Here is a 57,671-nt window from a genome sequence, read left to right on the forward strand (position 1 = left end):
GAGCCGGGAGCCGGGAGCCGGGAGCCGGGAGCCGGGAAGGGGGTTGCCCGGGGGCGCGGACGCGGCGAGGTGGCGCACCTTTGCGGGGGCGAGGACCGTGGTGGCGGTGGCCCGTACGGTCACGTCGACGGTGCGGGTGCTCGATGCGCTGGCTCCGGTTCTGCGCGACGATCCGCGTGTGGACGTCGTCTTCGCGCGCGACAACACCTCGGCCTTCTCCTCCGGCATCCCCGAGCTCCTCGCAGCCGAAGAAGCACGGAGCCTGCCTTTCTCCCAACTGCACGAGATCGACTGCGACCTGATCGTGACGGCGACGGAGAACGCCGACCTCGTGGGGAACTCCACCGCGCCCGTACTCGTCCTCCCGCACGGCGTCGGCTTCCACAAGCACGTCCCCGACTCCCGGTCCTCGGCCGAGCGGATATCCGGGGTGGTCCCCGAAGCGCTGCTGCTGAGCGGGCGCGCACGGCTCGCCGTCTCCCACCCCGACCAGGAGCGGCAGTTGGCCGCCCTCCACTCCGCGACGCGCGGGCGGACCGTCCGGATCGGAGATCCGGCGCTCGACCGGCTGCTCGCAGGCGTCCGGCTGCGCGGGCACTACAGACGTGCGCTCGGAGTGCGCGAGGACCAGCGGCTCGTGGTGTTCACCTCGACCTGGCGCGGAGAGTCGCTCCTCGGCAGCCATCCGGAACTGCCGGCCCGCGCCGCTTCCGAGCTGCCCTACGACGCGTACCGCTGCGCGCTCGTCGTCCACCCCAACGTCACGGCGTGGCACGGCGGTTGGCGCCTCCGCTCCCTGCTCTCCTCGGCCCGTGAGGCGGGGCTCCTCCTCGTCGATCCTGCGCCTTCGGACGGGTGGCAGAGTGCGCTGCTCGCCGCCGACCTCGTCGTCGGAGACCACGGCTCCGTGACGTTCTACGCGGCGGCACTCGGCGTCCCCACACTCCTCGCCGCGTTCGGCTCGGAGGCCGTGCCGGACACCCCGCTGGCCGAACTGGGCGCCTGCGCCGCCAGGTTGGACCACTCCGCGCCGCTGCTTCCGCAGGTGACAAGCGCCCTGCGCGCGGACACCGAGCAGTTGAGCAAGGTGGCCGCCAACGCGCTCGCCTGGCCCGGCGATTCGGCCAGACGGCTGCGCAGAACCGTCTACGACCTGCTCCGCCTCGACGAACCCGACGCGCCTGCCAGGGTGTTGGCCCCTGCGCCGCCCGCCGAGCCGCTGCCCGAGGTGCGCGCACACGTAGTGCGCACCGCCTGGACGGGGCGGGACGGCATGCGCCTGGAGGTCACGCGCAACGCGGCGGCACCGGAACCGCCCGTCGTGGAGGCAGCCGTCACGCACCTGGCGTGCCGCGAGGACGAGCGGGACGACGGGCTGCGCCAACGCGCCTCCGCCCTCCTCGCCTCGGAGGGTTACGAGGATTGCGCGGCGGCGGCACGATGGGCCCGGCACACGCTCGACACCTCTCCGGGCGCCGTACTCGCCGCCGCCGCGGTGGACTCCGGCACGTGGCTGGTGGGGGTACGGGGAAGCGGCGCCGCGGTGGTACGGGCTGTGCGAGCCCGGGTGCCCGACGTCGGTGTTCCGGCCGCAGTGGTCTATGCACTCGTGCGGGGCCGTCGCTCGCTCGAGGGGGCCGAGGTACGGGTCAGTTACGGGGAGGGGCAACTTTCGCCGAGCGGCGACGAGTTGTGCGTGCGCGTGGAGAGCTGGTCGGAGTGGTCCCGGAGTCCCGAGTAGGTCTCCGGTGCGTGTATCGGCCCGTGGGTCGGTGGTCCGCCGACACAGCGGCAGGAAGCGGGCGGCCCAAGCGCCGCAACTATGCGGAGAGTTGCAACGGCGACCGCCCGTCGCCCGAAGAGTCGCATCAGCGACCGATCGCCGCCGCACGAGGACTCCCCTCAGCGATCGACCGCCACAGTACGGTCAGTTGACAACGGCCGACCGCCGGTGACGGACGTCCCTCACCACCGCCACATCGACTCGGACACGGGCAGCGGCGGCCCCAGCGCTCAACGACTCTTCGCCCAGCGCCGAGTTTCTCACCCTTCCACCACCGCGGCCCGGTCCCCCGCCGGTTCACCGTTCGCCCCGGAACCGAGCTCCTCGCGCACCTCCTCGGCGAGCGGATTACCGCTCTCCTCGTAGAGGGCGAGCGCCCTCAGCCTCAGCTCGCGTGCGGTCGCGGACTCGCCGGCGCGGTCCTCGAGACGTGCGAGGGCGCGCAGCACGCCGGCCTCGTAGTGGTGGGCCTCGCAGGCGCGGAGCTCTTCGGCGGCCTGCCGGTAGGCCGCGAGCGCGGTCTCCGGGGCGTCGAGGGCGGCGTGGACGGCGGCCTCGGAGGCGAGTGCGCGCGCCGCCATACGGTCGTCGCCGAGTCGGCGGAAGCTCTCCTCCGCGGCCTCCAACTCGGCGAGGGCGCGTTCGCGTTGGCCGGACGAGGCGAGCGCGCCGCCGAGGAAGAAGCGGGCGATGGCCGTGCCGCGCGCATGCTCGGCCTCCTCGTTGCCGTGCGCGTGCTCGGCCTCGATGTTGAGCTCCAGGGCACGCTCGTACGAGGAGATGGCGCGCTGTGCGTCGACGAGGTCCCAGTACCGACCATCGAACTCCTGGACGGAGGCGCGCAGAAGGAGGTTCGTCGTCCGGCCCGCGCAGTTCAGGGCCGCATCGAGTTCGGCACGGGCCTCGGCCAACTCGCCGCTGTCGCAGAGCGGTCGGGAGAGCAGCGCGCGAAGCCGCGCCTCCGCGTCGGGTCGGTCGTCCGCGGCGGCCGCGGTGGCGCCGAGACGGCAGGCGGCCAACCAGTCGCCGAGGTAACGGGTGTTGAGGTAGAGCGCGGTGAGCGACTCGGCGAGCTGCCATACCTGCCGGTGCATGCCCCCGTGCCGGGCGGCGGCCTGGAGTACGGCGAGCGCGTCGGAGCGCTCGGCGCGGAGCCACGCGAGCGCCGCCCGCCTGGCGTTGGTGCCCTGGAACGGGTTGGCCGCGCCCGCCCTGTGGGCCGCGTCGCCGCCGAGGCGGAGCCGGTCGCCGAAGATCGCCAGGTCGGCGAAGGCGGCGCCCGTCATGTAGTAGTCGACGCAGCGCTCCAGTACCGCCTCGCGCTCGGCGGCGCTCTCCTCCTGCTCGGCGCACTCGCGGGCGTGCAGCCCGACGAGTTCGTGGAAGCGGAAGCGGCCGTCCGCCCCCTCCTCCACCAGGGCGGCGTCCTCCAGCGCGTAGAGGAGGTCCTCCGCCGTTTCGGGGTCGGCCCCCGAGAGGCAGACGACCGTGCCGACGTCTGCGCTCTTGCCGGGGTAGAGGCCGAGCAGCCGGTAGAGCCGGGCCTCCTCCGCCGTGAGCCCCTCGTAGGCGAGGGCGAATGCTGCGGACAAAGCGTGCTCCCCGTGTGTGGTTCGGACTGTCAGAGCGGCCAACCTCCGCCGCTCGTCGGCGAGTTCGGCGGCCAGCTCGGCGAGCTGCCGACGTCTGCGCTGCTTGTGGTGCTTGCGTCCCGCGATCCGCAGGGCGAGCGGCAGCCCTGCGCAGGCCGCGACGACCGCGGCAGCGGCCTCCGGCTCGCGCTCGGCGACGTCCCGGTCGCCGCTCCACGCGGCGAAGAGGAGGAGGCCGTCCGCGGCGTCGAGCCGCGTCAACTGCACCGCGTGCGCGTCGTCGAGGTCGGAGAGCTCCTCCAGGCGGCGCCCGGCGACGAGGACCGCGCTGCCCTCCGCGCCCGGCAGCAGCGGACGCACCTGCGCCGGGTGGGTGACCGAGTCGAGGACGACGAGGACGGGGCGGGAGCTGGTCCGGGTGCGGAAGAGCTTGGCGAGGGCGTGGAGTTCGCCCGGCAGGTGTGCGTCCTCGACGCCCGTGGCCCTGAGGCACTCGCGGAGCGCCTCCGCAACGTCGCCGCCGATCGGGCGATACGCCCGCAAGTCGGCGTAGTCGACGTGGAGTTGGCCGCCGGGGAAGCTGTCGCGGGTGTCCGCGGCCCAGCGCCGGCTCAGCTCCGTCTTGCCGGCGCCCGGCGGGCCGTGCACCACCGAGATACGCACCTGCCGCGGACGCTCTGCCTGTTGGACGAGGTGGCGCTTCAGGTCGGCGCGTTCGGCGTCCCGGTCTTTGAAGACGGGCCCGGGCAGCGGCACTTCGAGCGGCACGGGCGGCGGCTGCGAGAAGTGGACCCCGCCGGAGATGTCGCGCGCCAGCACCGCCGGGCCTTCGACGCTGCCGGAGAGGACCGGCCCCCTGCTCTCGCCTGTTTCGCCCACTTCGGAAGCCCCCAACTCGCCCTCCAGCCCCGATGGAAGCCCACCGTAACCCGTCCGGGCCACCGGCGCCCGCCACGGGGCGGCGCCGGCGCGGAGGGCGGGGGGCAGGCTGTCACCGATGGGATTGCCCCGTACCGGCGCCGGGCAATCCGAGCGGCCGCCAGGGCTCCGTGCTGCCCGCGGCGGGAGCGACCGCCTGCAACTCCGGAAGAGGGGACGGCGGTTGGGCAGGCGGCGGTCGGCCCGACGGGGAAGCCGACCGCCGCACCGCTCAGCGCCTCCGCGTCAGCCGGTAGCCGCCGATGCCGGCGAGCGCCGCGAGGAGTGCGCCGCCGCCGGTCCACGCCCAGCGGTCGGACCACCAGCTCCCCGTCCACCCGCTCTCCGGCTCCTGGAGCGCGAGCGTCTTCTGCTCAGGGGGCTCGGAGGACTCCGCAGAAGTGCCCTCGTCCTGCGACGTGTCGGCGTCGTCCTGCCCGTCCTGCTTCTCCCCGACGGCGCCCGCCTCCACGGTCGGCACCAGCGGAGCACCGAGCCGGCCGCCGCCCCTGCGCGCGCCGCTCGCCGCCTCGGCCTCGGTCTCCACCTCGACCCGCACCGGCAGTCCGCGGTCCTTCTCCGGCAGCCGGACCGCCGTCAGCCGCACGTAATACGCCCCGGAGAGCGGGTCGTTGGCCCACGTCTCCGCCCAAGGTTGGATGGTGCGGAGCCGGCAGCCGAGGGTGAGCTGCTCGGTCTGCGGTGGTGCCGTCTTCGTGGGTGTCCCCGCGGGACACGCCTGGCGGCGGCGCAGTCCGTCGTAGACGTCGAGCTGCCAGGTGACGGGCCCCGTGCGCTCCGAGCCGGACGGCAGGTCGACGGTGGCGCGGACCCTCGGGGCCTCACCCGCGGCCGCCGGGAAGACCCAGTAGAGGTAGTCGCCCGTGGAGGCGTCGGCGGTCCCGTGCTGCCCCTGCTCCAGCAGGGTCGCGGTGCGGAAGTCAGTGCCGGCCTCTGCGGGGTCCTCGCTGCCGTCCGCGTCGGGAGAGGCGGACGTGCCGGGACCGTCCGAAGGGTCGTCGGCCCACGCCGCGCCGGCACCGGTGAGGAGCAGCAGCCCGACCAGCGCCGCCGTCGTGAAACTCCTTGTGCGCAACATCAGTTGACCCTCCCTGCCGGAGCACGCAGCCGGCTGACCCAGCCGAACAGCACGCCGCCGACGAGTCCGGCGACGCCCATCAGCACCAGCGGCACCCAGCCGCGTGCGAGGCCGAAGAAGGCGGTGTCGCCCGAGGACCCCGGCGCGTCGACGATGTCGACGGTGAGCTCGACGGGCAGCCCCGGCGCACGCTTCACCCCGGCTGGCGCCGAGAAGGCGTGCCCCACCTCCAGGCAGACGGTGCGGTCCTCCTCCCCGTCCCACGGGTAGCGCAGACCGGTGGAGACGGCGTCGGTGCGTCCGCTCCCCGATTCGGCGCCGCGCACCAACTCCCTGCCCTGCTCGGTGACGGCCCGTACCTGGAGCCCCCAGTCGCCGTCCACCGCCCGGTCCGCGGAGACCGCGGCGGAAGCCCGCAGCTCCTGCCCGGGCTCCAACTCGGCGCGGTACCAACGGTGTTGCCCGAAGCCCGCACGGTCGGCGTACAGACCGGCGCCGACGACGGGGGCCTTGCTGCACTCCTCGGCGCCGTCCACCTGCGTCGGGTCCGCGGCCGGCGCCGACGCCGGCCGGCGCACCAACTGGTTGAGCCGGTCGGAGAGTTGGCCCCGGTCCTGGACGGCCGTGTACGTGCCGCCGGTGGCCTCTGCGATGCAGCCGAGTTGGTCGCGGACCTTGGCGTCGGCGGCGAGACCCAGCGTGTCGACGGTGAGGCTGGTACCCGTCGCCGCCAACTCGCGGGCGACGTCACAGGGGTCGGGCTGCCCGCAGGAGTCCTCACCGTCCGTGATGAGGACGATGCGCCGCTGCCCCTCGTCGTCGCCGAGGTCCTTGACGGCGCCGCGCAGCGCGTACCCGATGGGCGTCCAACCCGTCGGGGTGAGGGTGGCGACCGCGGCCTTCGCCTCTGTGCGGTCGACCTCTCCGACGGGGTAGAGGCGGCTGGAGTCGCGGCAGCCGAGCCGCTTGCTCTCTCCCGGGTAATCGGCGCCGAGCGTACGGATGCCGAGGTGGACGTCGTCGGGGACGGCGTCGATGACCTCGTTGAAGGAGTGCTTGGCCGCCGCCATGCGGGACTGGCCGCCGACGTCCTTGATCCGCATCGATCCGCTGACGTCCAGGACGAGTTCGACCTTGGGCGGTGGGGTGCTGCCCTGCTCGGGCTCGGGGTCGTCGGCCGCTGCGTTCGTCGGCACGAGGCCCACAACGGCGGCGGCGAGCAGTCCTGTGAGGACCGTCGCCGCCCGTCTTCCTATGATCATTTGCGGATCTTATTGAGCGTCAGCCGCTCCACCAAAACGAAGCGGAACCACCGTGCACGCGCCCTCCGAGGCTCGGGGATTGTGCCGCATTTCTCCCGGGTTCACGGCTGCTGCGAGTGCGCCGTACGGATCGACGCGGACGGATGTGCCCGCCGCGGACGCGGCAGCCCGAAACCCGTTGTGCAGCCCACCAGTTGGTGGAGCTTGCCTCTGCCGCAGAGGCCGTCGCGCGTCAGCCGTCCGCGAGCGAGTCGAGCAGTCGGCGGCACGCTGCCTCGCATGTGCGGCAGCGTTCGGCGCAGAGGCGGCAGTGTGTGTGCATCGACGCGTGCTGCTCGCACTCCTGCGCGCAGGCCGAGCAGGCCGCGGCGCACGCGCGGAGGACGGCGCCGGCGACGTCGATGTCGACGGTCGCCTGGCGGGAGAGGACGCGGCCCGTGGTTTCGCACAGGTCGGCGCAGTCGGCGTCGGTGCGGATGCAGCGTCGCAGCGTGCCCACCTCTTGCTCGGCGAGGCAGGCGTCCGCGCAGGCGGTGCACGCCTGGGCACACGCCATGCACTCCTCGATGCACGCCGCCAGCGCCCCCCTGTCCACTTCCGCCGGTGCCGGATGCGCTTCGAGCAGGTCGTTCACCGCTGTGGTCATCGTCGCCTCCGTCTCTTGCCGTGCAGCGCGCGCGCCCCGGACAGCGGTGGCGCGCGGTGCCCGGGTTGCGCAGCGGGCGCGGCGGCAAACCCGCCTCGGCACGGCCGTCCGGCCGCCGTATGCGCGGGGGGACCAGCGCAGTTTCGTGGGCCTCTCGGGAGTCCGTCGCGTGCCCGCCCCGTCAGCCGGTGCCGTCAGCTCTCCAGCAGGCCGCGGAGCACGGCCGCCGGGTCCGCGTCCGCCGCGCCCTCCGGCCACCACTCGCCGTCGGGGCCGGCTCGGTACGGGTACCAGCGGCCGTCGGCGGCGTAGCGGAGCTGCACTCCGCCGGCCTCGTCGGTGAGGCGGTTGCCTTCGATCGCCAGGCGGGGCAGGCCGGCCGCCGCGAGCGCGCCGCGTGCCCGGTCGAAGCCGCCCGCCGGGGGCTCCCATGCCGCCTCGAGGAGGCGCAGGCCGAGCTGTCCGCCCTGCCGCCATGCGGCGGCGGCGCGGGCCAGGCCGCGTGCGTCGGTCCCCACCGCGTGCGCGAGCGCGGCGAACCTGCGGCTGAAAGTGCCCCGTCCCGTGAAGTCCGGGTGGGTAGCCGCGAGTCGGACGGCGTCGTCCCAGACGGAAAGCTGCCCGGCGGATACGGCCGCCGCCGTGGTACGGCTCCCCGGCGGCGAGGACCGGTTCCCGCCGGCCTGCGCAGCCGACCGCCGGGGCTCGGCGACCGGCGGGCCGTCGCACGGCTGTTGGGCCTCGTCGAGCAGTTCCCAGGCGCGGGCCGCCGCCGACGTGGCGAGGAAGGCGAGCACCTCGGCGTCCGGCGCGCCCGAGCCCTCCGCCGACGGTGGTTCGATACGTGCCGGCGCCGGAGGAAGCGGCTCGACGGGCGGCAGCGGGGGCCGTATCCCCGTGGCGAGCGCCGCGCGGGCGCTCACGCCCGGACGACGCTGCCGGGCGGCGCCCGGCGCGCGAGAAGGGGCACGCCAGGCCAGGTCGTCGAGCACCTCGGTCTCCGGACGACCGCGGAGGAGCAGGAGGAGGAGCGGGTCCTCGTCGAGCAGGAGGGCCGTCTGGTAGGAGAGGGCGGCGGCGTGTTTGCACGGGCGGCCGCGGTCGGGGCAGGTGCAGGCGGGGACGGGTTCACCGGGCTCGGGCAGCAGCCCGACCTGCGCCTCCTGCGCCGCCTCGGCGAGCGCCCCGTGCGCCGCCGCCGAGGCGGCACCGCGGACCAACAAGGCCGAGGAGCGGGCCTCTTCGGCAGCGAGGGCGTCGAGCAGCCGCCCCCAGGCGGCGTCGGCGAGCACGGGCAGGCGCACCCGCGCCGCGTAGGGGCGCGTCCTGCTGCCCCGCACCGACGCGGAGACAGCCCCCGGCGCGACGGTGACGGGGCCGACGTTCCCCTCGCGCGCGTAGCGCCTTCCGCGCTCCAGGCGCCCGGGGTCCTCCGCGCCCTCCGCCATCGCCGCCAGCCAGGCGCCCGCACCGCTCCCCGTGTCGAACTCCCTTGCCGTGGGGCCGGCTTGGGGCGTGCGCAGCGTACGCGGGCCGGCTTCCGAGACCATCAGGCGCCCCGCCCGCGAGCCGGAGCCCCCGCACCGCCGGTCCGGACGCCCGGCCAGCCGGGCTCGTACCGCTGGGGGCCGCCGCTGAGGGTCACCAGGTCCGCGAGGTCGGCGTCGTCGAGTTCGGTGAGCGCGGCCTCGCCGCTGCCGAGGACCGACTCGGCCAACTGCCGCTTGCCCTCCAGGAGTCGGGTGACGCGCTCCTCCACGGTGCCCGCGGTGATGAGCCGGTGCACCTGGACACGGCCCTGCTGGCCGATGCGGTGGGCACGGTCGGTCGCCTGCTCCTCGACGGCGGGGTTCCACCAGCGGTCGTAGTGGACGACGTGCGAGGCGCGGGTGAGGTTGAGGCCCGTGCCCGCGGCCTTCAGGGAGAGCAGGAAGACCGGCACCCGGCCGTCCTGGAACTCGTCGACGAGCCGCTGCCGCTCCTCGACGGGCGTTCCGCCGTGGAGGAAGCGGGCTGCCACGCCCCGCTGTTCCAGGTGCGACAGGAGAAGGCGGCCCATCGCGACGTACTGCGTGAAGAGGAGGACGGCGCCGCCCTCCGAGAGGATCGCACCGAGGAGCTCGTCGAGGAGTTCGAGCTTGCCCGAGCGGGCGGCCGTGCCGGGAGCCGCGTCACGGAGGTACTGCGCGGGGTGGTTGCAGATCTGCTTGAGCGAGGTGAGGAGCTTCATCACCAGGCCGCGGCGCGCCATCCCCTCGGAGGCGGAGATCTCGTCGAGCGTCTCGCGGACGACGGCCTGGTAGAGGGCGGCTTGTTCGCGGCTGAGCGGGGCCGCGTGGTCGGTCTCCGTCTTCGGTGGCAGCTCGGGCGCGATCCCCGGTTCCGTCTTGCGGCGGCGGAGGAGGAAGGGGCGGACGAGCCTGGCGAGGCGCTCGGCGGCCTCCGGGTCCTCGCCCGTCTCGACGGCACGGGCATGGCGCGCACGGAAGGTCTTGAGGGGGCCGAGGAGCCCGGGGGTCGTCCAGTCGAGGATCGCCCAGAGTTCGGAGAGGTTGTTCTCGACGGGGGTACCGGTGAGCGCGATGCGCGCCGGCGCGCGGAGGGAACGGAGGGCGCGGGCCGTCGCGGAGCGGGGGTTCTTCACGTGCTGCGCCTCGTCGGCGACGAGCAGGCCCCAGCGCTGCCCGGAGAGCGCGGGGGCGCTGCTGCGGAGGGTGGCGTAGGTGGTGAGGACGAGCCCGGGACCGCCCGGCGGCAGACTCCGCCCCGGTCCGTGGAAGACGTGGACGGATTCGCCGGGCGCGAAGCGGGCGATCTCGCGCTGCCAGTTGGCGAGGAGCGAGGCGGGGCAGACGACGAGGGTCGGGTCCGGGTGGGCACGGTGCAGGTGGAGCGCGATGAGGGTGACGGTCTTGCCGAGCCCCATGTCGTCGGCGAGGCAGCCGCCGAGCCCGAGGCCGGTCATGCGGTCGAGCCAGGCGAGGCCGCGGAGTTGGTAGCCGCGGAGCGTCGCGCGGAGCGCGGGCGGCTGCGGGAGCGGCGGAGGCTCCTCGGTGAGGCGGCGCTGCAACTCTGCCAGGGCGCCCTCGGGAACGGCGGGCAGCGGCTCGCCCTCCACCTCCACCTCTCCCGTGAGCAGGACCGAGAGGCTCTCGGACGGCTCCAGCAGCCCGAGTTGGCGCTTTCGCGCCTTGCGTACGAGCTCCGCGTCGACGGGCACCCAGGAGTCGCGCAGGCGGACCACAGGGCGGTGCGCCTCCGCGAGCGCGTCCATCTCGGACTCGCTCAGCGGTTCGCCGTCGAGCGCCAACTGCCAGCGGAACTCGAGGAAATCGCCCTGCTCCAGGAGCGGTTCCCGCTCGACGGCGGGGCCCGGCGCGGTCGCCCGCACGACCACGCGCGCGGAGAGCTCCTTCGCCGTCCGCCGCGGCCAGTGCACGTGCACCCCCGCGCGCTGGAGCCGCCGTCCTGCACGGCCGAGGAGGTCCTGCACCTCCTCCTCGGTGAGCGCGAGGACGTCGGGAACCGAGCGCTCCAGCAGCCGCCCCAGGGGCGCGAAGACCCTTGCCGCCCGGCGGAGTTCGGCGAGCGCAGCGGCCCTGGCACGCGGCCCGAAGTGCTCGGCGCGCTCGCCGGCCCACACCTCGGCCGCGTCCGCGACGAGCGCGGGTTCGGCCCTGCTGCGTAGCTGGACCACGGCGGCGCCCGCCGTCTCCGCTGCCCCGACGTCGAAGACGGCTGCGTCCCCGAGGTCGAGCCGCAGCTCCAGCGTGACGCCGGACTCCTCGACGGCGGCGACCTCGCGCGCCCAGCCGCGCGCCTCCGGCAGCCGCTGCGGTTCGGCCGCCGCGAACGGCAGCCCGGCGGCGAGCGGCGCCGCCGGGGTGCGCGGGAGGGTGTCGGCCACCGCGTCGAGGAAGGCGCGGAGCAGCTCCTCCGGGTCGGGGAGGCGCGGCGGGACGCTGCCGGGCTCCGGGACCGCGTGGCCCTCGGCGGGCATGGCAGCGGCCGTGCGGCGCAGTTGCTCGCCCTCGGCGCCCGGGAACGGCCTGGCGTGCCAGGCGTCGAGAGCCCGCGGGGTGAGACCGGGGGCGAGCCTTCCGCGTGCGGCGAGTTGGAGGGCGTGCAGCGCGGCGGCGCCCCAGCAGGCCGCGGCCGGATGCGCGTGGGGCGCGCCACGCGCACGCGTCAGCACGGGCAGGGCCTCGGAGACCGGCAGCAGCACCGCAGGCACCTCCTGCACCCGCACCCCGCTGCCGTACGCGACCGCGACGCCGATCTCGACGACCTCGCCCGCACCGCTCGGAACCTCCTCGCCCCCGGGCCGCCAGAACGCCAACCGCCCCTGCCGCGGCACCTCTTCGGGCAGGAAGACGACGGCGCAACGGACCAGCTCGGCGGCGACGCCCTCGGGCACGCCCATACCGCCACCTCCCGCCGTTGCTCGCCGTACACCTCTGCGTACGGACGGACACCGCACTCGATGCCCACCCGCACGCGAGTCTACGAACGACCACTGACAGGCCCCCGGACACCGCGACTTCCCGCCCTAAGCCGGGAAACGGCCGAGCAGCACCGTGCCCGGTCCCGGACGCGCAAGGCACGCCGTCGTCAGGACCTGCCCTCGAAGACGGCGTCCTTGGTCCCCGACCGCTCCAGTTGGGCAGCGGCGCGAGGAAGTCCGGTCCACACCGCACCCTGCGCCTCCGGAGGGGCGCCCGGCACGGTGCCGGGCGCCCGGGGATCACTCTCCGCCGGTGACGCGCACGTGGTCGACGACCATCTCCTGCGGGAACTCGGTGCCCTCGTCGGGGGAGCCGGGCCAGTCGCCCCCGACGGCGACGTTGAGGATGAGGTAGAAGTCGTGGTCGAAGACCCACTCACCGCCGACGTCCTCCGGTGTGAGCGTCTGGTACTCCGCACCGTCGACGGACCAGGTGATCTCGTTCGGCGACCAGTCGACCGCGTACGTGTGGAAGTCGTCGGCGAAGTCGCTTCCGTCGGGGAGCCGGTAGCTGGCGCCGACCCCGTCACCGCCCGAGTAGCCGGGCCCGTGCACGGTGCCGTGGACGGTGTCCGGCTCGTTGCCGACGTTCTCCATGACGTCGATCTCGCCGCAGGCGGGCCAGCCGACGTCGCCGATGTCCGTTCCCAGCATCCAGAAGGCCGGCCACATCCCTTGGCCCCTGGTGATCTTTGCGCTGACCTCGGCGTGCCCGTACGTCGTGGTGAAGGTCTGCGCGGTGTTCATCCGGGCCGAGGTGTACTCGCACGGCCCGTACCAGCACTGCTCACCGTTGGCCTCCCGCTTCGCCGTGATGACGAGGTGGCCCTCGCCGTCGAGCTGGGCGTTGGAGGTGTCGTCCGTGTAGTACTGGAGCTCGTGGTTGCTCTCGTTGTCGCCGGGGTCCAGCCGCCACTTGGAGGAGTCGACGGGGTCGCCCGCCGCCCCGTCGAACTCGTCGCCGAACTCCGCCGCGGCGGCGGCCTTGCCGTCCGTTCGGTCCTGCGCTGCGCCGGCGTCGGCGGGGGCGGTGAGCCAGGGGACGGTGGCGAGGGCCGCCGTCGCGGCGAGCCCTGCGAGGAGGGAGCGCTTCTTACGCATGGAGCGGGTGCCTTCCTGTGGGGGAAAGGGCCACCGAGGCGGCCCCGAGGACGGCCACGCACCCAGGACACGGGCCTTGCCGCGGGACGGGAACCGGCCTGCTCGACAGCCGCCGTCCGCGCAACCATCACAGAGTGACGTCGCATACATGTCAACACCTGCGCGCGAATTGGCAGTTCAGGCCCGCGGCGGACGCGCGACGTGACGTGACGAAGCACACCCCGCTCGCCCGGTTTTCGCACACATGACCCTGTTAGCGTTGCACCCGGTGCAGAGCGTGCATCGGGTGCACGAAATCCCGGGACGAGAACGGACGAGGCTGTGACGGAGAGCGAGCGGAGCGACCTGCGTGCCGCACGCCGTCAGCAGACCCACGAACTGATCTCCCGCACCGCACTCGAACTCGCCCTGGAGCGCGGCCCTTCGGCGGTGACGGTCGACGAGATCGCCACGGCGGCCGGCGTCTCCCGCCGAACCTTCTTCAACTACTTCGCGGCGAAGGAGGACGCGCTCCTGACGGGGCCGCCGGCGCCGAGCGCGGAGGAGTTGGAGCGGTTCGCCGCGGACCCCGACCCCTCCTGGTCGGACGCACTGCGGCGGCTCCTCGTCGGGCACGCGCGCGGCGCCGAGCACCAGCGCACCCACATCCACGACACCCACCGGCTGCTCTCGGCCCACCCCGAGCTGGTGGCACCGATGCACAGGCGGTTCCTCGCCTTCGAGGAATCGCTCGTCGCAGCCGTCGCGGACCGCAGCGCACGGACGGGCGGCCCGGTCGACGCCCAGGTGGCGGCGGCTCTCTCGACGGCACTGCTACGGGTCGCGACCGAAAGGTGGCTCGCCGAGGAGGACCCCGACGAGGGCCGCCTCGCCACCCTCGTCGACGAGGCGGTCTCGGCTCTCCGCAGCCTCCTCTCCTAGCCCGGCGCCCACCGGCGGCACGCGCCGGGTCACCGAGCACCACTCGCGGGACGCCCCGCACCCCGACTCGCACCGCCCCGAGGGCGGCCCACTGCCAGGAGCACGATGACCGACCCCCGCACACCCGCCACCGAACGCGCCGCAGGCGCCGCGGGCAGCAACCGCACCGACCACCACGCCACGGAGGAGAAGGTGAAAGAGAAGACCGCCCCCGACCTCGACGGCATCGACCCGCGCGTCTACGCACGGCGCTGGAAGATCCTCGGCGCGCTCTGCGTCAGCCTCCTCACGGTGATGCTCGCCAACGGCAGCCTCACGCTCGCGCTGCCCGGCATGAGCGCCGACCTCGGGCTCAACACGCTCCAGCAGACCTGGGTCCTCGACCTGTACTCACTCGTCTTCGCCGCGCTCCTCTTCACGTGCGGCGCGGTGGGCGACCGCTACGGACGCAAGGGCGTGATGCAGGCCGGCCTGGCGATCTTCACCCTCGTCAACGTCTACGCCGCGGGAGTGGCCGACTCCGGTGCCGAACTCATCGCGATGCGCGGCCTGATGGGCATCGGCGCCGCGCTGGTGATGCCGACGACGCTCTCCCTGATCAACAACGTCTTCCCGCGCGGCGAGCGGGCACGGGCGATCGCGATCTGGACCGGTGTCGCGGGCGGCGGCGCCGGGCTCGGCAGCGTCTTCAGCGGCGTGCTCCTGGAGCAGTTCGACTGGCGGTCGGTCTTCCTCGTCAGCGCGGTGCTCAGCGCCGCCTCCCTGCTCGCCAACCAGCTCCTCGCGCCCGAGTCGCGGGACGAGAAGCGCACCCCGATCGACTGGTGGGGCGGCCTCCTCTCGACGATCGGCATCCTGGGCCTCGTCTACGCGATCATCGAGGGCCCCTCGGAGGGCTGGACCGACGAGTGGATTCTCGCCGCCATCGGCGTCGCCGTCGTCGGACTCGGCCTGTTCGTCTGGTGGCAGCTCCGGGTCAGGCACCCGATGCTCGACCTGAAGCTTTTCCGGAACCCGGTCTTCAGCATCTCCACCGTCGCCTGCACCATCGCGTTCTTCGCGCTGATCGGCTCGATGTTCGCGCTCGCGCAGCTCTTCCAACTCGTCCTCGGCTACGGAGAGTTGAAGTCGGCGCTGCTCACGCTGCCGATGATGGTCCCGATGATGCTCCTCGCGCCGCTGGTGCCGACGCTGGTGCGCAAGTGGGGTCCTCGCTGGACGATGACGACCGGCCTCGGCGTCATGAGCGTCGGGTTCCTCCTCAGCACCCAGTGGGACGCGCACGTCGGCTACTGGTCCGTGCTGCTGCCGATGGTCGTCATAGCCCTCGGCATGGGTCTGATGATGCCGCCCGCCACCGACCTGCTGATGTCGAGCGTCCCCCGGAACCGCTCCGGCATGGGATCGGCGATGAACGACACCTCGCGCGAGCTCGGCGGAACGATCGGCATCGGCGTCCTCGGCTCGCTCCTCAGCTCCGGCTACGCGGCCGGGATCGCGGGGGCGGTCGTCGCACTGCCGGACAGGCTGAAGGAGGTCGCGGAGAGCAGCCTCGCGGGTGCGCTCCACGGCGTCTTCCCCGCGCTGCGCGAGACGGCGGGGCCGCGTGCGGCCGAGCGGTTCCTCACCGAGGCCCAGCAGGCGTGGATGGACGGGCTCACCACGGCGCTCCTCGTCGCCGCGGGGATCAGCATCCTCGCCGCACTGATCACGGCCGTCGGGATGCCGGGCAAGGCGAAGATCGGCCGGTACACCGGGCCCGCCGCCGAGCCGGACTCGCCCGCGCCCGAGGCGCCGGCGGACGGCCCGGAGGCGGACGCCGAGCGCGTGCCGGAGCCCGCGGGGTCCGGACGCTGACATCGGCGGGGGCCGCGGCCCCCGCCGTCTGTTCACCCTGTGCGGGCCGGTCTCACTCCAGTGCGGCCGTGAGTTCGATCTCGACGCATGCCCCGCTCGGCAGCGAGGCCACGCCGATCGCCGAGCGGGCGCACGCGCCGCGCTCGGCGAGCACACGGGCCAGCACGTCGGACGCCGCGTCGGCGACGCGCGAGTGGTCGCGGAACCCGGCGACGGCAGCGACGTACACGGTCATCCGGAGCAGCCGCACGCGTGCGAGCTCTTCGTCCTCCAACGTGAGCGCCAGCAGCGCGTTGCGCACCGCGATCCGGGCCGCCTCCCGTGCGTCGTCCAGCGCGACGTCGGCGCCGACGACGCCGGGGAACCGCATCTCGCCCTGCGCACGCGGAGTCATCCCCGCGGTCGCGACGGCCGCCCCGCAGCGCCTGACCGGCTGGTAGTGCCCCTGCGGGGACGGGATCCGCAGCCCCTCCAACTCGGGGTGTGTCATCGTCACCTCACCTCGCGTTCCCTCCGCGGCGCCGCCGTTCTTCCGACGTGGCGACGCGCAGCGGGTCAATGATCGTGGTCATGCGTGCGCGTACCGACTGGACGGCCTCTGCCTCCCGGACGCGCAGCCGACGGGCGTCGGCGATCGTCAGCGGGACGAACCGCACCGGGCCGCCCGGCCGGGTCTGGGAGAGCGCGTTCATCGACGACGTGCAGATGACTCCCACCACCGGGTATCCGGCCGACAGCCCCCGTCCGCGGTTCAGGACGAGCAGTTCCTTACCGCCCGAGACCTCGATCGACCCGATCGGCAACGCACGGGAGAGGATCTCTCCCGCGTCGAGGCGGCGGGGTACGCGTCCTTCGAGGCGCGCTCCCACCGCATCCGTCTTGTCGGTCATGACGTAGTCGCCCTCGAACAACTCGCCTGCCCGGTCCTCGAAGAGGTCACGGCTCTCCCCCGGGAGAACGCCGAGCTCTCCTTCGGCGAGCAGCGGGTTGCGCGGCGGGGCGCACTCGGGAAAGGCGTACTGCCGGCCGGAGAGGTCGAGGCGATCCCCGTCGCCGCAGGACAGGGTCGTCCCGGGGACGAGGTCGAGGCCGAATCCGAGAGTGCGGTCCGGGGAGACACTGCCGAGGAACGCGTCCGCGCCGTGGAATCCGCCGAAGACACTGACGTAACTGCGCATGCCGTCGCGGATGTCCCGTACGGCGAGTTCCCACCCCGCGGGCACGACGACGGCCTGGTGCGTCCGTGCGGAAAGACCGCCGACCGTCACCTCGGCGCGCGCCCCGGTGACGGCCACGACAGAGTCCTCGTCGAAGCGGACGACCAGGTCGGTCATCGTGGCCTCGAGCGACGGCAGACTGGTCGGGTTGCCGACGAGGGCGTTGCCGTAGTGGTAGGCGAACTGGTCGAGCGCGCCGTTGGCGGCGATGCCCCAGGACGCTCCCTCCGGGCGGCCTGCGTCCTGAAGGACCGCGAAGGTGGCCTCGACGACGGTGGCCGTGCCGGACGTTCTAGACACGGAAGTCCTCCATGCTCAGCCCTTCGTACTTCGCCCACTCGCCGTCGTTGATCGGGAAGTAGCTCACGAAGTCGCCGGGACGGTACGCGCACACGGGGTCGTGGCGGGTGGAGACAAGCCGGGCGGGGGTGCGTCCGATCAACTGCCATCCCGCGGGCGCGCTCACGGAGTAGATCAACGATTGCACGCCTGCCACCGCGACCGAGCCCTCGGGCACCCGCACTCGTGGGTCACTGCGACGCGGAACGGATACGCCGTCGCGCAGCCCGTCCATCATCGGCGACGCCGCCGGCGCACCGAAACAGCGCACGAGGTACCAGTTCGCACTGTGCAGCCCGATGAGGTCGTCCTCACTCTCACCGAAGTGCTGTGCCACGAGGCCGAGATCGGGGCCCAGTTCTCCTCCGTAGCGGACCGGGACGGAGAACCGTCTCGGCTCGCCGTCGGTGGTTGCTGCGGTACGGCCGTCTCGCGTGACCGCGTACTCCAGCACCGATTCGAGGTCCTCCAGCCTGATGCTCAGGCTGTCGAACTCGACCAGCGCGGAGTCGTAGGTGGCCGCTACCCCGCTGATCGCAGGAAGACGGAGCTCCTGCAGACAGGCCACCAGACGCCGTACGCCGTTCCAACGCTCCTCCGAATCGCCTTCGGTGAACCGCACCCTGACAGCAGCGTCCCCCTGGGAGGTGATCTCCACCCCGCCGTGCATACCGCCCCCTACGGTGTGATCAATTCGGACTCGTTGATGTCGGTGATGGCCATCCGGCCCGGCGCGTGCGCGATGGCGAATTCCGGACGGGATTCGATGACCATAGCCTGCGGTGTCACACCGCAAGCCCAGAAGACGGGCACATCCCCTTCTTGTAGAACCGGCGAGTCGCCCCATTCCGGCTTCTCCAGATCGGTGACGCCGATGAGGCTCGGATCTCCGACGTGCACCGGGGCCCCGTGCACAGCCGGATACCTCGCGCAGATCCGCACAGCATCCGGAACACGGTGAGGCGGAACTCCCCGCATGGAGACCACCATCGACGAGGAGAACACGCCGGCGGACTCGCAGGGAAGCGTCGTCCGGTACATCGGCACGGTGCTCCCCGACAGCGTGTGCCGCATCTCGATGCCGGCCTCCGTCAACGCCCGCTCGAAACTGAAGGAGCAGCCGAAGAGGAAGGCAACGAGGTCGTCGCGCCAAAGGTCGGCGACATCGGTCCTCTCCTCGACCAGTTCCCCGTGCTCGTACACACGGTAGGCGGGCACGTCGGTGGTGATGTCGCCCTGGAACCTGCTGCTTCGTTTGGCGCCCGGGTCGAACACGTCGAGCAGCGGACACGCCTTGGGATTGCGCTGCGAGAAGAGCATGAGATCGAACGCCTGCGCACGGGGGACGGCCAACAAGTTGGCCTGCGCCCAGCCGTCGGACCATCCGGACGTGGTGTCGGTGTGCCCGTCCCGGATCTTCTGCCGTGCCTCTCCCGGGGTGAGGGAGCGCTGTGTCTTGCTGTCCATCGAAAATCGTCCTTCCTTCCGAGCGAGTGGGTACTACTGCAGGAGCCCGAAGACCGGTTCGAACGCGAGCACCGCAAGCACCCACGAGACAGCCAGGCCGACGACGCCCACCACGATGAGCCACCGCGGGTAGCGGTAACCCTGCAAGAGGTCCCGCCGCCGCCAGGCGATCCACATGGTCACGGTGAAGCCGAGGGGCAGCACCAGACCGTTGAAGCCTCCGGAGAACACGAGCACGGTGGCGGGGGTCTGCCCGGCGAGCAGCAGAGCCACGCAGCACGCCACGACGAACGCTGCGACCGCCAGCCCCTTTCGCTCCCGGACGTGGCGCGAGTAGGTCTCGATGAAAGAGATCGAGGTGAAGGAGGCACCGATGACCGAGGACATCGCCGCGGCCCACAGCACAACACCGAAGATCTTGAATCCGATGTCGCCGGCCGCCGCCTGGAAGGCGTCGCCCGCCGGGTTGTCGGTGACGTCGAGGACGGTCCCGGTCGAGACGACGCCCAGCACCGCGAGGAACAACAGCCAGCGCATCACGCCGGTCGCGACGACACCCGCCGCCGAAGTACGCGCGATCTCGCGCACCCGCCGAGGTCCGGTGACCCCGCTCGCCAGCAGTTTGTGAGCACCGGCATAGGTGATGTAGCCACCGACGGTGCCACCGACAATCGTGGTGATCGCGAGGATGTCGATCTGCTCCGGAACGACGGTTTGCAGGGCGGCTTCGTTCACCGGTGGTGCGCTGACGACGGCGACGACCAGCGTCAGCCCGATCATGATCACCCCGAGCGGGATGATCGTGGCATCCATGGCCTTGATGAAGTACCGGTTCACGAAGATGACGAGCGCGAGCACGGTGGTGATGACCGCGCCCCACCGGGAGTCGAGGCCGAACAACACGTTGAGCCCGAGCCCCGCCCCCGCGACATTGCCCATGTTGGCAATGAATCCGCAGACGAACACGAGGATGCTGAGGACGACTCCCGACCCCGGAAGCACGCGCTGCGCCAATTCCTGGGCGTGTAGCCCGGAAACACCGACCACGCGCCACACGTTCATCTGAATGGCCAGATCCAGCAGAATCGAGATGAGGATTCCGAAGGAGAAGGCAGCGCCCAACTGCTGGGTGAAAGTCGCCGTCTGGGTGAGGAAACCCGGCCCGATGGCACTGGTCGCCATCAGCGCGATGGCACCGATGAGTGGCATCACACGGCCGCCGAATTTCGACCGAGGCGCCTGCGTCGGAGCCGATCCGACGTCCTGCTCGATATCGCTCATGAGCAGCGATCCCTTCTGGGAAGGTGGAGAAAGGCGGCCTAACGGCCGGACCACGCGGCGACTTCCACGCCGGCGGATTCGAGACGTCGACGAACGGTGGACGCCGTGGACACGGCGCTCGGACCGTCCCCGTGGACGAGGATGCTGTCGCAGGCCAACCGGAGCGTCGTGCCCGATGCCGTGGTGACGGTCCCGTCGACGGCCATCCGAACGGCACGCTCCGCGACTTCGTGAGGGTCCTCGACGAGAGCACCGGGGAGGGCCCGGCGAACGAGAGTGCCGTCGTCGTTGTACGCACGGTCGGGGAAGCCGACGCGCGCGACCGGCAACCCTTCCTCCTCGGCCGCGCGGATCATCCAGCCTTCCTGGTAGACCACGGTGAGGTGCGGATCGAAGGCGCGTACCGCACGGGCGACGGCGCGAGCGTAGTCCTCGCGAACCACCGTCATGTTGCCCAGGCTTCCGTGCGGAAGCACGTGATGCAGGCGATGCCCGCGAGGTCGGAGAAAGGCCTCGAGCGCACCGAGTTGGTAGAGCACGTCCGCCTCGATTTCCGAGGGCGGCAGTTCGATCGGACGCCTACCGAACCCCCGCAGATCGGGAAAGCTCGGATGCGCGCCCACGGCAACACCGCGCTCGACGCACAGAGCGACGGATTCCCGGATAGTCGAGGGGTCCCCGGCGTGGAAGCCGCAGGCGACGTTCGCTGACGAGACGATCCGTGTCAGCGCGTCGTCCTCGGTCATCGTCCACGCGCCGTACCCCTCGCCGAGGTCAGCAATGAGATCGATGGACCTCGACATGGTCCTCCTTTGGACGTCGTCACCCCTGAGCCGCCCGACGCAATCCGACTGGGTTCGCGAGGGGGCGGGTGTGGAGCCCGTGGAGCGGGCCCCACACGGAGCCGCGCTCCCGGCGGGGCTTGATGAGCACCACCCTCAGCCCGTCAACGTTGAATGTCAACATTTATAGATCGCCACTTCATCACCCTGGGCACCTCGCGTTACTCGCCCAGCCGCCCCAGCAGCCCTGCCAGCGCGGACTCCACATGCTGCTCGGCGTACCTGCCGGCGGCACCAGCATCGCCGCTGGTCAGGATCTCGGCGTACCGCGAGTGCTCGACGACCAGCGACGAGTCGTACCCGCGCTCGGGCTCCGAGCTGCGCACGAGCTGGTACAAGCGGACCTGGGAACGGATGGCCTGCCAGGCGCTGACGAGGGGTCCGTTCTCCGCCACGTCGTACACCGCGTCATGGAACTCGAGGTCGGCACGCACCACGTCGCTGCGGGTCGTCCCGTCCGTCACCGCCGAGCGCAGCCCCTCCAGCGCGGCAGCGAAGCAGTCCGGCCGCGCACGTTCCGCCGCGCCCTGGGCGGCAATACGCTCGAGCCCGGCACGCAACCGGTAGAGGTTCTCAGCGTGTTCGCGCGACACCGGGATCACCGTGGCGGGCCGGTGCCAGCCGGTACGGATGATGCCCTCGCGCTCGAGGATCGAGAGCCCTTCCCTGACGGACCCGCGGCTCACCGCGAGCGACTCCGCCAGGGCACCCTCCCTGAGCTCCTCCCCCGGCTGGAAGGTTCCGTTCATGATCGCCTCGCGGATCATGTGAGCGGCCTCGACGGCGATACCGCGGGTGCTCACCGGCCCGATCGGAGCTGATGTTCGCATGCCCGCAGTATGCCACCGACGTCAATGTCGAATGTTGACATTGGCTCTCCGTGACAGCAGACTGGCCCTGCCGGGGCGGGTCCCGCTCCAGCGCACCAGGCGACAGCCGTCGAGAGGATGGATGACATGGCCGTGGCCCCTTGGCCCGCCCCCTACCGTTTCCAGCGCATGAACGCCGATCACGCGCCTGGCCAGGAGCAGAGTCACGTCGCCCAGGGCCTCCGCCACGTCGATTTCTCCCACGGCGACGTCAGCGCGTTTCCGCCACCGCCCGAAGTCATCGACGCCGTCACCACGGCATTGCGCGACGGAGGCCGCTACGCCTACTCCCCCTACCGTGGGCACACGTTCATACGGGAACTCGTCGCACAGCGACTCGGCGCCTTCACGGGCGCACCGATCGATCCCGACCGGGAAGTCATCGTCACGCCCGGCACGCAGGGCGGGCTGTTCCTCGCGCTGTCAGCGCTGGTCGAACGCGGTGACAAGGTAGCCGTCGTCGCCCCCGACTACTTCGCCAACCGCAAGATCGTCGAATATCTCGAGGCCACTCCGATACCCGTCGATCTGGCGTACCGCACAGCGGAGGGCGAACCCGCACGGCTGGACCTCGACAAGCTCCGCACGGCATTCCAGGACGGGGCCCGGCTCCTCGTCTTCTCCAACCCGAACAATCCCACGGGTGCGATCTACACAGCGGACGACATCGAGGCGATCGCGCGGCTCGCCGCCGAGTTCGACGCCTTCGTCGTCGTGGATCAGCTCTACTCCCGGCAGATCTTCGACCAGCGGCCGTTCACGCACCTCCGCGCACACGCCCGCGAGCGCTGCCTGACCCTCATCGGCCCGTCCAAGACCGAGTCCGTCTCCGGCTGCCGGGTCGGCGTCGCGGTCGCTCCGTCCGAGATCATCGGTCGCATGGAGCAGTTGCAAGGCATCGTCTCGCTGCGGACAGCCGGATACATGCAAGCAGCTCTGGAGCCCTGGCTCGCCGAAGCCCCCGGCTGGCTCGCACAACGGATCACCGAGCACGCTCGCATCAGGGACGACCTGCACGAAGTGTTCAGCGCCAGTGCCCACCTCAGCACCCGGCGCACCGAAGGTGGCAGCTACCTGTTCCTCGACGTGCCCACCGCGAAGGGTCGGATCGACGACCTCGTGCGGCAACTCCGTACAGAGGCGGCCGTGACCGTCACCCGTGGTCCGGAGTTCGGAGACTTCCCCGAGTCGGTCCGCCTGAACTTCTCCCAGGACCATCGAGCAGCCGTCGACGCAGCGCACCGCATCGTGGACGTGGTCGCCCGGTTCTGACGGGACGACAGCGTCCCGTCCCCGGTCGACCCGCGGGGAACGCAGGTCGACCGGGGGCTGTGCCGTGGTACCTGGCGGCGCGGTCCCTACATGTTGATCATGTGCCCCGCGAGGCCGTGGACCGCCTCCTTGACGGCCTCCCCCAGCGTCGGGTGCGCGTGGACGTTTCGTGCCACCTCGTGGACCGTCAGGTCCCACTGCTGCGCCAGCGTCAACTCCGGGAGCAGTTCGGTGACTTCGGGGCCGATGAGGTGCCCGCCGAGCAGTTCCCCGTACTTGCCGTCGCTGATCAGCTTGACGAAACCGGCGGGCTCGGCGAGGCCGTGGGCCTTGCCGTTCGCCATGAAGGGGAACTTCGCGACCTGCACGTCGTAGCCGAGGTCGCGTGCCTGCTGCTCGGTGTGGCCGAAGCTCGCGATCTGCGGGCGGCAGTAGGTGGCCCGCGGGATCATCGTGTAGTCGAGTTCCATCGTCTCGGCGCCGGCGATCGTCTCCGCCGCGACGACGCCCATCGACTCGGCGGTGTGCGCGAGCATCAGCTTCGCCGTGACGTCGCCGATGGCGAAGATGTGCGGGACGTTGGTGCGTCCGCGTCCGTCGATGTCGATGGCGCCGCGCTCCGTGAGCGCCACGCCGGTGTTCTCCAGGCCGAAGCCCTCGGTGCGGGGTTGGAAGCCGATCGCCTGGAGGACCTTGTCGGTCTCCAGCACCTGCTGCTGGCCGTCCTTGCTGACGGTGACGCGGACCTTCGGGCCCGTGTCGTCGATCGACTCGACCTTCGTCGACGTCATCAGCTTGATTCCGAGCTTCTTGTACTGCCGCGTCAACTCCTTGGAGACCTCGGCGTCCTCGGTGGGCACGAGGCGGTCGAGGAACTCCACGATCGTGACGTCGACGCCGTAGCTGCGGAGCACGTAGGCGAACTCCACGCCGATCGCGCCCGCCCCGGCGACGACGATGGAGCCGGGAAGGTCGCGGGTGAGGATCTGCTCTTCGTAGGTGACAACGCGGTCGCCGAGCCTGGTGCCCGGCAGGAGCTTGGTGGTGGCGCCCGAGGCGATGATGCAGTGGTCGAAGGTGACGGTCTCGTCGACTCCCTCTCCCGTGACGCGCAGGGTGCGCTGGTCGGTGAAGGTGCCGCGGCCGTTGTACTCCGTGATGTTGTTCTTCTTCATCAGGTAGTGCACGCCCTTGACGCGCCCCTCGGCGACGCTGCGACTGCGGTCGTACGCGACGCCGTAGTCGAAGCCGACCCGGCCCTCCACCCGGATGCCGAAGGTGTCCGCCTCGGCGCCGACGATCTGCGCGATCTCCGCATTGCGCAACAGCGCCTTGGAGGGGATGCAGCCGACGTTGAGGCAGACACCTCCCCAGTACTTCTCCTCGATCACCGCCGCCCGCAGCCCCAACTGCGAGGCGCGGACGGCTGCTACGTACCCGCCGGGCCCTGCGCCCAGCACCACCACGTCGAAGTGTCCACTCATGCGGCCAGCTTAGGCCCTGCCGGGACTGCTCCGGCGGGCCGCCGCGCTCGTCGCCGTACGCCGGACTCACATGCGGCGCAAGGGAGTTCGACTTCTCAGCCGAAGTGGAGGCCGCCACTGATGTCCCGCGCCTGCACGACGGGACCATTGACGGTCGCGCCCTCGCCGACGGAGTTGTGGACCGCTCCCGCATCCGCCTCCAGCCGCGGCCCGTGCTCCTCCGCCCAGCCCAGCAGCGCGCTGCGGAACTCGGCGTTCTCCTCGGCGAGTTGGGAGAGGCGTGCCTCGAAGTCACGCACCTCGCCGCCGTCCGAAGGGGCGGGGAACTCCTCCTCGCTGCGGCCGGTGAAGCGGCGGGTGAGGCTCGTCAGCGCGGACCAGGCGCTCTGGCCCGCGGCCGTCGCGGCGCCGCCGGCGGCGGCGGAGACGAGGGTGAGGGCGGTGGAGACGTCCATGGGGCAACGGTAGCGGCGGCCGGGCGGCGGCGCCACGGCACACACATGCGAACTCCCCTCCGGCGGAGAGGAGTTGTCTCAGTTCCCCAGCGGGGTGCCGGGCGGCGGTGGCTCGAAGGTGTCGAAGCCGGCGGCCTCGACGAAGTCCGGTCTCGGGTTGAGCGCCGCCGCGATCTTGAAGTGCTTCTTCGCCTCCTGCGACCGGTCGGCACGCTTCAGCGTGCGCCCCATGGCGAAGTGCGCAAAGGCGTTGTCCGGCTCCCGCTCCAGCACCCACCCGAATTCGGCCTCCGCCGAGGTCAGACGCGCCTGGAGGAAGTAGGCGCGGGCACGGAGCAGCCGCGCCCCCGCGTGGTCCGGATGCTCCTCCAGAACGGAGTCGAGGAGGGTGATGGCGCCCCGCGGGTCGTGCGCCTCGACGAGCTGCTCAGCGGCCCGGAACTGGATGACGTAGGTCTCGGGGCTCGATGATCCCGGCACGGCCGCCTCCTTCCCTACTGCGGCGTACGACTCAACAACACCGGCCGCCGCGCCATTCCCGTACCGGTCGATCCTTCCCCGCAGTGCACGACGGCTACCTCCCCACCCTTCGGTGGACGGCCGACGTCACACGGTGCGCAGCCGGTCCCAGACAGCACGTACACGGGGTTCCAGATCGGCGAGCGCGCCGTCGTTCTCCACCACGAAATGCGCGGCAGCCAGCCGCTCCTCGCGCGTGGCCTGCGCCGCGACACGCGCCCGTGCCTCCTCCGGCGCCATGCCCCGCAGCCGCACCAGGCGGTCCATCCTCGTCTCCTCGGGGGCGTCGACGACGATCACGGAGTCGTAGCGGGGCGCCAGACCGTTCTCCACGAGCAGCGGTACGTCGTGGACGACGACGTCGTACGAGCCCGCCGCCTCCTCCAGCTCGGCGGAGCGGGCCGCGACGAGCGGGTGGACGATCGCGTTGAGCGCGGCGAGGCGCTCGGGGTCCGAGAAGACGAGCGCCCCGAGCTTCGGCCGGTCGAGCTGCCCCTGCGGCGTCAGCATCTCCTCGCCGAACTCCGCGACGACGGCGGCGAGCCCGGGCGTCCCCGGCTCGACGACCTCCCGCGCTATCCGGTCCGCGTCGATCACCACGGCCCCCAGGTCGGCGAGCAGCCGGGAGACCTCGCTCTTGCCCGCGCCGATGCCGCCTGTCAGTCCCACCTTCACCATGCGCACACGGTATCGGTGGCCGAAGAGCCGTCGCGGCCCCGCTCCCCGTACCGGGAGCGGCCCCCGCGACGTCGGTTCAGGAGCGGCCCGGCTCCCCCGGCCCTGAGCCTCCCTCGCGCTCGGCGAGGAACCGCTCGAACTCCTCCCCGAGCTCGTCGGCGGAGGGGAGCTCCGTCGGCTCGGCGACGAGGCTGCCGCGGCTCTCGGCGCCCGCGAGTGCGTCGTACTGCTGCTCCAGGCCGCGGACGACCGAGGTGAGCTCCTCGTCGCCTTCGGCGAGTTGGCGCTCGATCTCGTTCTGCGTCCGCAGCGCCTCGGTGCGCAGGTTGTGCGCGACCTCGGGCAGGACGAGCCCCGTCGCCGAGGTGATCGCCTCCAGGACGACGAGCGCCGCGTCCGGGTAGGTCGACCGGGCGATGTAGTGCGGGACGTGCGCTACGACGCCGAGGACGTCGTGGCCCGATTCCGCGAGGCGCAGTTCCGTCAGGGCCGCCGCGCTGCCGGGGACCTCCGCCTCGTTGAAGAAGGAGCCCTGCCCCGGCACGAGCTCCGAGCGGTTCCCGTGCGGGGTGAGGCCCACGGGGCGGGTGTGCGGGACGCCCATCGGGATGCCTTGGAAGCTCACCGCCAGGCGTGCGTGCACCCGGTCGACGATCTCGCGGACGGCTGCCGTGAACCGTTCCCACTCGGTGTCCGGCTCGGGGCCCGAGAGGAGCAGGAAGGGGGTGTCGGTGGCGTCGCGCACGAGGCGGAGTTCGAGGCTGGGGGTGTCGTAGGAGACCCACTCGTCCCGGCGGAAGGTCATCGCCGGGCGGCGGGCGCGGTAGTCGATCAGCCGGTCGACGTCGAACCGTGCGACGGTGGTGTGCGGCTGGCTCTCCAGAACGCTCTCCACCAACTGCTCACCGGTGTCCCCCGCGTCCATGAACCCTTCGAAGTGATAGAGCATCACGAGTCCGGCGTTCTCCGGCTCGTCGATGATCTCGTCGACCGCGCGCAGACCGCTCTGCTCCCATGCGTACATACGCTGCGGATCATCCACTGGCTCACGCTCCTTAGGCATACACAGAGTCAACACGTCGGTCGTCTGCGGCATTCCCGCGGGGGGCGTCCGGCACGCCGACACGCGCCGCCGGCTGGCCGTGCTCTTGACGCGTCCCGGGCGCAACTCTAGGTTCCCTTCGCGGTGTTGGGACGGGCACGTACCGTCTCCCCGACCGCCGCCGTGTGGCACCCGTCACATCCGGCGCCTCGCACGCGCACGACCGCCCGCAGGCTCCCCACCGCCCGGAGGTCCGCAGTGCCAAGCCGTACCACCGCAGCCGCAACCCCGGCGGCCGCCCTCCTCTGCGCCTTCCTCCTCGCCGCACCGGCGGAGGCATCCGCGCCCGCGTCCGTCATCCCGGTCACGGACGCGGGCGAGTTGCGGGACGCGCTCGCCTCGGCACAGCCTGGCGACACCTTCGACCTCGCCGACGGCACCTACCGGGGCACCTTCTCCACGACATCGCCGGGCGAGGCGGACGCGCCCGTCACACTCACCGGCTCCACCGATGCGCGCCTCACCACCAGCGGCGGCGGCTACGGTCTCCAGCTCGACGGCGCCCCGCACTGGCGACTCACGGGCTTCACCGTCTCCGGCGGCCAAAAGGGCATCGTCCTCGACCGGTCCGACGACGTGCACCTCGACGGCGTCACCGTGGAGGACCTCGACATGGAGGGCGTCCACTGGCGCAACTCCAGCTCCGACGGCTCGATCCGGAACTCCACCGTCCGGAACACCGGGCACGACGGTCGCGGCATGGGCGAGGGCGTCTACGTCGGCAGCGCCGGAGGCACCGACGACCGGAGCGACAACGTCGTCATCGAGGGCAACACCCTCGGGCCCGGCATCGGCGGCGAGAACATCGACGTCAAGGAGGGGACGACCGGGACGCGCATCCTCGGCAACACCCTCGACGGCGACGGGCTCACCGGTGCCAACTACGACGACTCGTGGGTCGACATCAAGGGCAACGACGTCCTCGTGGAGGGGAACACGGGAACCCGCACCACCAACGACGGCTACCAGGTGCACCAGCAGGAGCCGGGTTGGGGTTGCGGCACCGTCTTCCGCGACAACCACTCCGACCTCACCGGAGCGGTCGGTCCCGACCGGTACGCGATCAACGTGACCGACTACGACGCGCAGAGCTGCCCGGCGACCGTCGCCGACTCCAACACCGTCGTGGGCGGCAAGGGGCTCACCGACCCGGGTGTCCCCGTGGGCTGAACGCCCTGTCGCCGTACGGGAGTTCGCTCCCCGCGGAGACGCCGAGAGGCCCGCCCCCCTTTCGGGGAGCGGGCCTCTCGGGTCGCTCGGTTCAGGCCATCGACGGCCCGGACTCCGCTGGGCTCAGCTCTGGCCACCCGCGAGCTTCTCGCGGAGCGCCGCCAGGGCTTCGTCCGAAGCGAGGGCGCCGCTGTCCTCCTCCGACTCCGAGGAGTACGAGCCGCCGCTGGGCTGACCGCCGGTCTGCGGGGCGGCGGCGCCGCCACCGGCGGCACCCTCGGCCGCGGCCTGCTCGTCGGCCTCGCGGGACTTGATGACCTGCGCCTGGTGCGCCTCGAACCGCGACTGGGCCTCGGCGTACTGGCGCTCCCACTCCTCGCGCTGCTTCTCGTAACCGGGGAGCCAGTCGTTGGCCTCCGGGTCGAAGCCCTCGGGGTAGATGTAGTTGCCCTGGTCGTCGTAGGAGGCGGCCATGCCGTAGAGGGTCGGGTCGAACTCGACCGCGGTCGGGTCGCCGCCGAAGGACTCGTTGGCCTGCTTCAGCGAGAGGCTGATGCGGCGGCGCTCCAGGTCGATGTCGATGACCTTGACGAAGATCTCGTCGTTGACCTGGACGACCTGCTCCGGGATCTCCACGTGACGCTCGGCGAGCTCGGAGATGTGGACCAGGCCCTCGATGCCCTCGTCGACCCGGACGAACGCACCGAACGGCACCAGCTTCGTGACCTTGCCGGGCACGACCTGGCCGATCTGGTGGGTCCGCGCGAACTGCTGCCACGGGTCTTCCTGGGTCGCCTTGAGCGACAGGGAGACACGCTCGCGGTCCATGTCGACGTCGAGGACCTCGACAGTGACCTCCTGGCCGACCTCGACGACCTCGGAGGGGTGGTCGATGTGCTTCCAGGAGAGCTCGGAGACGTGGACGAGTCCGTCGACGCCGCCGAGGTCCACGAACGCACCGAAGTTGACGATGGAGGAGACGACGCCGGAGCGCACCTGGCCCTTCTGGAGGGTGGTGAGGAAGGTCTGGCGGACCTCGCTCTGGGTCTGCTCCAGCCAGGCGCGGCGCGAGAGCACGACGTTGTTGCGGTTCTTGTCAAGCTCGATGATCTTCGCCTCGAGCTCGCGGCCGACGTACGGCTGCAGGTCGCGGACGCGGCGCATCTCGACGAGCGAGGCGGGCAGGAAGCCGCGCAGGCCGATGTCGAGGATGAGACCGCCCTTGACGACCTCGATGACGGTACCGGTGACGATCCCGTCCTCTTCCTTGATCTTCTCGATGGTGCCCCAGGCGCGCTCGTACTGCGCACGCTTCTTCGAGAGGATCAGGCGGCCCTCCTTGTCCTCCTTCTGGAGAACCAGGGCCTCGATCTCGTCGCCGACGGCGACGACCTCGTTGGGGTCGACGTCGTGCTTGATCGACAGCTCACGGGAAGGGATGACACCTTCGGTCTTGTAACCGATGTCGAGCAGGACCTCGTCCCGGTCGACCTTCACGATGACGCCGTCGACGATGTCGCCGTCGTTGAAGTACTTGATCGTCTCGTCGATCGCGGCGAGGAAGGCTTCCTCGGAACCGATGTCGTTGACCGCAACCTGAGGAGTGGTGGCGGAGGTCTCGGTGCTGCTCGTCATGTGGGAAAGGGTCTCCGGTACGGACATTGAGTCGTAGGTACTGCTACGCCGAGAGCCCTTGATCGCATCGGATGCAGCCTTCCGGACAGCCTTGAGGGCTTGAGACCCGAGGGGACATGCAACTGATGCGAGCGCGACCTGCTCCGTCTGAGGTGCGCAGGCCCGAAGCGCAACTTGTAGCATACGGTCGCTGCTGGGCATGGTCAATGCGCGAAAGAGCACACCTGGGAAGGAACGTCCCATAACCGGCAGAAGTCGGTGGTCCGGAGCCGTGCGCAGCACGTTCTCGCGGGCGGTGAACTCCGCCCGTCCCCGGCGCAATGACGAGCAGCAGCGGGCGCGGCCCGCCAACGAGCAGCAGGCGGCAGCACCTTGCACGAACATCGAGCGTACGACACCGGCTCCGCCGGTCCCCTGCCCGTTCCGGCGGAGGAGGAGCCGGACGCGGTGCGGCGGCCTGTCGGCGGCCGGGAGACCAGCCGCGCCAACCGCCACTGGTGGGACCGGAACGCGGACGAATACCAGGGCGAGCACGGGGAGTTCCTCGGCGACGCCCGCTTCGTCTGGGGCCCCGAGGGGATCGACGAGGCCGATGCCCGGCTGCTCGGGCCGCCCGGATCGCTCGCGGACCTCGACGTCCTGGAGGTCGGCGCGGGGGCGGCGCAGTGCGCGCGCTGGCTCGTCTCCGAAGGCGCGAGGACGGTGGCGCTCGACCTCTCGCACCGCCAACTCCAGCATGCGCTGCGGCTCTCCGAAGCCTCTCCGCCGCCTCTCGCTGCACGGGAGCGCGGACCGGCGCTCGTCGAGGCGGACGCGCAGGCGCTGCCGTTTGCCGACGACTCCTTCGACCTCGCGTGCTCCGCCTACGGCGCACTCCCCTTCGTCGCCGACTCGGCGCGCGTGATGCGCGAGGTGGCGCGGGTGCTGCGTCCGGGCGGAAGGTGGGTTTTCTCCGTGACGCACCCGATCCGCTGGGCCTTCCCTGACGAGCCGGGCCCCGAGGGGCTCACCGCGGTCGGCTCCTACTTCGACCGCACGCCCTACGTGGAAGAGGACGCGAAGGGCCGCACCCTCTACGCCGAGCACCACCGCACCCTCGGCGACCGGGTGCGCGAGACCGTAGCCGCGGGGCTGCGGGTCGTCGACGTCGTCGAGCCCGAGTGGCCCGAGGAGAACCGCGTGGTCTGGGGAGGCTGGTCGCCGCTCCGGGGGCGGGTGCTGCCCGGGACCTTGATCCTCGACTGTGAGCTGCCCGTTTCCTGACGCCTCCGGTACGGGAGCAGCAGGCTCCCCGTTCGCGACGTGCCACCCGAGCTCCCTGCCCCGCTCGTGGCAGGGGCACGACCGCGCTCCGTCCCGGCACGGGCAGCCGATGCCCGTGCCCCCGGTTCTCGCCGGGCTGCTCGGCGAGGGCGTCCCCACTGTGGGGCGGCCTTCGGTCCCGAGTCGGTCAGGCAGTCCGGTGGAGTCGGGGGTCCTGATATTTCTGCCAAGCGGCCTGACGGGGACGGAGGGTTCCTCTGCCCGGCGTGGGCGCTGGTACTCGCAGCAGAGGTCGACGAAACCGGCACCGCACTCGGCCACGCGGAGGATCGACTCGCGCGTGGCGTCGGGCGGTGTTCGGAGCCGGTTGCAGACGGGCGCGTTCGGGCGGATCAACGGCCGGTGCAGGGATCACGGATCTGGTGCCAGACTTCAAGGACCATCTGTGCGCGGCCCGACGCAGTGGGACCGGGCAGTTGACGTCGGCGCTTCCCCTTCGCACCGGGCTTGGCGAGGGCCGCGCGGGCTCCGCCGTGACGCTGCGAGTGGGCCCCGGTTACAACGGGCCGGCGAAGGCTTCGCCGCTCACAACACCGGGCATACACCCGCCTGTTGACCGGTCGAGGGATTCGCCCTCACCGGACCGCCGGCCCTGCTCTTGCCGGAGTGCGGCGTCCGTGGCGCAGCTCAGCGGCTCGCACCGGCGCAGCGCGCATCTCGCGCCGCGCCCCCACGCGACCGGCCCGGCGGCGGTCCGGGGCGGAGCGCCGTCCGCCGTCAGTCGGTGACCTTCAGTTCGAGTGTCAGCGTCCCGCCGCCGGCGACCGAGTCGAGGCGGAGGAGGTAGGTGCCGGCCTTGTCGTCTGCGGTGATCTTGGGGAGGTCGAGAACGCCCTCGCCGTCGGCGCGCAGGGTGACGGTGCGGACGGGCTCACCCGCGGGATCGGTGAAGTAGGGGCCGACGGTGTTCTCCTCGGGCTTCTCGCCTTCGGTGACCATGGTCGCCCGGACGGCTGCGTGCGGGGCTGCGGCGCCGTCGAGCGACGCCTTGACCTCCACCTGCTCGCCGAACTCGGCTCCGGCGGCGGCCTCCAGCGCCTCGTCGCCGGTACGGACGAGCGCGTCGGCCTGCGGCTCGACGACCTCGGCGTCGAAGGAGAGCGCAGCGAGCTTCGCCGCCTTCGCCTTGACGGTGAAGGCGCCCGGCTGCTCGCCTGCGGCGATCGCCGGTGCGGTGGCGGTGCCGTCCGCGGCGGTCGCGACCTCGGCGGTGGTGGCGTCCTTGTCGAAGCGCGCGCCCGTCTCCCCTGCAAGGGTGAACTCCACCTTTACGCCCTTGACCGGCTTGCCCTCGGAGGTCACCACTCGGACCTTCGGCCGCTCCTCGAACTTCCCGCCCACGGGTGCGCTGAACTGGGAGGCGCCTACGCGCTGGAGGTCGGCCGGCGCCGTCGGGCTCGGCGTGGGCGTCGGGCTCGGCGAGGGGCTGCCGGAGCCTCCGCCGGGCGCCGGTGTGGAGCCGTTGCCTCCGGAACCACCGTCCTTGCCGCCGCTCTTGCCGCCGTCCCTGCCCGGCTTGCCCGCCCGGTCGCTCGGACCCGCGTCCGTCTTCTGGGAGTTGCCGGAGCCGGGGGAGGTGGGCAGCGCACCGCTGCCGTCGGGGACCTTGTGGGTGCCCTCGCGGTAGAACTCGTACCAGGCGAGGACGGTGCGGAGGTAGTCGCGGGAGTTGTTGTAGCTGAGGATGGCGCGGTCGAGGTCGGCCTTGCGGTCGAGGGCGCGGCCGTCGGCGCAGAGGTAGCGGCCGGCGGCGAGGGCCGCGTCGTGGATGTTGTTGGGGTCCTTCTTGCCGTCGCCGTTGCCGTCGGCGCCCCAGCGGGCCCACGTCGAGGGGATGAACTGCATCGGTCCGACCGCGCGGTCGTAGCGACTGTCGCCGTCCCACTCGCCGCCGTCGGTGTCGCTGATGCGGGCGAACTCGCCGCCGTTGAGGACCGGTCCGAGGATGGGCTTGCGAGTGGTGCCGTCGGCGGTGACGTCGCCGCCGCGGGCCTGGCCGGACTCCACCTTGCCGATCGCGGCGAGGAGCTCCCAGCGCAGGCCGCACCCGGGTACGTCGGTGCGGAGGTCCCGGGCCGCCTTCTTGTAGGCGGCGAGGACGGTCGCCGGGATGCCGGACTCGGCTCCTGCCGGGTTCGGCGTGCTCGGTGAAGAACCGGGCGGATGTGGGGACTTCAGCGGAGGGAGCTCGGTGTGGTAGGAGCCGTCGCCGGCTCCGTCGCCACCGGGCGAGGTGCCTGCGCGGTCCTGAGAACGGTCGGGCTCGGTGTGCTCCAGGCCGGGGGCCTGCGAGGCGGTGAGAGCAGCCATCGCCACTGCGGCGACGGCGGTTCCGCCCAGCCCCCTGCGAAGGCGGCTGCTCCGCAAGCTACGCCGACCGGTCCTGCCGGCCTGCTTCGCCGCCACATGCCTTCCGCGGTACCGCGCCATCGTTCGGCCCTTTCCCCGTCGGACGCCAACTGCCGTGACTGTACGGCAAGTCGGGGTCTGAAGTCAGCGGGCGAGGCGTACGTCGACGCGTTCGGAGGCATCCCGTCAGCCGTGCACGCCACGCCACGCGCAGGGCGCGACATGCACGGCTGACGGCTCAGTGCGCGGCGGACTCCCAATCGGAGCCGGAACCGACCGAGACGTCGAGCGGAGCCCTGAGGCTCACCGCCGTCGACATCTCGCGACGGACCAACTCCTCCACGGCTGCCCGCTCTCCGGGGGCGACCTCCAGGACGATCTCGTCGTGTACCTGGAGGAGCATTCGGGAGGAGAGCTGCTCGGCCTCCAGCGCCCGGTCCACCTTGAGCATCGCCACCTTGACGATGTCGGCGGCCGTGCCCTGGATCGGTGCGTTCAGCGCCATCCGCTCGGCCATCTCCCGGCGTTGGCGGTGGTCGCTGGTGAGGTCGGGGAGATAGCGGCGGCGGCCCATGATGGTCTGGGTGTAGCCGATGGCGCGGGCCTCGTCGACGACGTGGCGGAGGTAGTCCCGCACGCCGCCGAAGCGCTCGAAGTAGGTCTCCATCAGCTTCTTCGCCTCGTCCGGCGCGATGCCGAGCTGCTGCGAGAGGCCGAAGGCCGAGAGGCCGTAGGCGAGGCCGTACGACATCGCCTTGATCTTGCGGCGCATCTCCGCGTCGACCTGGGCCTCGGCGACCGAGAAGACCTGCGCGGCGACCGTGGTGTGCAGGTCCTCGCCTGTGGTGAACGCCTCGATCAGGCCCTCGTCCTCGGAAAGGTGGGCCATGACGCGGAGTTCGATCTGGCTGTAGTCCGCGGTGAGGAGCGATTCGTATGCCTCGCCGACCTTGAAGCCGCGGCGGATCGCCCGGCCCTCGTCGGTGCGGACGGGGATGTTCTGGAGGTTGGGGTCGGTCGAGGAGAGGCGGCCGGTGGCGGCGACGGTCTGGTTGAAGGTGGTGTGGATGCGGCCGTCGGGTGCGATGGTCTTGATCAGGCCCTCGACCGTGGTGCGCAGCTTCTGCTGTTCCCGGTACCTGAGCATGATCACGGGGAGTTCGTGGGTCGTCTGCATCGCGAGCCAGGCGAGAGCGTCGGCGTCGGTGGTGTAACCCGTCTTGGTGCGCTTGGTCTTGGGGAGGCCGAGCTCCCCGAAGAGGACCTCCTGGAGCTGCTTCGGGGAGCCGAGGTTGAACTCGTGGCCCACGGCGGCGTGCGCCTCGGAGACGGCCTGCTGGGCCGCGTCGGCGAACTGCTGCTCCAGGCCGCTCAGCCATTCCCGGTCGGCCGCGATCCCGGCGCGCTCCATCTTCGCGAGCATCGCCGAGGTGGGCAGCTCCAGTTCGCGCAGCATCCGGGCCGCGCCCGAGTCGGCGAGCCGGGCCTCGAACGCCTCGCCCAGGTCGAGGACGGCGCGGGCCTTGCGCATCAGTGCTTCGGCCTCGGCCTGTTCGTCGGCGCCGAAGGCGAGTTGGCCGTTGGCGTCGGCGGCCGGCTCGAGTTCGCGGCCGAGGTACTCGACAGCGAGGGCGTCGAGAGCGAAGGAGCGGCGGCCCGGCTTGTCGAGGTAGGCGGCGAGGGCGGTGTCCATCGCCACACCGGCGACGGTGAGGCCGCGCTCGCCGAGGACTCGGATCAGGGCCTTCGCGTCGTGCATCACCTTGGCCCGCTGCGGATCGGCGAGCCATTCGGCGAACGCCTTCTCCTCCTCGGCGCTCAACTGCGGAGGGGCGAACCAGGCCGCCGGGCCCTCGCCGCTCGCCAGGGCCACCTCGGCGACGTCGCCGCTGCCGAGCTTCCAGGTGTCGACCGTGGCGACGCCGAGCGTCCGGCCGCCGTGGTGCGCGAGCCACTCGGTGAGTTCGCCCTCGCCGAGGACGGTACCGTCCAGCTCGACGCCGGGGGCTACCTCCTGCTCGGCCTCCTCGCTCGCGCCGGGGTCGACGGCGTAGAGGCGGTCGCGGAAGTTCTGGTGGCGGAACTCCAGGGTGTCGAGGACGACGTCGAGCGCCGTGCGGTCGTAGGGGGCACGGAGGAGGTCCTCGGGGTGGCAGCCGAGCGGGACGTCCCTGACCATCTCGGTGAGGCGGCGGTTGAGGCGGACCGAGTCGAGGCTGTCGCGGAGGTTCTGGCCGGCCTTGCCCTTGATCTCGTCGGCGTGGTCGGTGAGTTCGGCGATGGAGCCGTACTGCTTGATCCACTTCGCGGCGGTCTTCTCGCCGACCCCGGGGATGCCGGGGAGGTTGTCGGACGGGTCGCCGCGCAGGGCGGCGTAGTCCGGGTACTGGAGGGGGGTGAGGCCGTACCGCTCCTCCACTTTTTCGGGGGTGTAGCGGGTGAGCTCGGAGACGCCCTTGGTCGGGTAGAGGACGGTGACGTCCTCGGAGACGAGCTGGAAGGAGTCGCGGTCGCCGGTGACGATGGAGACCTTGAACCCCTCGGCCACGGCCTCCGTCGTGAGGGTGGCGATGACGTCGTCCGCCTCGAAGCCGTCGACGGCGAAGCGGGGGACCTGCATGGTGTCGAGGAGTTCGCCGATGAGCTCGACCTGTCCGCGGAACTCGTCGGGGGTCTTGGAGCGGTTGGCCTTGTACTCGCTGAACTCCTCGGAGCGCCAGGTCTTCCGGGAGACGTCGAAGGCGACCGCGAAGTGGGTGGGGGCCTCGTCACGCAACGTGTTGGCGAGCATGGAGGTGAAGCCGTAGATCGCGTTGGTGGGCTGGCCGCTGGTGGTGGTGAAGTTCTCGGCGGGCAGCGCGAAGAAGGCACGGTACGCGAGCGAATGCCCGTCCATCAGCAACAGCCTGGGCGGTTCCGCACCCGAGCGCCCCTGCTCGCCGGGCGCCTGCCCGCCCTGCTTCGCCTGTGCCGGCGCCTTCTTCTGCGGCGCTCCGGATTCCTTCTTCGCTTCCTCTGTAGCCACGTGCCCGATACTCCCACGGGCCGCTGACAATCCGGCCGCGGACGGCCCGCCGCACCCCAACCGCGCTACTGTGCGCGGCCGCAGAGACACGGAGTGGAGTATTCCGTTCAGAATGCGGGACGCTCACCAGCGGAGTTATCCACAGGGCTGCCGTCGAGGCCACCCTGCGTGGCAACATCGGGGCATGCCGCAGAAACCGCCCTCAGCCGATCCCGTCCAGGACTCCCCCCAGGTCCGTGAGCCGGAGCATGCTGCCGCCGGGCTCACCGCCGTCGCGCACTCCCTCCGCATCGCCCAGCGCCAAATGGGCACGAAGCGGACGGCGTTGACCCTCCTGCGGGTCAACCAGAAGGACGGCTTCGACTGCCCCGGCTGCGCCTGGCCAGAGGGCGACCACCGGCACCGCGCCGAGTTCTGCGAGAACGGCGCGAAGGCAGTCGCCGAGGAGGCGACGCTCCGCCGGGTCGGCCCCGCCTTCTTCGCCGAACACTCGGTGCCCCAGCTCGCCGAGCGCTCCGGTTACTGGCTCGGTCAGCAGGGCCGCCTCACCGAGCCCATGTACCTCCCCGAAGGGGCCGAGCACTACGAACCGGTCTCCTGGGAGCGGGCGTTCGACATCATCGCGGAGGAGCTGACGGCGCTCTCCTCGCCCGACGAGGCCGTCTACTACACCTCGGGCCGCACCAGCAACGAGGCCGCCTTCCTCTACCAGCTCTTCGCCCGCGAGTTCGGCACCAACAACCTCCCCGACTGCAGCAACATGTGCCACGAGTCCTCCGGCTCGGCGCTCACCGAGACACTCGGAGTCGGCAAGGGCAGTGTGCTCCTGGAGGACCTCTGGCAGGCCGATCTCATCATCGTCGCCGGCCAGAACCCCGGCACCAACCACCCGCGGATGCTCTCGGCGCTGGAGAAGGCGAAGTCCGCAGGCGCGAAGATCATGACGGTCAACCCGCTCCCCGAGGCGGGCATGGAGCGGTTCAAGAACCCCCAGACGGCGCGCGGCCTCGCAGGCGGCGGCACGCCCCTCACCGACCACTTCCTCCAGATCAGGCTCGGCGGCGACCAGGCCCTCTTCCGCATGCTCTGCCGCCTCGTGCTGGAGGCGGCGGACGCCGGCGACGAGCGCGCCGTCGACTCCGCCTTCGTACGCGAACACACCCACGGATACGAGGAGTTCGCAGAGGCCGCGCGGAAGACCGACTGGGACGAGGTCCTCACCGCCACGGGTCTCGCCCGCGAGGAGATCGAACGCGCCGCCGAACTCGTACTCGCCGCCGAGCGGCCCGTGATCTGCTGGGCGATGGGCCTCACCCAGCACAAACACTCGGTCCCGACGATCCGCGAGATCGTCAACCTGCTGCTGCTCCGCGGCGCCGTCGGCCGGCCCGGGGCGGGCGTCTGCCCGGTGCGCGGGCACAGCAACGTGCAGGGCGACCGCACCATGGGCATCTTCGAACGTCCGGAACCGGCCTTCCTCGACGCCCTGGAGCGGGAGTTCGGCTTCGCGCCACCCAGGGAGCACGGGCTCGACGTCGTCCGCGCGATCCGCGCCCTGCGGGACGGCGAGGCGAAGGTCTTCTTCGCGATGGGCGGCAACTTCGTGGCCGCCTCCCCCGACACGGAGGTGACCGAGGACGCGATGCGCCGCGCCCGCCTCACCGTGCATGTCTCCACCAAGCTCAACCGCTCGCACTGCGTCACGGGCGCACGCGCGCTGATCCTTCCCACGCTGGGGCGGACCGAGCGCGATGTGCAGTCCAGCGGTGAGCAGTTCGTCACCGTCGAGGACTCCATGGGGATGGTCCACGCCTCGCGGGGACGCCTGGCGCCGGCGGGCGAGCAACTCCTCTCGGAGCCCGCGATCGTCTGCCGCCTCGCCCGGCGTGTGCTCGGCGAATCCTCGGTGGTCCCCTGGGAGAGCTTCGAGGAGGACTACGGCCTCGTACGCGACCGCATCTCCCGCGTCGTTCCCGGCTTCGACGGGTTCAACGAGAAGGTCGCACGCCCCGGCGGCTTCGCGCTGCCGCACGCCCCCAGGGACGAGCGCAGCTTCCCCACGGCCACGGGCAAGGCGAACTTCACCGCGGCATCGCTGGAGTATCCCGAACTCCCCGAAGGCCGCCTGCTGTTGCAGACGATCCGCTCGCACGACCAGTACAACACCACGGTCTACGGCCTCGACGACCGTTACCGCGGCATCAAGCAGGGCCGCCGGGTCGTGCTCGTCAACCCGCAGGACGCCGCGGCGCTCGGCGTAGCCGACGGCTCCTACGTCGACCTCACCAGCGAGTGGCGGGACGGCCGTACGCGTACGGCACCCGGCTTCCGCGTGGTCCACTACCCGACGGCCCGCGGCTGCGCCGCCGCGTACTACCCGGAGACCAACGTCCTCGTCCCGCTCGACGCCACGGCCGACACGAGCAACACCCCGACGAGCAAGTCCGTCGTGGTGCGGATCGATCCGGCATGAGATGACCCGCGGTTGCTTCGAGGCCGGCGGGAGGGGTCGAGCGCGGCCCCTCCCGCCGAACCTGCGTCGCCCTTGAACGTGGCGCCGCCGGGGCACCGCTCGGCGCCACGTCGCTGCGATCGCCGCGCGGCGATCGCAGCGACGGGCGGAGACGGAAGCCAGGCCGCGCGGGGGCCGCTCTTGGTACCTACCCGAGGGGACGCGTCGATCGCCTGATAGGACAGTGTGCGCAGTGGACCCGGCACGAGCCGGGGTGACGGACGACACGGGAGCGGAGCACGATGGGCGAGCAGAGCGCAACCACCTTCCCCCAGGAGATCCTGGACGAGTGGGCCGGCCTCGGCGTCGACCTGCCCGCCCTCTTCTCCGCCGGGCATCTCGGTGAGCGCATGGGACTCGAGGTGCTGGAGGCGTCCGCCGAGAAGGTCGTCGGCACGCTTCCCGTCGAGGGCAACACCCAGCCGTACGGTCTCCTCCACGGCGGCGCCTCCGCCGTCCTCGCCGAGACGCTCGGTTCGGTCGGGGCGATGCTCCACGGCGGCCCGCACAAGTCGGCCGTCGGCGTCGACCTGAACTGCACGCACCACCGCGGGCTCTCCTCCGGGCTCGTCACCGGTGTCGCCACACCGGTGCACCGCGGGCGCTCGACGGCGACCTACGAGATCGCCCTCACCGAGGAGAACGGCAAGCGCGTCTGCACCGCCCGCCTGACCTGCCTGCTGCGCGACGGCGGCCCGGCGGACGCCCGGGGCTGACGGGCCGGACGCTCGCACCGGGCTGACGAACGCAAAGAGCCGGCGCCGAAGAGCCGGCGTCAACTCCCGTAGCAGCAGCTTTCGTTCGCGACCGCAGGTCGCGCCACGTCCCGCCGACAAGCCGCATTCCCCAGGCGGGTGATCCGCCCGTGCGCGCCCCGACCGCGTTCCGCACAGGCCGGCGGGTGGTGCAGCGCGTTCTCTGCACCACCCGCCGGCCCGACGAGCGCGCGGCCGCGGCCGGCCGGCTGCGGGCTTCGTCGTGCTGGCGGCAGGTCAGTCGATGCCGCGGCAGATGTGCCAGTCCTCGTCGTCCTCCTCGACACCGGCGAGACGCAGCCGGGGAGGCAGGGCCTCCGCGACCGGTGCGTCGCCCTCGCCGGGGTACGGGGGTGCCGGGGGGAGGAGCACGGAGGTGATCGCTACGGTCGCGGCCGTCGCCGGGGTCGCCGATGCGGTCGCACGAAGCCCTGCTGAGCCTCTCTCGCGCGGCGGTGCTGTCATCATCCTCGGCTCCTCTCGGCCGCCCGGCGGGCGGCAGTGCTTCGGGCGCCGGCCTCGGGTCGGGGCCTGCGCCGAGTCGCGCTTCCTCCGCGTGCCGGCGCCCGCACGCAGACTCGGTGCAGGCCGCAGCACACAGCACCGGACCGAGGGGCCCGGGGCGAACCCGCCACGGGGTCCACCCTCCGCAGTCTGCAACGGTGCCCGGCCCTCACGCATCCCTTTAGGGGCAAGTCGTGCGATTCGACGTACGCCTCACGCACCGTCGGCCGTGCGGCACCCCGCACCACCGCGCCCCGGCGGAGACACGGGCGACGTGCCACCGTCGCGACACCCCAACCCGCCCTGGACACGGCCCCGTTGAAGCGACGGCCCGAGCCGGGCACCGTACATCCCCCGCCGTCGGAAGCGGGCACGGCCCTGAGCCGAGTGGGCCCGCCCGGTCACCCCGCGGCCCCGCCCACCGACACGTCAGGCCCGCGCACGACACCCGACGGCACCGTAGCGCCCAACTCGCCCAGCACGAGAGCCGGTTCGCACGGCAAGATGCGGCGAGCGGTGACACAACGCGACGACACGCCCCCTCGCGCACCGGACCGCGCGCCGCCGGACGCGCCCCCGTGCCCGTTTCGCGCCCGCCGCAGCTCGCCGCGCCCCCGGAGCGGCAGCCCGTCCACACACCCGCATCACGAGGGCCCGCCGTGCGCTCCCCCGTCGATGACCGCACATGTGCGCATCCACCCCGCTGACCGCCAACTACCCCGGCCTCCTCAGGAGTTGTTCCCAACACCACACGTCAGACGCTCCGACACCACGCCACCCGAAACCCGGACGCGACCAACTTCCCGCGCAGACACGGCACTTGACCACCCGCCTCGATCCACCACGCTCGGCGCCGTACCGCACCTCCGGATCACACACCCGACCGGCCCGCCCTCAGCACCCACTACAGTCACTCTTAGTAACAAGGTCCGGCGGAAAAACCATCCCGCCCCCCTGTCCGCCCTCACCTCCGCCCCTCACACCCAGGTGCTCCGCACGCTATGCGGACGCACCACCCCCACTGCCGCCCCAGCCCCCCGTCGAGCGGCGGCTTCGCGCCCAACTCCCGTTCGCTGCGCGGCGGAAAGCCCGCCGTAAACAAAGGGAAATCCCGGCGAAACAGGACCACCGAGCCGCAGGTGCACGGCACGGAGTTCCCGCACAGGCATGGTCATAACAAGACAGTCACATCCTGCCCCTCACCTCTGCCGGTGCCGATGTCATCGCCATAGAGTCACGGCCAGTCACCGCGCCGCCGGGCGTGCGACGCAAGCACGAACTCCACCCCTAGTACGGCCCGGCGGCCGCGAAGAGGTCATCCACCGCCGATGGCCCCGCCAGGGGAAAGGACAGATCGTGCGTCACCGCTCCTTGTTCACCATCTCCACCACCGCCGTGGCCGTGGGAGCTCTCACGCTCTCCGCCTGCGGCTCTCGCGACGACAGCGGCGGCGACAGCGGCGGCGGGGACAAGACCGTCGTCATCGGGCTCGACGCGCCGCTCTCCGGCGACCTGTCCGCGCTCGGCGCGGGGATCAAGAACTCCGCGGACCTCGCGGTCAAGGTCGCCAACAAGAACAACGAGGTCGACGGCGTCAAGTTCAAGCTGGAGTCGCTCGACGACCAGGGCCAGGCAGGCACGGGCCAGCAGAACGCCACCAAGCTCGTGGGCAACCAGGAAGTGTACGGCGTCGTCGGCCCGCTCAACTCGCACGTCGGCGAGTCGATGCAGAAGGTCCTCGGCAACGCCAACCTCGTGCAGGTCTCCCCCGCCAACACCGCGCCGCAGCTCACGCAGGGCGCGAAGTGGCAGTCCGGCGACAAGGTCCGCGGCTTCGAGTCGTACTTCCGCACCTGCGCCACCGACGACGTCCAGGGCCCGTTCGCCGCCCAATACCTCTACAACGAGAAGAAGTTCAAGAAGGCGTACATCATCGACGACAAGAAGACCTACGGCGCCGGCCTCGCCGGCACGTTCACCACCGAGTTCAAGAAGCTCGGCGGCAAGGTCGTCGGCACCGACCACGTCAACCCGGACGACCGCGACTTCTCGGCCGTCGCCACCAAGGTCGCCAAGTCCGGCGCGGACTTCGTCTACATCGGCAGCGAGTACCCGACGGCCGCCCCGCTCTCGGCCCAGATCAAGAAGGCCGGCGCGACGTTCCCGACCGTCGGCGGCGACGCGCTCTACAGCGCCGAGTACATCAAGCTCCACAAGAAGAAGTCCGAGGGCGACATGGCCACTTCGGTCGGCGCCCCGCTGGAGACCCTCGACACGGCCAAGGAGTTCATGAAGAACTACAAGGCCCAGGGGTACAAGCTCCCCTACGAGGCGTACGGCGGCTACTCGTACGACAGCACCTGGGCGATCATCCAGGCGATCAAGGCCGTCGCCGAGGAGGGCGACGGCCTCCCCGACGACGTCGACGAAGCGCGCGAGAAGATCGCCAAGGCCGTCCAGAGCGTCAAGTTCAGCGGCGTCACCGGCGAGGTCGCCTTCGACAAGTTCGGCGACACCACCAACAAGCAGCTCTCCGTATACGAGGTGAAGGGCGGCGACCACAAGGCGGTCAAGACCGGCACCTTCGGCGAGAGCTGATCCGCCAGGGCAACCCGGCCCCGTCCCGCACCACTTGCTGCTGCTGCGCGGGGGCGCCGATCGCGCCCCCGCGCAGCCGTATCTGACACATCCCCGGAGGAACCCCGGTGAACGACCTGCCGGATCAGCTGGCGAACGGACTCGCACTCGGCGCGCTGTACGGTCTCATCGCGATCGGGTACACGATGGTCTACGGCATCGTCCAGCTCATCAACTTCGCCCATGGCGAGATATTCATGATCGGCGGCTTCGGCGCGCTGACCGCCTGGCTGTGGCTGCCCGCAGGCACCAGCCTCACGCTTGCGCTCCCCCTGATGATCCTGCTCGGGGTCGTCTGCGCCGTCCTCGTCGGCGTCGGGGCGGAGCGCTTCGCCTACCGTCCACTGCGCGGCGGGCCCCGGCTCTCCCCGCTGATCACCGCTATCGGCCTCTCGCTCGCCCTCCAGCAGGCGATCTGGGCCTTCTACCCCGACGCCAAGAAGGCCCGTCCCTTCCCGCAGTTCGAGGGGGGCGACTTCGACCTCGGCTTCGTCTCGATCGCGCGCGAGGACCTGTTCATCTACGTCGCCGCTCTCGTCTGCATGCTCACGCTCGGCCTCTTCGTCAGCAAGACGCGCACCGGCCGTGCCATGCAGGCGACTTCGCAGGACCCGGACACCGCGAAGCTCATGGGCGTCAACACCGACCGCATCATCGTCATGGCCTTCGCGATCGGCGCCGCCTTCGCCGCGATCGCCGCCATCGCGCAGGGGTTCAAAACCGGCGAGGTGCAGTTCCGGATGGGCTTCATCGCCGGGCTCAAGGCATTCACCGCCGCCGTGCTCGGCGGCATCGGGAACATCTACGGAGCGATGGTCGGCGGCCTGGTGCTGGGCGTCGCCGAGGCGATGGCCATCGCGTACATCGGAAACGTGCCGGGGATGGAGCAGTTCGGCGGCGGATCGTGGAAGGACGTGTGGGCGTTCGCGCTGCTCATCCTGGTCCTGCTGATCCGACCGCAGGGCATCCTCGGTGAACGCGTAACGGACCGGGCGTGATAAGGATGACCAACTCCACCCCGACCACCGCCGCTTCGGCGAAGGACCACCGCACCGACGACGACCGGCTGCCGGGACTCCTCCGGCTGCCGCGCCCTGCGGCCGCGGCGCTCACCGCGGCCGGCGCCGTGCTCGGCCTCCTCTCCACCTTCCTCGCCTGGACCTGGACCGCCGAGTTCCCGGGGAACCTCACCGTCTACGCCTACCCCGGCGGCCTCCAGATCCTCACCCTCGTGGGCGCGCTGCTCACCCTCGCCTCGCTCCTCGGCGGCGTGTACGGCGTCAAGGGGCTGCGGTGGCTGACCCCGGGCGGCGCTCACAGCCCCGTGCTGCTCTGGGCGCTCGGCACCTTCGCCACCACCGGGTTCACGGCGGTCGCGATCTCCGTCCAACTCGGCGGCGCCGCCAACCTGGAGCCGGGCGCGTACGTCGCCGTCGCCGGCACTCTCCTCGCTCTCGTCGGCGCGCTCGGACTCGGGCGCGACGTCGCGGGCGACGACGCCGAGCCCGGCGCCTGGCGGCGGTTCGTGGGGTCGCTGAAGGCCCCGGCACCCGGCGCCGCCAAGGAGACGCCGGGCTGGGTGGAGATCCTGGCGATCTGCGCCTCGTGCGCCATCGGCCTGTACGTCTTCGCCTACGGCATCGAAGCGGAGGATGGCCCGCCGTTCATCGGCTTCCTCATCCTCGCCTGCTTCGGTGCGCCGGCCGTCGGACGTGCGGGGCTGCTCAGGCGGCTCTCCGGCCTCGCGGCGAAGCACCGGAACGTGACGCTCACCGCGGCCTTCGTCGCCGCGCTGCTCTTCCCGATCACCCAGAGCAACGAGGCGTACACCAACATCGCGGTGAGCGTGCTCGTCTTCGCGACGGTGGCGCTCGGCCTCAACATGGTCGTCGGCCTCGCCGGCATCCTCGACCTGGGGTACGTCGCCTTCCTCGGCGTCGGCGCCTACACGGCCGCGCTGGTCTCCGGCTCGCCGACCTCGCCGTTCGGCATCCATGTGCCGTTCTGGGCCGCGGTGTTGATCGGCGCCGCCGTGGCGCTCGTCTTCGGGCTCGTCATCGGCTTCCCCTCGCTCCGGCTCCACGGCGACTACCTCGCGATCGTCACCCTCGGCTTCGGGGAGATCTTCCGGATCTCGATGCAGAACCTCGACGGCGACTCGGGCCCCAACGTCACCAACGGCCCCAACGGCGTCACCAACATCCCGGACCTGGAGCTGTTCGGCTTCAACTTCGGCGAGGAGCACGCGTTCCTCGGCTTCGAGATCGGCCGGTTCGCCAACTACTACCTGCTGATGCTGATCTTCACCGCGATCGTGGTGATGATCTTCCGCCGGTCGGACAACTCCCGTATCGGCCGCGCCTGGATCGCCATCCGCGAGGACGAGACGGCGGCCCGTGCGATGGGCGTCAACGCCTTCCGGCTGAAGCTGATGGCGTTCGCGCTCGGCGCCACACTCGCCGGCATGGCCGGAACGGTCCTGGCGCACGTGGAGTTCTCGGTGAACCCGGAGTCCTACAAGTTCGTCCACTCCGCCCCGCCGAACTCCGCGTTCCTGCTGATCGCCGTGATCCTCGGCGGCATGGGGACCGTCAGCGGCCCGCTGATCGGCGCCTCGCTGCTCTACCTGATCCCGGCGAAGCTGCAGTTCATGGCCGACTACCAGCTACTGCTCTTCGGCGTCGCGCTGGTGCTGCTGATGCGGTTCCGCCCGGAGGGGCTCATCGCCGACCGGCGCAAGCAACTGGAGTTCCACGCACCACCCGGCCAGGACGGCGGGGGCGGGGCGCCCGCAGGAGAGATCGACGTGCCACCGGGCAGCGGCGGCCTCAGCAAGACGGAGGCGTAAGGCGATGACCACGACGACCACGAAGGAAGCGGCGCAGCCGGCGCCCGACACCGGCGGCAGCGTCCTCACGGCCACGGGCGTCACCATGCGCTTCGGCGGCCTCACCGCGGTGCAGAACGTCGACCTCACCGTCGACCCGGGCGAGATCGTCGGCCTCATCGGCCCGAACGGCGCCGGCAAGACGACGTTCTTCAACTGCCTGACGGGGCTGTACATCCCCACCGAGGGCACCGTCCAGTACAAGGGCCGCGTGCTGCCGCACCGCTCGCACCTGGTCACCGAGGCCGGGATCGCGCGCACGTTCCAGAACATCCGCCTCTTCGCCAACATGACGGTCCTGGAGAACGTCCTCGTCGGACGCCACACCAGGACCAGCGAGGGGCTCCTCGACGCGCTGCTGCGGCTGCCCCGCTTCCGCAGGGCCGAACGCGCCTCCGAGGAGCGGGCGATGGAGCTGCTCGACTTCATCGGCCTGGCGCACAAGCGCGAGCACCTCGCCCGCAACCTGCCCTACGGCGAGCAGCGGAAGCTGGAGATCGCCCGGGCCCTCGCGAGCGAGCCGGGTCTGCTCCTCCTCGACGAGCCCACGGCCGGCATGACCGCGTCGGAGACGACGGCCACCCGCGAGCTGGTGCTGGCGATCCGCGAACTCGGCACCGCTGTACTGGTGATCGAGCACGACATGCGGTTCATCTTCAACCTCTGCGACAAGGTCGCCGTCCTCGTCCGCGGCGAGAAGCTCGTCGAGGGCGACGCCGAGACGGTGCAGAACGACGAGCGGGTGATCGCCGCCTACCTGGGCACCCCGCTCGACGACGACCCGGGGAGCGCGGAGGCGGCGGAGGTGCGCGAGGCCGAGGAACGCACCGCCGCGAAGGCCGAGACGCCCCGCGACTCGGCGGCGCAGGAAGGAGACGAGGACTGATGGCCCTGCTTGAGGTCGAGAACCTGCGGGTCGCCTACGGCAAGATCGAGGCGGTCAAAGGGATCTCGTTCACGGTCGAGGCCGGACAGGTCGTCACCCTGATCGGCACCAACGGCGCCGGCAAGACCACCACCCTGCGCACCCTCTCGGGGCTCCTCAAGCCGGCGGGAGGCAGCGTCTCCTTCGACGGGCAGCCGCTCGCCGGCGTGGGCGCCCACAAGATCGTCGCGATGGGCCTCGCCCACTCCCCCGAAGGCCGCCGGATCTTCCCGCGGCTGTCGATCGAGGAGAACCTCCGGCTCGGCGCCTTCCTCCGCAAGGACACGGAAGGCATCGCGGAGGACATCGCGCGCTACTACGAGCTCTTCCCGATCCTCGGCGAGCGGCGCCGGCAGGCCGCGGGCACCCTCTCCGGCGGCGAGCAGCAGATGCTGGCGATGGCGCGGGCGCTGATGTCCCGCCCCAAGCTGCTGATGCTCGACGAGCCCTCGATGGGCCTTTCGCCGATCATGATGCAGAAGATCATGGAGACGATCCGGGAGCTCAAGGCGCAGGGCACGACGATCCTGCTCGTCGAGCAGAACGCGCAGGCGGCGCTGGAACTCGCCGACTACGGGCACGTGATGGAGATCGGCAACGTGGTGCTCTCGGGCACGGGCGAGGAGCTGATCCACGACGAGTCCGTCCGCAAGGCGTACCTCGGCGAGGACTGAGCACGCCGGGCGCGCGGCGCCTCAGCGGCGGCGACGGGGCCGGCACGGTGCGGACCGTGCCGGCCCCGTCGCGTCGACTCCGGGGCTCCGACGAGGAGTTGCGGGCGTCAGCCCTGCTTCTTGCGCTCCTCGCCGTCCGCGATGACGGCCTCGGCGACCTGCTGCATCGAGAGGCGCCTGTCCATGGACGTCTTCTGGATCCACCGGAAGGCGGCCGGCTCCGAGAGGCCGTACTGCGTCTGCAGGACGCTCTTGGCACGGTCGACGAGCTTGCGCGTCTCCAGCCGCTGGGCGAGGTCGGCGACCTCCTTCTCCAGCTCCTTCAGCTCGGTGAACCGCGAGACGGCCATCTCGATCGCCGGCACCACGTCGCTCTTGCTGAACGGCTTGACGAGGTACGCCATCGCGCCCGCGTCCCGCGCCCGCTCGACGAGCTCGCGCTGCGAGAACGCGGTGAGCATCAGCACCGGCGCGATCGACTCCTCGGCGATCTTCTCCGCGGCCGAGATGCCGTCGAGCACCGGCATCTTGACGTCGAGGATGCAGAGGTCGGGGTGGTGCTCGCGGGCGAGTTCGAGGGCCTTCTGTCCGTCGCCTGCCTCGCCGACGACGGTGTAGCCCTCCTCCTCCAGCATCTCCTTGAGGTCCATACGGATCAGCGCCTCGTCCTCGGCGATCACGACCCGCCTGGTCGCCGGAGGGACGTGGGCCTCCTCGGACGGGTCCTGTCCGGGGTTCTGCGCCGCCTCGTCGGGTGCCGGCTCGGCCTCGGGGGTGCTGGGTTCGGGGGCGTCCGCGGTGCTCACTGGGCTCCTCGTTTCCGCGCAGGTGGGACTCTAGAGCGTACCGAGGTCCTGTAAAGTGTGCGCACGGCGGGTGGACGCAGCTCCCCTCGTGGCGTGTTCGTCGCATCGCCCGGCGAGCACCGCGGAGGAAGAGCCCCGGTAGTCCAATTGGCAGAGACGATGGCCTCAAAAACCATTCAGTGTGGGTTCGAGTCCCACCCGGGGCACTCCACCGCCACCCACCTGCGCACGGCCCAAGGCACGCGCCGCACCCTCTCGTTGAGAGCAATCCGGTGCAGGGCGCACGGGGATGCGGCACCATGGCGCACATGCCGGCACTCACGCGCAGCGAAGCCCGGGACCGAGCCGCCCTCCTCGACGTGCACGACTACACGGTCGACCTCGACCTCACCGCAGGCGAGGAACGGTTCCGCTCCACCACCGTGATCGGCTTCACCGCACGCGAGGCCGGCGCCACCTTCGCCGAGCTGCACCCCGCCGCCCTGCTGAGCGCCGAACTCGACGGCGTCCCGCTCCCGGACGGCAGCCTCACCGGCGGCCGCCTCGCGCTGGAGGGCCTCGCCCCCGGCACGCACCGGCTGCGGGTGGCAGCGGAGATGGCGTACTCCCGCGTCGGCGAGGGCATGCACCGCTTCGACGACCCGGCGGACGGGCGCACGTACCTCTACACGCAGGGCTTCATGAACGACGCGCCCCGCGTCTACGCCTGCTTCGACCAGCCCGACCTCAAGGCAGTCTTCTCCTTCACCGTCACAGCCCCCGAGGGGTGGACGATCCTCGGCAACGGACGCGCCGAGCAGACGGAGCCGGGCCGCTGGGTGTGCGCACGGACACCGCCGATCAGCACCTACCTCACGGCGATCGTCGCGGGCCCTTACCACTCGGTGCGGACCGAGCACGCGGGTCTTCCTTTCGGGCTCCACGTCCGCAGGTCGCTCGCCGACGCACTCGACTCGGACGCGGAGGAGCTCCTGGAGATCACCCGCCGCTGCTTCGACCGCTACCACCAACTCTTCGACGAGCCCTACCCGTTCGACTCCTACGACCAGGCGTTCGTCCCCGAGTTCAACGCGGGGGCCATGGAGAACCCCGGGCTCGTCACGCTGCGGGACGAGTACATCCGCAGGTCGGCCTCGACGAGTACGGAGCGGCGGCTGCGCGGCATGGTCGTCGCGCACGAGATGGCGCACATGTGGTTCGGGGACCTGGTGACGCTGCGGTGGTGGGACGACGTCTGGCTCAACGAGTCCTTCGCCGAGTACATGGGCTACCAGGTGCTCGACGAGGCGACCGCGCACACCGGCATGTGGACCGACTTCGCCGTCGAGATGAAGCCGCAGGGCTACGACGCCGACCAGCGCCCCTCCACCCACCCGGTGGCCCCGGAGCGCGGCACCGTCGACGACACCGCCGTGGCCCGCACCAACTTCGACGGCATCTCGTACGCCAAGGGCGCCTCCGCTCTGCGTCAACTCGTCGCCTGGATCGGCGAGAAGGCGTTCCTCGCCGGCATCAACGAGCACTTCGCCCGGCACCGCTTCGGCAACGCCGAGCTTCCGGACTTCCTCGACTCCCTCTCCACCGCCACCGACCGCGACGTCTCCGCCTGGGCGCAGCGGTGGCTCGGCACCACGGGGGTCGACACGCTCACGCCCGACTTCCCCGACGAGCAGGCGCCCGGCGGCTGGACCGCGGTGCTGCACCACGCGGGCAGCCGCCCGCACCGGCTGCTGCTCGGCGCCTACGACCTGGCGCCGGCCGACGGGGGACGGCTGGTGCTCCGCGAGTGCCGTACCACCGAACTGGCGGCGGACGGCGGGGAGTCGACGGTCGGCGGCACCGGCGCCCGCCCCGACCTGCTCCTCCTCAACGACGGCGACCTCACCTACGCCAAGGTCCGCTTCGACGCGCGCTCCTGGCGCACCGTGCGCCGCGCCCTCTCCGGGCTCCCCGACCCGCTCTCCCGCGGCGTCGTCTGGAACGCGGCGCGCGACATGGTGCGCGACGGCGAACTCCCGCCGCTCGCCTACGTCGAGACGCTCCTCGACCACCTGCCGCGGGAGACGGACAGCACCGTCGTCCACCACGTGCTCGCCTTCGCACGCGACCCGCTCGCCGACCGCTACCTCGCGCCCGAGGAGCGCCGCACCGCGCTCGACCTGCTCTCCTCAACCTGCACCGAGCTCCTCTCGGCGACGGCCGGCGACCGCAGCCCCGACCTGCGCCTCACCGCCGTCCGCCATGCGATCGACAGCGCGACGACGCCCGAGCCGCTCCGCGCCTGGCGCGAGGAGGGCACCGTGCCCGGCGGCCCGCGCCTCGACCCCGAGCTGCGCTGGCGGCTGCTGCTGCGCCTCTGCGTGCTCGGTGCGGCCACCGCCGACGAGATCGACGCGGAGCTCGCCGCCGACCCCGGGGCTTCGGGGCGCGAGTCGGCGGCGCGGTGCAGGGCGGCGCTGCCGCTGCCCGAGACGAAGGCGGCTGCCTGGTCGGTGCTGTTCGAGGAACCCGACGCCCTCTCCAACCGGCTCTTCGCCGCGACGGCGCAGGGCTTCTGGCAGCCCGAACAGAACGCCCTGCTCGGCGAGTTCCGCGACCGCTACCCGCGGGACGCCGTCGCGCTCGCCCACCGCCGCGGGCAGACGATCGGCGAGGCCGCGGGACGCTACGCCTTCCCCGCGAGCCTCGTGGACGAGCGGACGCTGCACCTGGTGGAGGAGTGCGTCGCCGCTGGCACTCCCGCCGTCCCTGCCGGCCTCCACCGCCGCCTCGTCGACCAACTCGACGAGCTCGGGCGCGCGTTGCGGGCGCGGTCGCGCGTGACTGCGTGAACGGCAGCAGCAACACCCTTCTACGCACGGGCTCCAGGGGGCGCGCAACCCCGTCGGCGCGGTAGTACCCCCTTCGGGCGAAGCTGCTCGCGGATCGGCGCGGTGCACCGCCCGAGATGCGTAGCTTAGGGCGGCCTTACCCCACCGGAGCCGGGGCGCCGGCTCCGGGCTCCGCGATGCGAAAGAGTCCGCCATGCCTGCGTATCCGCCCGAAGAACCCGCACCCTTGGCAGGCGGCGCAGCGGGCCCGGCCGCGCTCCGCCCGCTGCTCGGCACCGTCCTCGACGCGCTCGCGGAAGGCGCGGCCGAACGCGGCGGACCGCTCCCCGCCGGCGGGCCGCCGCGCGTGGCGGAGGATCTGCGCGCCCGGCTCGGCGGCACCCTCCTCACCGAGCAGGGGCGGGGGCCGCAGGAGGCGCTGCACACCATCGTCTCGGCCCTCGCGCGCGGTGCCGCCGACCCCGCCGAGCCGCACTGCGCGGCCCATCTGCACTGCCCACCGCTCGCCCTCGCCACGGCCGCCGACACCGCGGCGAGCGCGCTCAACCCCTCGATGGACTCGTGGGACCAGGCGCCGTCCGCCTCGGAGTTGGAGGCCCTCGCCTGCGCCGAGTTCGCGGCCCTCGTCTTCGGCGAGGGGCGCGGGGGCCGCGCCGACGCGCTCGTCACCACGGGCGGCACCGAGGCCAACCAGCTCGCTGCGCTGCTGGCCCGGGAGCGCGCGGGGCCGGGCGTACGGCTCGTCTGCGGCGCCAACGCGCACCACAGCGTGGCGCGCGCCGCGTGGCTGCTCGGCCTGGCGCCGCCGTTGACGGTGCCGACGCCCGCCGGGGTGCTGACGTCGGCCGCGCTCTCCAGCGCCCTCGCCCGCGGGCGCCCGGAGGAGCCCCGCCTCCTCGTGGCGACGGCCGGTACGACGGACACGGGCGCGATCGATGCGCTCCCCGAAATCGCCTCGGTCGCGGCCGAGTTCGGCGTCCCGCTCCACGTCGACGCGGCGTACGGCGGCCCGCTCCTCTTCAGCCCGCGGCTGCGCGGCCTCGTCGCGGGGCTGGAGCGGGCCGACACCGTCACCTTCGACCTCCACAAGCTCGGCTGGCAGCCGGTCGCGGCGGGGCTCCTCGCCGTGCGGGACGCACGCCGGCTCGGCTCGCTCTCGCACCGCGCCGAGTACCTCAACGCCGAGGACGACACCGAGGCGGGCCTCCCCGACCTCCTCGGCCGCTCTCTCCGCACCAGCCGCAGGCCGGACGTGGTGAAGGTCGCCGTCACGCTGCGGGCCCTCGGGCGGAGCGGCCTCGCCGCACTGGTGGAGCGGGTCTGCGACGCGGCGCGGGAGTTCGCCGAACTCATCGATGACGCACCGGAGTTCGAGCTGCGCTCCCTTCCCGTGCTCTCCACCGTCCTCTTCAGGCCGCGGGGCGCGGACGCCGAGAAGGTCACGCTCGTGCGGCGCCGCCTGCTCGCCGAGGGCCGGGCCGTCCTCGGCCGCGCCCGTCTGGAGGACGGCACCTGGCTCAAGGCGACGCTCCTCAACCCGCACGTCCAGCACTCGGACTTCGCAGCCCTGCTCAAGCTCGTCCACGACGCGGTACCGGAAGGAAGCAACAGTTGACGGCCGAAGAACCCCAGCCCCCGGAGCGCCCGTCCGCCGGCGGGGGAGGGTCCCCGCTGGGCAACGTGCCGCGTCAGCAAGGCCGTCGAGAACCGGTGCCGCAGCCGAAACGCCCGGACACCACCGAGGTCTACGACCAGGAGGCCGACTCCAGCACCTTCGCCGACTTCCTCGCCGAACTCGGGCTGCTCCCGTCTCGACCGGAAGAGCCGACCACGACTGGGGACGGCACGCCCCGACCCGCCGCCGACGACGTGGGAGAACGGGAAGAACGGCACGAGGATGCGGCAGCGGAGCCCGGCGACGCGCAGGGCGCCGTCGAGTCCGCGTCGGCTCCGCCACCGCACACGCGGGAACCGGACGTCGAGCGTCCCGAGCCGGACGGGACGGAGCAGCGCCCGCCGGAGAACGGGGAGTCGGAGCCGCCCGCGCGTGGAGGGCTGTCCCCGCACGCCCCCTCGGTGCCGAGTCCGCCCCGCGACGAGAGTCCCGGGATGCACGAGCCGGGTCCGGACGGGGAGACGGGCCCTCCGGCAGCCCCCACTGCTCCGACGGAGCCGTCAACGCGCCGCGTCAACGCACCGGCGGCACAGGGCACGTCGCACTCGGAACCCGCGGGGCGTCCGGCACCGCCGCACGAGCCCGCTCCCCCGGCGGGCACGACCGGCACGACGGTCACCGGGCAGCCCGACCCCCGATCGGTGCCGCACTCCGAGTCGTCGACACCGCCGGACCGGCCAGGGCAGGCGGAGACCGACCCGCACTCCGCGCAGCCGCACCGACCCCGGACCGCGCCTGCGGCGAACACAACCAGCACCCCGCTCACCGCGCACACAGACGAGCAGCCCCTCCCGGCACCGCCGGACCAGCCAACGCCGACGGAGAACTACTCACGCCCCGCACGACCGCCCGGCACGCCACTCCCCCAGCAGGCGACCGAGCAGCCCAATTCCCAACCCGCCCCGCAGACCGCCTCGTTGACGCCACCGAACCAGCCGGCACAGGCGCAGACCGACGCGCGGCCCGCACCACGGGTCAAGCTGCGCAGCACGCCCCCGGCGGACGCGACCGGGGCTACGCCCCCCGAGCAAACAGTCGAGCAGGCAGACCCTCAACCCACCCCGGGTCAGTCGAAAGCGACGGCCCGAACAATGCAGGCGAACACCGACGCACCCCTCTCCGCCACGGACACCCCGGCACCCACGCAGCCCACCGCACCACTTCCGCGCACCACCACCGAACCCACCAGCACCCGGCCGCCCGCACCCGAGGCACCCGAGGCACCAACCAAGCGTCCGTACCGCACGGAGACACCCCCCGAACCAGCGAGCCCGGACAACCACCGGCAGATCACCGCGCGCTCCCCCTTCCCGCAACGCCCCCGATATCAAGCGGAGTTGACACCCTCCCCACCCCGACGGCGGGACACCGGAACCGGAGGCGAGCAGGTCCTCGACCTCGCCTGCATCGGAGGCGGCCCGTTCAGCCTCTCGCTCTCGGCGCTCGCGGACTCCGTGCCGGGGCTGCGCACCGCGTGCTTCGAGCGGGAGCGCGCCTTCCGGTGGCACCCGGGCCTGCTGATCGAGGGCGCCACCCTCCAAGTCCCGTTCCTCGCCGACCTCGTGACGCTCGCGGACCCGGCGAGCCCGTGGTCGTTCCTGCGCTTCCTGCGCGACAGGCGCCGGCTCTTCCCCTTCTACTTCGCCGAGCGCTTCCACATCGAGCGCACCGAGTACGACGCGTACTGCCGCTGGGTGAGCGACGGGCTCGCGGAGCGGGCGGCCGGCTCGCCGGGGACAGGTCCGCACTACGGGCACCATGTGGACGCCGTCAGATGGAACCCCCAACGCTCCCTGTTCGAGGTGGACTTCACCCGGCTCGACGCGGGCGGCGGCACGGGTTCACCGGGGCGCGCAGCGGCGCGGAACGTGGCGCTGGGGATCGGGACCGAGCCGTACGTCCCCGAGGCGCTGCGCCCGCTCGCGGAGAGCGCCTCCGTCCCCGTGGTGCACTCGGCCGAGTACCTGGACCACCGCGAACGGCTCCTCGCGGCCGAGCACGTCACGGTCGTCGGCTCGGGGCAGTCGGGGGCCGAGGTCTTCCTCGACCTGCTGCGCCGCCGCCCCGCGGGGCACGAGGGCCTCCACTGGCTGACGCGCAGCCCCGCGTTCGCGCCCATGGAGTACAGCAAACTCGGCCTGGAGCACTTCACCCCCGACTACACCCGCTACTTCCACGCGCTCCCCGAGGAAACGAGGGACTCCCTCCTGCCGAAGCAGTGGCAACTGCACAAGGCGGTCGACGCGGAGACCCTCGCCGCCGTCCACGAGGAGCTCTACCGCCGTACGGCCGGGGGCAGTTGGCCGGACGTGGTGCTCACCCCCGGGGTCGGTGTGCGCACCGCGGGACGTCTCGGCACCACGCACCTGGAGCTGCACCTCGTCCACGCCGAGCAGCAGGAGCGCGGACGCCTCCTCACCGATGCGGTCGTCCTCGCCACCGGCTACCGCGAGCGCGCGTCCGACGAGCTCCTCGCAGCCCTCGACCCGCACCTCTCCCGGGACTCCTCCGGCCGCCCCCTCGTCACCGCCGACTACCGCCTGCGCCTCGACACCTCGGTGGCAGGCTCCGTCTACGTGCAGAACGGCGAACGGCACACGCACGGCGTCGGCGCCCCCGACCTGGGCCTCGCCGCGCACCGCAGCGCGGTGATCCTCAACTCGCTCACCGGCGAGGAGCACTTCCCGCTCCCCCCACGCACCGCGTTCACCAGCTTCGGCCTGCGCGAACCCGACCCGGGCACCCCCAGCACACGGGCGCCGGGACGCCTGGGGGACGTGCGTCCGATCGCGGCGCCTTCCGTGGGTTGAGCCGCGGCGGGTGAACGCTCATCAGAGCGGGATGCCGCACACCTTTCAAGTCTTGTCAACACCCTTTAAGAGAAAGGCCGTTGCGCCGTCGCTCGGGCACAGTTACCTACCCGCAGGTAAGCCGTAGGCTCGCAGCATGCGCCGAGCAAAGATCGTCAGCACACTTGGTCCGGCCACCGACTCGTACGAGCAGATCAAGGAGCTCGTCGAGGCCGGCATGGACGTGGCCAGGTTCAACATGAGCCACGGTTCGCACGCCGAGCACGAGGAGCGCTACCACCGGGTGCGCGGCGCAGCCGAGGAGACCGCACGCAGCGTGGGCGTCCTCGCGGACCTTCAAGGCCCGAAGATCAGGCTCGGCCGCTTCCAGGAAGGACCTGTGTTCCTCGAAGCCGGGGACGAGTTCACCATCACGGTCGAGGAGGGCTGCGAGGGCGACCGCACCAAGTGCGGGACCACCTACGCCGGTCTCGCCGAGGACGTCGCGCCCGGTGAGCGCATCCTCGTCGACGACGGCCGCGTCGGGCTCGAAGTCACCGCGGTCCAGGGCCCGTTGGTGCACACCGTCGTGGTGGAGGGCGGCGTCGTCTCCGACCACAAGGGGCTCAACCTGCCCGGAGTCGCCGTGTCGGTCCCCGCGCTCTCCAAGAAGGACGTCGACGACCTCCGGTGGGCGCTGCGCACCGGCGCCGACCTGATCGCCCTCTCCTTCGTCCGGAGCGGCGAGGACGTCCGCGAGGTGCACCGCGTCATGGAGGAGGAGGGCCGTCGGCTCCCCGTCCTCGCGAAGCTGGAGAAGCCGCAGGCCGTCGAGGAGTTGGAGTCGATCGTCGACGCCTTCGACGGTGTCATGGTCGCCCGTGGCGACCTCGGCGTGGAGATGCCGCTGGAGACGGTCCCCCTCGTCCAGAAGCGGGCGATCAAGCTCTGCCGCCGGAACGCGAAGCCGGTGATCGTCGCGACGCAGATGCTCGACTCGATGATCGACTCCTCCCGGCCGACACGCGCCGAGGCGTCGGACGTCGCCAACGCCGTCCTCGACGGCACCGACGCGGTGATGCTCTCCGGAGAGACGAGCGTCGGCAAGTACCCGATCGAGACCGTGCGCACGATGGCGCGCATCGTCGGCGCCGCCGAGGACGAGGTGCTCGCCAAGGGGCTGCCGCCGCTCACCGAGCGCAGCAAGCCCCGCACCCAGGGCGGGGCCGTCGCCCGCGCCGCCGCGGAGATGGGCGACTTCCTCGGCGCCAAGTACCTGGTCGCCTTCACCCAGTCCGGGGACACGGTCCGCCGCCTCGCCCGCTACCGCTCCCCCATCCCCGTCCTCGCCTTCACGCCCGACACCGCCACGCACTCCCAACTCAGCCTGAGCTGGGGCGTGGAGACCTTCCTCGGCCCGACCGTCGCCTCGACCGACGAGATGGTCGACCAGGTCGACGAGCAGCTCCTCAAGCTCGGCCGCTGCCGGCGCGGCGACCTCGTCATCATCACGGCCGGCTCCCCGCCCGGCGTCCCCGGCTCGACCAACCTGGTGCGGGTGCACCGCATCGGCGAGGACGACGCCGAGGGGTGAACGTCCGCCGCTCAGGAGGACTTGAAGTACGAGCCCGTCCCACCGCTGCCTGTCGCCGCAGCGGAAGCGGGGCTCACGCGGCGGCGACGGAGGGCCGGGGCGCCTGTCGCGCCGTCAGCGCGAGGACGAGCCGCCGGGGCAGTACCCGCATCAGGGTCGCGGCAAGGGCGTTCGTGCGCCCCGACACGACGGTGGGCCGTCGCTTGCCCAGCGCGCGGAAGGCCGCGTCGACGACCTGTTGCGGAGTCTGGAAGCGGACCCCGTCGGTGGACGTTGCCGAAGTCCCGTAGAACTCACTGCTGGTGGGGCCGGGCGACAGGCACAGCACGCGCAGCCGGCTACCGCGCGCCTCGACCCACAGGGCTTCGGTGA

42 protein-coding genes and 1 tRNA gene (1 of these 43 running past the window's edge) are annotated in these 57,671 nt (G+C 71.8%); 18 read left to right on the plus strand and 25 right to left on the minus strand.

Annotated features, from left to right (window positions below; translation table 11 throughout):
- Positions 1–100: 100 nt before the first annotated feature.
- On the plus strand, positions 101–1,741 hold the full coding sequence (locus F603_RS31880) for a hypothetical protein (protein ID WP_019545650.1): 1,641 nt from the start codon (positions 101–103) through the stop codon (positions 1,739–1,741).
- A 302-nt stretch (positions 1,742–2,043) separates the two neighbouring features.
- Here F603_RS31880 and F603_RS0108860 read toward each other — a convergent pair whose 3' ends face one another.
- The 7 genes from F603_RS0108860 to F603_RS0108890 all read right to left on the minus strand — a co-directional run bounded on the left by F603_RS0108860 (position 2,044) and on the right by F603_RS0108890 (position 12,905).
- Complete coding sequence (locus F603_RS0108860; RefSeq protein ID WP_245600730.1) at positions 2,044–4,269, minus strand: P-loop NTPase family protein; 2,226 nt, start codon at positions 4,267–4,269, stop codon at positions 2,044–2,046.
- A 256-nt stretch (positions 4,270–4,525) separates the two neighbouring features.
- On the minus strand, positions 4,526–5,392 hold the full coding sequence (locus F603_RS0108865) for a hypothetical protein (RefSeq protein WP_019545652.1): 867 nt from the start codon (positions 5,390–5,392) through the stop codon (positions 4,526–4,528).
- Positions 5,392–6,654, minus strand: coding sequence for a VWA domain-containing protein (locus F603_RS0108870; protein WP_019545653.1), 1,263 nt, complete (start codon positions 6,652–6,654; stop codon positions 5,392–5,394). Before F603_RS0108870 ends, F603_RS0108865 begins: the two co-directional genes overlap by 1 nt.
- 232 nt (positions 6,655–6,886) lie before the next feature.
- Positions 6,887–7,300, minus strand: a complete 414-nt coding sequence (locus tag F603_RS0108875) for a four-helix bundle copper-binding protein (protein ID WP_019545654.1) — start codon at positions 7,298–7,300, stop codon at positions 6,887–6,889.
- A 194-nt stretch (positions 7,301–7,494) separates the two neighbouring features.
- Entirely contained in the window at positions 7,495–8,850 is a 1,356-nt protein-coding gene (locus F603_RS0108880) for an SWIM zinc finger family protein (protein ID WP_019545655.1), read from the minus strand.
- A complete protein-coding gene (locus F603_RS0108885) occupies positions 8,850–11,723 on the minus strand; it encodes a DEAD/DEAH box helicase (protein WP_019545656.1) in 2,874 nt (957 codons plus the stop codon). Before F603_RS0108885 ends, F603_RS0108880 begins: the two co-directional genes overlap by 1 nt.
- Before the next feature lie 321 nt (positions 11,724–12,044).
- Complete coding sequence (locus F603_RS0108890; protein WP_019545657.1) at positions 12,045–12,905, minus strand: glycoside hydrolase family 16 protein; 861 nt, start codon at positions 12,903–12,905, stop codon at positions 12,045–12,047.
- Positions 12,906–13,226: 321 nt separating this feature from the next.
- Here F603_RS0108890 and F603_RS0108895 point away from each other — a divergent pair, with 321 nt between their 5' ends.
- Complete coding sequence (locus F603_RS0108895) at positions 13,227–13,826, plus strand: TetR/AcrR family transcriptional regulator (RefSeq protein ID WP_019545658.1); 600 nt, start codon at positions 13,227–13,229, stop codon at positions 13,824–13,826.
- 105 nt (positions 13,827–13,931) lie between these two features.
- Positions 13,932–15,683, plus strand: coding sequence for an MFS transporter (locus tag F603_RS0108900; protein ID WP_019545659.1), 1,752 nt, complete (start codon positions 13,932–13,934; stop codon positions 15,681–15,683).
- Positions 15,684–15,735: 52 nt separating this feature from the next.
- Here the strand turns inward: F603_RS0108900 and F603_RS0108905 are convergent, their stop codons facing one another.
- From F603_RS0108905 to F603_RS0108935, 7 genes are all read right to left on the minus strand, one after another.
- Positions 15,736–16,173 carry a RidA family protein gene (locus tag F603_RS0108905; RefSeq protein WP_019545660.1) on the minus strand — a complete coding sequence of 146 codons (438 nt, stop codon included), beginning with the start codon at positions 16,171–16,173 and terminating at the stop codon, positions 15,736–15,738.
- Between the two features lie 7 nt (positions 16,174–16,180).
- A complete protein-coding gene (locus F603_RS0108910; protein ID WP_019545661.1) occupies positions 16,181–17,200 on the minus strand; it encodes a 5-oxoprolinase subunit C family protein in 1,020 nt (339 codons plus the stop codon).
- Positions 17,193–17,897: a 5-oxoprolinase subunit B family protein gene (locus F603_RS0108915; protein WP_245600731.1), complete on the minus strand. Its 705-nt coding sequence runs from the start codon at positions 17,895–17,897 to the stop codon at positions 17,193–17,195. The genes F603_RS0108910 and F603_RS0108915 overlap by 8 nt, the downstream gene beginning before the upstream one ends.
- A gap of 20 nt (positions 17,898–17,917) precedes the next feature.
- A complete protein-coding gene (locus F603_RS0108920; protein WP_019545663.1) occupies positions 17,918–18,706 on the minus strand; it encodes a putative hydro-lyase in 789 nt (262 codons plus the stop codon).
- 33 nt (positions 18,707–18,739) lie between these two features.
- Entirely contained in the window at positions 18,740–19,987 is a 1,248-nt protein-coding gene (locus tag F603_RS0108925; protein WP_019545664.1) for an NRAMP family divalent metal transporter, read from the minus strand.
- Between the two features lie 38 nt (positions 19,988–20,025).
- Positions 20,026–20,790: a LamB/YcsF family protein gene (locus tag F603_RS0108930; protein ID WP_019545665.1), complete on the minus strand. Its 765-nt coding sequence runs from the start codon at positions 20,788–20,790 to the stop codon at positions 20,026–20,028.
- Between the two features lie 200 nt (positions 20,791–20,990).
- Positions 20,991–21,659: a GntR family transcriptional regulator gene (locus F603_RS0108935; RefSeq protein WP_026328255.1), complete on the minus strand. Its 669-nt coding sequence runs from the start codon at positions 21,657–21,659 to the stop codon at positions 20,991–20,993.
- Positions 21,660–21,827: 168 nt separating this feature from the next.
- Between F603_RS0108935 and F603_RS0108940 the strand changes: the two genes are divergently transcribed.
- Complete coding sequence (locus F603_RS0108940) at positions 21,828–22,970, plus strand: pyridoxal phosphate-dependent aminotransferase (protein WP_245600732.1); 1,143 nt, start codon at positions 21,828–21,830, stop codon at positions 22,968–22,970.
- Positions 22,971–23,056: 86 nt separating this feature from the next.
- Here the strand turns inward: F603_RS0108940 and lpdA are convergent, their stop codons facing one another.
- The 5 genes from lpdA to F603_RS0108965 form a co-directional block, all read right to left on the minus strand.
- Entirely contained in the window at positions 23,057–24,454 is a 1,398-nt protein-coding gene (gene lpdA, locus F603_RS0108945; RefSeq protein ID WP_019545668.1) for a dihydrolipoyl dehydrogenase, read from the minus strand.
- Between the two features lie 95 nt (positions 24,455–24,549).
- The gene (locus F603_RS0108950) at positions 24,550–24,909 is read right to left on the minus strand and encodes a hypothetical protein (protein ID WP_019545669.1); all 360 of its coding nucleotides are present in this window, start codon (positions 24,907–24,909) and stop codon (positions 24,550–24,552) included.
- Positions 24,910–24,987: 78 nt separating this feature from the next.
- Entirely contained in the window at positions 24,988–25,389 is a 402-nt protein-coding gene (locus F603_RS0108955) for a tetratricopeptide repeat protein (RefSeq protein ID WP_019545670.1), read from the minus strand.
- 126 nt (positions 25,390–25,515) lie between these two features.
- Positions 25,516–26,106, minus strand: a complete 591-nt coding sequence (gene coaE / locus F603_RS0108960; protein ID WP_019545671.1) for a dephospho-CoA kinase — start codon at positions 26,104–26,106, stop codon at positions 25,516–25,518.
- A 76-nt stretch (positions 26,107–26,182) separates the two neighbouring features.
- The gene (locus F603_RS0108965; RefSeq protein ID WP_019545672.1) at positions 26,183–27,130 is read right to left on the minus strand and encodes a PAC2 family protein; all 948 of its coding nucleotides are present in this window, start codon (positions 27,128–27,130) and stop codon (positions 26,183–26,185) included.
- Positions 27,131–27,406: 276 nt separating this feature from the next.
- On the opposite strand from F603_RS0108965, the gene F603_RS0108970 reads away from it, so the two are divergent.
- Positions 27,407–28,378 (plus strand): right-handed parallel beta-helix repeat-containing protein, encoded by a 972-nt coding sequence (locus tag F603_RS0108970; RefSeq protein ID WP_019545673.1) that lies wholly within the window; start codon positions 27,407–27,409, stop codon positions 28,376–28,378.
- Positions 28,379–28,501: 123 nt separating this feature from the next.
- Here the strand turns inward: F603_RS0108970 and rpsA are convergent, their stop codons facing one another.
- The gene (gene rpsA, locus F603_RS0108975; RefSeq protein WP_019545674.1) at positions 28,502–30,013 is read right to left on the minus strand and encodes a 30S ribosomal protein S1; all 1,512 of its coding nucleotides are present in this window, start codon (positions 30,011–30,013) and stop codon (positions 28,502–28,504) included.
- Between the two features lie 372 nt (positions 30,014–30,385).
- Here rpsA and F603_RS0108980 point away from each other — a divergent pair, with 372 nt between their 5' ends.
- On the plus strand, positions 30,386–31,276 hold the full coding sequence (locus F603_RS0108980) for a class I SAM-dependent methyltransferase (protein ID WP_019545675.1): 891 nt from the start codon (positions 30,386–30,388) through the stop codon (positions 31,274–31,276).
- Between the two features lie 777 nt (positions 31,277–32,053).
- On the opposite strand, the gene F603_RS0108985 is transcribed toward F603_RS0108980, so the two are convergent.
- Both F603_RS0108985 and polA read right to left on the minus strand, forming a co-directional pair.
- Positions 32,054–33,646, minus strand: a complete 1,593-nt coding sequence (locus F603_RS0108985; RefSeq protein WP_019545676.1) for a lytic transglycosylase domain-containing protein — start codon at positions 33,644–33,646, stop codon at positions 32,054–32,056.
- Between the two features lie 277 nt (positions 33,647–33,923).
- Entirely contained in the window at positions 33,924–36,581 is a 2,658-nt protein-coding gene (gene polA, locus F603_RS0108990; RefSeq protein WP_106431287.1) for a DNA polymerase I, read from the minus strand.
- Between the two features lie 313 nt (positions 36,582–36,894).
- On the opposite strand from polA, the gene F603_RS0108995 reads away from it, so the two are divergent.
- Both F603_RS0108995 and F603_RS0109000 read left to right on the plus strand, forming a co-directional pair.
- Entirely contained in the window at positions 36,895–39,183 is a 2,289-nt protein-coding gene (locus tag F603_RS0108995) for an FdhF/YdeP family oxidoreductase (RefSeq protein WP_019545678.1), read from the plus strand.
- Between the two features lie 281 nt (positions 39,184–39,464).
- On the plus strand, positions 39,465–39,938 hold the full coding sequence (locus tag F603_RS0109000) for a PaaI family thioesterase (protein WP_019545679.1): 474 nt from the start codon (positions 39,465–39,467) through the stop codon (positions 39,936–39,938).
- A gap of 276 nt (positions 39,939–40,214) precedes the next feature.
- Here F603_RS0109000 and F603_RS0109005 read toward each other — a convergent pair whose 3' ends face one another.
- Entirely contained in the window at positions 40,215–40,445 is a 231-nt protein-coding gene (locus tag F603_RS0109005; protein WP_019545680.1) for a hypothetical protein, read from the minus strand.
- 1,392 nt (positions 40,446–41,837) lie between these two features.
- On the opposite strand from F603_RS0109005, the gene F603_RS0109010 reads away from it, so the two are divergent.
- From F603_RS0109010 to F603_RS0109030, 5 genes are all read left to right on the plus strand, one after another.
- Entirely contained in the window at positions 41,838–43,079 is a 1,242-nt protein-coding gene (locus F603_RS0109010) for a branched-chain amino acid ABC transporter substrate-binding protein (protein ID WP_019545681.1), read from the plus strand.
- Between the two features lie 107 nt (positions 43,080–43,186).
- Positions 43,187–44,116, plus strand: a complete 930-nt coding sequence (locus tag F603_RS0109015; RefSeq protein ID WP_019545682.1) for a branched-chain amino acid ABC transporter permease — start codon at positions 43,187–43,189, stop codon at positions 44,114–44,116.
- Positions 44,117–44,121: 5 nt separating this feature from the next.
- Entirely contained in the window at positions 44,122–45,966 is a 1,845-nt protein-coding gene (locus F603_RS0109020) for a branched-chain amino acid ABC transporter permease (protein WP_019545683.1), read from the plus strand.
- Between the two features lie 4 nt (positions 45,967–45,970).
- Positions 45,971–46,891: an ABC transporter ATP-binding protein gene (locus F603_RS0109025; protein WP_019545684.1), complete on the plus strand. Its 921-nt coding sequence runs from the start codon at positions 45,971–45,973 to the stop codon at positions 46,889–46,891.
- Positions 46,888–47,604, plus strand: coding sequence for an ABC transporter ATP-binding protein (locus F603_RS0109030; RefSeq protein ID WP_026328258.1), 717 nt, complete (start codon positions 46,888–46,890; stop codon positions 47,602–47,604). The genes F603_RS0109025 and F603_RS0109030 overlap by 4 nt, the downstream gene beginning before the upstream one ends.
- Positions 47,605–47,711: 107 nt before the next feature.
- Here F603_RS0109030 and F603_RS0109035 read toward each other — a convergent pair whose 3' ends face one another.
- Positions 47,712–48,410, minus strand: coding sequence for an ANTAR domain-containing response regulator (locus F603_RS0109035; protein WP_019545686.1), 699 nt, complete (start codon positions 48,408–48,410; stop codon positions 47,712–47,714).
- Positions 48,411–48,542: 132 nt separating this feature from the next.
- Here F603_RS0109035 and F603_RS0109040 point away from each other — a divergent pair.
- The 5 genes from F603_RS0109040 to pyk all read left to right on the plus strand — a co-directional run bounded on the left by F603_RS0109040 (position 48,543) and on the right by pyk (position 57,299).
- Positions 48,543–48,616, plus strand: a tRNA-Leu gene (locus F603_RS0109040).
- Between the two features lie 93 nt (positions 48,617–48,709).
- Complete coding sequence (pepN, locus tag F603_RS0109045) at positions 48,710–51,241, plus strand: aminopeptidase N (RefSeq protein ID WP_019545687.1); 2,532 nt, start codon at positions 48,710–48,712, stop codon at positions 51,239–51,241.
- A 193-nt stretch (positions 51,242–51,434) separates the two neighbouring features.
- Positions 51,435–52,856 (plus strand): pyridoxal phosphate-dependent decarboxylase family protein, encoded by a 1,422-nt coding sequence (locus tag F603_RS0109050; RefSeq protein ID WP_019545688.1) that lies wholly within the window; start codon positions 51,435–51,437, stop codon positions 52,854–52,856.
- 1,151 nt (positions 52,857–54,007) lie between these two features.
- Complete coding sequence (locus tag F603_RS33440) at positions 54,008–55,726, plus strand: lysine N(6)-hydroxylase/L-ornithine N(5)-oxygenase family protein (protein WP_245600751.1); 1,719 nt, start codon at positions 54,008–54,010, stop codon at positions 55,724–55,726.
- 136 nt (positions 55,727–55,862) lie between these two features.
- Positions 55,863–57,299, plus strand: a complete 1,437-nt coding sequence (pyk, locus tag F603_RS0109060; RefSeq protein ID WP_019545690.1) for a pyruvate kinase — start codon at positions 55,863–55,865, stop codon at positions 57,297–57,299.
- Positions 57,300–57,372: 73 nt separating this feature from the next.
- Here the strand turns inward: pyk and F603_RS0109065 are convergent, their stop codons facing one another.
- Positions 57,373–57,671 carry the 3' end of an SDR family NAD(P)-dependent oxidoreductase gene (locus tag F603_RS0109065; protein ID WP_019545691.1) on the minus strand. Its footprint extends 484 nt past the window's final position, so only the last 299 of its 783 coding nucleotides appear in the window; the start codon falls outside the window, past its right edge; the stop codon is at positions 57,373–57,375.

It is taken from the genome of Streptomyces sulphureus DSM 40104, from assembly GCF_000381025.1.
Taxonomy (GTDB): Bacteria; Actinomycetota; Actinomycetes; order Streptomycetales; family Streptomycetaceae; genus Streptomyces; species Streptomyces sulphureus.

Bases quoted from the DNA above. Each gene is read 5' to 3' on its own strand.
- coaE (WP_019545671.1), bottom strand. From the start codon at position 26,106: ATGGTGAAGGTGGGACTGACAGGCGGCATCGGCGCGGGCAAGAGCGAG.
- polA (WP_106431287.1), bottom strand. From the start codon at position 36,581: ATGGACGGGCATTCGCTCGCGTACCGTGCCTTCTTCGCGCTGCCCGCC.
- F603_RS0108875 (WP_019545654.1), bottom strand. From the start codon at position 7,300: ATGACCACAGCGGTGAACGACCTGCTCGAAGCGCATCCGGCACCGGCG.
- F603_RS0109000 (WP_019545679.1), top strand. From the start codon at position 39,465: ATGGGCGAGCAGAGCGCAACCACCTTCCCCCAGGAGATCCTGGACGAG.
- F603_RS0108885 (WP_019545656.1), bottom strand. From the start codon at position 11,723: ATGGGCGTGCCCGAGGGCGTCGCCGCCGAGCTGGTCCGTTGCGCCGTC.
- F603_RS0108935 (WP_026328255.1), bottom strand. From the start codon at position 21,659: ATGCGAACATCAGCTCCGATCGGGCCGGTGAGCACCCGCGGTATCGCC.
- F603_RS0109025 (WP_019545684.1), top strand. From the start codon at position 45,971: ATGACCACGACGACCACGAAGGAAGCGGCGCAGCCGGCGCCCGACACC.
- F603_RS0108905 (WP_019545660.1), bottom strand. From the start codon at position 16,173: ATGACACACCCCGAGTTGGAGGGGCTGCGGATCCCGTCCCCGCAGGGG.
- F603_RS0108965 (WP_019545672.1), bottom strand. From the start codon at position 27,130: ATGTACGCATGGGAGCAGAGCGGTCTGCGCGCGGTCGACGAGATCATC.
- F603_RS0108920 (WP_019545663.1), bottom strand. From the start codon at position 18,706: ATGGACAGCAAGACACAGCGCTCCCTCACCCCGGGAGAGGCACGGCAG.
- F603_RS0108865 (WP_019545652.1), bottom strand. From the start codon at position 5,392: ATGTTGCGCACAAGGAGTTTCACGACGGCGGCGCTGGTCGGGCTGCTG.
- F603_RS0108900 (WP_019545659.1), top strand. From the start codon at position 13,932: ATGACCGACCCCCGCACACCCGCCACCGAACGCGCCGCAGGCGCCGCG.
- lpdA (WP_019545668.1), bottom strand. From the start codon at position 24,454: ATGAGTGGACACTTCGACGTGGTGGTGCTGGGCGCAGGGCCCGGCGGG.
- F603_RS0109050 (WP_019545688.1), top strand. From the start codon at position 51,435: ATGCCTGCGTATCCGCCCGAAGAACCCGCACCCTTGGCAGGCGGCGCA.
- F603_RS0108930 (WP_019545665.1), bottom strand. From the start codon at position 20,790: ATGTCGAGGTCCATCGATCTCATTGCTGACCTCGGCGAGGGGTACGGC.
- F603_RS0108940 (WP_245600732.1), top strand. From the start codon at position 21,828: ATGAACGCCGATCACGCGCCTGGCCAGGAGCAGAGTCACGTCGCCCAG.
- pyk (WP_019545690.1), top strand. From the start codon at position 55,863: ATGCGCCGAGCAAAGATCGTCAGCACACTTGGTCCGGCCACCGACTCG.
- F603_RS0108890 (WP_019545657.1), bottom strand. From the start codon at position 12,905: ATGCGTAAGAAGCGCTCCCTCCTCGCAGGGCTCGCCGCGACGGCGGCC.
- F603_RS0109005 (WP_019545680.1), bottom strand. From the start codon at position 40,445: ATGATGACAGCACCGCCGCGCGAGAGAGGCTCAGCAGGGCTTCGTGCG.
- pepN (WP_019545687.1), top strand. From the start codon at position 48,710: ATGGCGCACATGCCGGCACTCACGCGCAGCGAAGCCCGGGACCGAGCC.
- F603_RS0108985 (WP_019545676.1), bottom strand. From the start codon at position 33,646: ATGGCTGCTCTCACCGCCTCGCAGGCCCCCGGCCTGGAGCACACCGAG.
- F603_RS0108995 (WP_019545678.1), top strand. From the start codon at position 36,895: ATGCCGCAGAAACCGCCCTCAGCCGATCCCGTCCAGGACTCCCCCCAG.
- F603_RS0108880 (WP_019545655.1), bottom strand. From the start codon at position 8,850: ATGGTCTCGGAAGCCGGCCCGCGTACGCTGCGCACGCCCCAAGCCGGC.
- F603_RS33440 (WP_245600751.1), top strand. From the start codon at position 54,008: ATGCAGGCGAACACCGACGCACCCCTCTCCGCCACGGACACCCCGGCA.
- F603_RS0108950 (WP_019545669.1), bottom strand. From the start codon at position 24,909: ATGGACGTCTCCACCGCCCTCACCCTCGTCTCCGCCGCCGCCGGCGGC.
- F603_RS0108925 (WP_019545664.1), bottom strand. From the start codon at position 19,987: ATGAGCGATATCGAGCAGGACGTCGGATCGGCTCCGACGCAGGCGCCT.
- F603_RS0109020 (WP_019545683.1), top strand. From the start codon at position 44,122: ATGACCAACTCCACCCCGACCACCGCCGCTTCGGCGAAGGACCACCGC.
- rpsA (WP_019545674.1), bottom strand. From the start codon at position 30,013: ATGACGAGCAGCACCGAGACCTCCGCCACCACTCCTCAGGTTGCGGTC.
- F603_RS0108870 (WP_019545653.1), bottom strand. From the start codon at position 6,654: ATGATCATAGGAAGACGGGCGGCGACGGTCCTCACAGGACTGCTCGCC.